General features: G+C 56.2%; 58 protein-coding genes and 1 tRNA gene (1 of these 59 running past the window's edge). 34 read left to right on the top strand and 25 right to left on the bottom strand.

Annotation, left to right across the window (positions count from 1 at the left end):
* Together rplS and rpmE are read left to right on the top strand one after the other, a co-directional pair.
* Positions 1-21: the 3' portion of a 50S ribosomal protein L19 gene (rplS, locus tag ACR0L1_RS19735; RefSeq protein WP_170328369.1), read on the top strand. It extends 363 nt beyond the left edge of the window; only the last 21 of its 384 coding nucleotides appear in the window; its start codon lies beyond the left edge, outside the window; it ends in the stop codon at positions 19-21.
* 11 nt (positions 22-32) lie between these two features.
* On the top strand, positions 33-254 hold the full coding sequence (gene rpmE / locus ACR0L1_RS19740) for a 50S ribosomal protein L31 (protein ID WP_170775136.1): 222 nt from the start codon (positions 33-35) through the stop codon (positions 252-254).
* A gap of 65 nt (positions 255-319) precedes the next feature.
* On the opposite strand, the gene ACR0L1_RS19745 is transcribed toward rpmE, so the two are convergent.
* On the bottom strand, positions 320-1,267 hold the full coding sequence (locus ACR0L1_RS19745) for an AEC family transporter (protein WP_480860488.1): 948 nt from the start codon (positions 1,265-1,267) through the stop codon (positions 320-322).
* A gap of 140 nt (positions 1,268-1,407) precedes the next feature.
* Between ACR0L1_RS19745 and ACR0L1_RS19750 the strand changes: the two genes are divergently transcribed.
* Positions 1,408-2,217 carry a division plane positioning ATPase MipZ gene (locus ACR0L1_RS19750; protein ID WP_170775140.1) on the top strand — a complete coding sequence of 270 codons (810 nt, stop codon included), beginning with the start codon at positions 1,408-1,410 and terminating at the stop codon, positions 2,215-2,217.
* A 100-nt stretch (positions 2,218-2,317) separates the two neighbouring features.
* On the opposite strand, the gene ACR0L1_RS19755 is transcribed toward ACR0L1_RS19750, so the two are convergent.
* The 3 genes from ACR0L1_RS19755 to ACR0L1_RS19765 all read right to left on the bottom strand — a co-directional run bounded on the left by ACR0L1_RS19755 (position 2,318) and on the right by ACR0L1_RS19765 (position 4,836).
* Positions 2,318-2,779, bottom strand: a complete 462-nt coding sequence (locus tag ACR0L1_RS19755; protein WP_480860490.1) for a GNAT family N-acetyltransferase — start codon at positions 2,777-2,779, stop codon at positions 2,318-2,320.
* A 306-nt stretch (positions 2,780-3,085) separates the two neighbouring features.
* Positions 3,086-4,321, bottom strand: coding sequence for an adenylate/guanylate cyclase domain-containing protein (locus ACR0L1_RS19760; RefSeq protein WP_480860492.1), 1,236 nt, complete (start codon positions 4,319-4,321; stop codon positions 3,086-3,088).
* Positions 4,322-4,383: 62 nt separating this feature from the next.
* On the bottom strand, positions 4,384-4,836 hold the full coding sequence (locus ACR0L1_RS19765; protein ID WP_170791422.1) for a MarR family winged helix-turn-helix transcriptional regulator: 453 nt from the start codon (positions 4,834-4,836) through the stop codon (positions 4,384-4,386).
* A gap of 59 nt (positions 4,837-4,895) precedes the next feature.
* Between ACR0L1_RS19765 and hmgA the strand changes: the two genes are divergently transcribed.
* The 7 genes from hmgA to ACR0L1_RS19800 all read left to right on the top strand — a co-directional run bounded on the left by hmgA (position 4,896) and on the right by ACR0L1_RS19800 (position 11,631).
* Positions 4,896-6,251: a homogentisate 1,2-dioxygenase gene (gene hmgA, locus ACR0L1_RS19770; protein ID WP_170787147.1), complete on the top strand. Its 1,356-nt coding sequence runs from the start codon at positions 4,896-4,898 to the stop codon at positions 6,249-6,251.
* A 65-nt stretch (positions 6,252-6,316) separates the two neighbouring features.
* Entirely contained in the window at positions 6,317-7,573 is a 1,257-nt protein-coding gene (gene fahA, locus ACR0L1_RS19775) for a fumarylacetoacetase (RefSeq protein ID WP_480860494.1), read from the top strand.
* A gap of 87 nt (positions 7,574-7,660) precedes the next feature.
* Positions 7,661-8,611, top strand: coding sequence for an MBL fold metallo-hydrolase (locus ACR0L1_RS19780; protein WP_170787143.1), 951 nt, complete (start codon positions 7,661-7,663; stop codon positions 8,609-8,611).
* 129 nt (positions 8,612-8,740) lie between these two features.
* Positions 8,741-10,351, top strand: coding sequence for an FAD-dependent oxidoreductase (locus tag ACR0L1_RS19785; RefSeq protein ID WP_480860496.1), 1,611 nt, complete (start codon positions 8,741-8,743; stop codon positions 10,349-10,351).
* Positions 10,352-10,356: 5 nt separating this feature from the next.
* Positions 10,357-10,554, top strand: coding sequence for a DUF2783 domain-containing protein (locus ACR0L1_RS19790; RefSeq protein WP_170775163.1), 198 nt, complete (start codon positions 10,357-10,359; stop codon positions 10,552-10,554).
* A gap of 18 nt (positions 10,555-10,572) precedes the next feature.
* Positions 10,573-11,235: a maleylacetoacetate isomerase gene (gene maiA, locus ACR0L1_RS19795; RefSeq protein WP_480860498.1), complete on the top strand. Its 663-nt coding sequence runs from the start codon at positions 10,573-10,575 to the stop codon at positions 11,233-11,235.
* Between the two features lie 54 nt (positions 11,236-11,289).
* Entirely contained in the window at positions 11,290-11,631 is a 342-nt protein-coding gene (locus ACR0L1_RS19800) for a DOPA 4,5-dioxygenase family protein (protein ID WP_480860499.1), read from the top strand.
* On the opposite strand, the gene ACR0L1_RS19805 is transcribed toward ACR0L1_RS19800, so the two are convergent.
* Entirely contained in the window at positions 11,628-13,256 is a 1,629-nt protein-coding gene (locus tag ACR0L1_RS19805) for an acyl-CoA synthetase (protein WP_480860501.1), read from the bottom strand. The two genes, ACR0L1_RS19800 and ACR0L1_RS19805, sit on opposite strands and share 4 nt — an antisense overlap.
* Positions 13,257-13,471: 215 nt before the next feature.
* On the opposite strand from ACR0L1_RS19805, the gene ACR0L1_RS19810 reads away from it, so the two are divergent.
* Positions 13,472-14,863: an aminotransferase family protein gene (locus ACR0L1_RS19810; protein WP_480505522.1), complete on the top strand. Its 1,392-nt coding sequence runs from the start codon at positions 13,472-13,474 to the stop codon at positions 14,861-14,863.
* Positions 14,864-14,967: 104 nt separating this feature from the next.
* Here ACR0L1_RS19810 and ACR0L1_RS19815 read toward each other — a convergent pair whose 3' ends face one another.
* The 6 genes from ACR0L1_RS19815 to pyk form a co-directional block, all read right to left on the bottom strand.
* Entirely contained in the window at positions 14,968-15,744 is a 777-nt protein-coding gene (locus ACR0L1_RS19815; RefSeq protein WP_480860503.1) for a methyltransferase domain-containing protein, read from the bottom strand.
* A gap of 163 nt (positions 15,745-15,907) precedes the next feature.
* Positions 15,908-16,273 (bottom strand): 50S ribosomal protein L20, encoded by a 366-nt coding sequence (gene rplT / locus ACR0L1_RS19820; RefSeq protein WP_008756009.1) that lies wholly within the window; start codon positions 16,271-16,273, stop codon positions 15,908-15,910.
* A gap of 14 nt (positions 16,274-16,287) precedes the next feature.
* Positions 16,288-16,488, bottom strand: a complete 201-nt coding sequence (rpmI, locus tag ACR0L1_RS19825; RefSeq protein WP_010443552.1) for a 50S ribosomal protein L35 — start codon at positions 16,486-16,488, stop codon at positions 16,288-16,290.
* Between the two features lie 183 nt (positions 16,489-16,671).
* A complete protein-coding gene (locus tag ACR0L1_RS19830) occupies positions 16,672-18,222 on the bottom strand; it encodes an alanine/glycine:cation symporter family protein (protein ID WP_170787128.1) in 1,551 nt (516 codons plus the stop codon).
* Between the two features lie 14 nt (positions 18,223-18,236).
* Complete coding sequence (locus ACR0L1_RS19835; protein ID WP_170775177.1) at positions 18,237-18,674, bottom strand: universal stress protein; 438 nt, start codon at positions 18,672-18,674, stop codon at positions 18,237-18,239.
* A 210-nt stretch (positions 18,675-18,884) separates the two neighbouring features.
* Entirely contained in the window at positions 18,885-20,330 is a 1,446-nt protein-coding gene (pyk, locus tag ACR0L1_RS19840) for a pyruvate kinase (protein WP_170787126.1), read from the bottom strand.
* A 133-nt stretch (positions 20,331-20,463) separates the two neighbouring features.
* Here pyk and ACR0L1_RS19845 point away from each other — a divergent pair, with 133 nt between their 5' ends.
* The 3 genes from ACR0L1_RS19845 (at position 20,464) to ACR0L1_RS19855 (ending at position 21,888) form a co-directional block, all read left to right on the top strand.
* Positions 20,464-21,201 carry an N-formylglutamate amidohydrolase gene (locus ACR0L1_RS19845; RefSeq protein WP_170356079.1) on the top strand — a complete coding sequence of 246 codons (738 nt, stop codon included), beginning with the start codon at positions 20,464-20,466 and terminating at the stop codon, positions 21,199-21,201.
* Positions 21,202-21,260: 59 nt separating this feature from the next.
* The gene (locus tag ACR0L1_RS19850; protein ID WP_480505516.1) at positions 21,261-21,500 is read left to right on the top strand and encodes a DUF6868 family protein; all 240 of its coding nucleotides are present in this window, start codon (positions 21,261-21,263) and stop codon (positions 21,498-21,500) included.
* A 73-nt stretch (positions 21,501-21,573) separates the two neighbouring features.
* A complete protein-coding gene (locus tag ACR0L1_RS19855; protein WP_480505514.1) occupies positions 21,574-21,888 on the top strand; it encodes a DUF1244 domain-containing protein in 315 nt (104 codons plus the stop codon).
* Positions 21,889-21,931: 43 nt separating this feature from the next.
* Here the strand turns inward: ACR0L1_RS19855 and ACR0L1_RS19860 are convergent, their stop codons facing one another.
* From ACR0L1_RS19860 to dgcN, 3 genes are all read right to left on the bottom strand, one after another.
* Positions 21,932-22,792, bottom strand: coding sequence for a D-amino-acid transaminase (locus ACR0L1_RS19860; RefSeq protein ID WP_480505512.1), 861 nt, complete (start codon positions 22,790-22,792; stop codon positions 21,932-21,934).
* A gap of 10 nt (positions 22,793-22,802) precedes the next feature.
* Entirely contained in the window at positions 22,803-23,768 is a 966-nt protein-coding gene (gene dgcA / locus ACR0L1_RS19865) for an N-acetyl-D-Glu racemase DgcA (protein WP_480860507.1), read from the bottom strand.
* Between the two features lie 62 nt (positions 23,769-23,830).
* Complete coding sequence (gene dgcN / locus ACR0L1_RS19870) at positions 23,831-24,832, bottom strand: N-acetyltransferase DgcN (protein ID WP_170787116.1); 1,002 nt, start codon at positions 24,830-24,832, stop codon at positions 23,831-23,833.
* Between the two features lie 295 nt (positions 24,833-25,127).
* Here dgcN and ACR0L1_RS19875 point away from each other — a divergent pair, with 295 nt between their 5' ends.
* Complete coding sequence (locus tag ACR0L1_RS19875; RefSeq protein ID WP_480860508.1) at positions 25,128-26,090, top strand: L-malyl-CoA/beta-methylmalyl-CoA lyase; 963 nt, start codon at positions 25,128-25,130, stop codon at positions 26,088-26,090.
* 29 nt (positions 26,091-26,119) lie between these two features.
* Here the strand turns inward: ACR0L1_RS19875 and ACR0L1_RS19880 are convergent, their stop codons facing one another.
* The gene (locus ACR0L1_RS19880; protein WP_170775195.1) at positions 26,120-26,698 is read right to left on the bottom strand and encodes a PA14 domain-containing protein; all 579 of its coding nucleotides are present in this window, start codon (positions 26,696-26,698) and stop codon (positions 26,120-26,122) included.
* A 118-nt stretch (positions 26,699-26,816) separates the two neighbouring features.
* Positions 26,817-27,269 carry an Lrp/AsnC family transcriptional regulator gene (locus ACR0L1_RS19885; protein ID WP_170775197.1) on the bottom strand — a complete coding sequence of 151 codons (453 nt, stop codon included), beginning with the start codon at positions 27,267-27,269 and terminating at the stop codon, positions 26,817-26,819.
* A gap of 72 nt (positions 27,270-27,341) precedes the next feature.
* Here ACR0L1_RS19885 and ACR0L1_RS19890 point away from each other — a divergent pair, with 72 nt between their 5' ends.
* On the top strand, positions 27,342-27,938 hold the full coding sequence (locus ACR0L1_RS19890; RefSeq protein WP_170787112.1) for a LysE family translocator: 597 nt from the start codon (positions 27,342-27,344) through the stop codon (positions 27,936-27,938).
* Positions 27,939-28,027: 89 nt separating this feature from the next.
* The gene (locus tag ACR0L1_RS19895) at positions 28,028-28,990 is read left to right on the top strand and encodes an acetyl-CoA carboxylase carboxyltransferase subunit alpha (protein ID WP_480552458.1); all 963 of its coding nucleotides are present in this window, start codon (positions 28,028-28,030) and stop codon (positions 28,988-28,990) included.
* 270 nt (positions 28,991-29,260) lie between these two features.
* On the opposite strand, the gene ACR0L1_RS19900 is transcribed toward ACR0L1_RS19895, so the two are convergent.
* The 3 genes from ACR0L1_RS19900 to ACR0L1_RS19910 form a co-directional block, all read right to left on the bottom strand.
* Positions 29,261-30,388: a lytic murein transglycosylase gene (locus tag ACR0L1_RS19900; protein ID WP_480860510.1), complete on the bottom strand. Its 1,128-nt coding sequence runs from the start codon at positions 30,386-30,388 to the stop codon at positions 29,261-29,263.
* A 111-nt stretch (positions 30,389-30,499) separates the two neighbouring features.
* The gene (locus ACR0L1_RS19905) at positions 30,500-31,147 is read right to left on the bottom strand and encodes a GntR family transcriptional regulator (RefSeq protein ID WP_170775205.1); all 648 of its coding nucleotides are present in this window, start codon (positions 31,145-31,147) and stop codon (positions 30,500-30,502) included.
* Positions 31,148-31,177: 30 nt separating this feature from the next.
* On the bottom strand, positions 31,178-31,873 hold the full coding sequence (locus ACR0L1_RS19910) for a M48 family metallopeptidase (protein ID WP_480860512.1): 696 nt from the start codon (positions 31,871-31,873) through the stop codon (positions 31,178-31,180).
* A gap of 100 nt (positions 31,874-31,973) precedes the next feature.
* Between ACR0L1_RS19910 and ACR0L1_RS19915 the strand changes: the two genes are divergently transcribed.
* The 3 genes from ACR0L1_RS19915 (at position 31,974) to ACR0L1_RS19925 (ending at position 34,338) form a co-directional block, all read left to right on the top strand.
* The gene (locus tag ACR0L1_RS19915) at positions 31,974-32,300 is read left to right on the top strand and encodes a TIGR02300 family protein (protein WP_170775209.1); all 327 of its coding nucleotides are present in this window, start codon (positions 31,974-31,976) and stop codon (positions 32,298-32,300) included.
* Between the two features lie 141 nt (positions 32,301-32,441).
* Positions 32,442-32,517 (top strand) — tRNA-Ala (locus ACR0L1_RS19920).
* 282 nt (positions 32,518-32,799) lie between these two features.
* On the top strand, positions 32,800-34,338 hold the full coding sequence (locus tag ACR0L1_RS19925) for a site-specific integrase (protein ID WP_480860514.1): 1,539 nt from the start codon (positions 32,800-32,802) through the stop codon (positions 34,336-34,338).
* Between the two features lie 127 nt (positions 34,339-34,465).
* On the opposite strand, the gene ACR0L1_RS19930 is transcribed toward ACR0L1_RS19925, so the two are convergent.
* Positions 34,466-35,041, bottom strand: coding sequence for a TetR/AcrR family transcriptional regulator (locus tag ACR0L1_RS19930; protein ID WP_480860516.1), 576 nt, complete (start codon positions 35,039-35,041; stop codon positions 34,466-34,468).
* 115 nt (positions 35,042-35,156) lie between these two features.
* On the opposite strand from ACR0L1_RS19930, the gene gntH (ACR0L1_RS19935) reads away from it, so the two are divergent.
* The 5 genes from gntH (ACR0L1_RS19935) to ACR0L1_RS19955 all read left to right on the top strand — a co-directional run bounded on the left by gntH (ACR0L1_RS19935) (position 35,157) and on the right by ACR0L1_RS19955 (position 40,366).
* On the top strand, positions 35,157-36,488 hold the full coding sequence (gene gntH / locus ACR0L1_RS19935) for a guanitoxin biosynthesis MBL fold metallo-hydrolase GntH (protein WP_480860517.1): 1,332 nt from the start codon (positions 35,157-35,159) through the stop codon (positions 36,486-36,488).
* A gap of 199 nt (positions 36,489-36,687) precedes the next feature.
* Complete coding sequence (locus ACR0L1_RS19940; RefSeq protein WP_480860519.1) at positions 36,688-37,458, top strand: hypothetical protein; 771 nt, start codon at positions 36,688-36,690, stop codon at positions 37,456-37,458.
* Positions 37,459-37,469: 11 nt separating this feature from the next.
* Entirely contained in the window at positions 37,470-38,489 is a 1,020-nt protein-coding gene (locus tag ACR0L1_RS19945) for an AAA family ATPase (protein WP_480860547.1), read from the top strand.
* 350 nt (positions 38,490-38,839) lie between these two features.
* Positions 38,840-39,043, top strand: a complete 204-nt coding sequence (locus ACR0L1_RS19950; protein WP_272871086.1) for an HGGxSTG domain-containing protein — start codon at positions 38,840-38,842, stop codon at positions 39,041-39,043.
* A 531-nt stretch (positions 39,044-39,574) separates the two neighbouring features.
* Complete coding sequence (locus ACR0L1_RS19955; RefSeq protein ID WP_480860521.1) at positions 39,575-40,366, top strand: inositol monophosphatase family protein; 792 nt, start codon at positions 39,575-39,577, stop codon at positions 40,364-40,366.
* A 3-nt stretch (positions 40,367-40,369) separates the two neighbouring features.
* Here ACR0L1_RS19955 and ACR0L1_RS19960 read toward each other — a convergent pair whose 3' ends face one another.
* From ACR0L1_RS19960 to ACR0L1_RS19980, 5 genes are read right to left on the bottom strand one after another with little or no spacing between them, the layout of a single operon-like run.
* Positions 40,370-40,936, bottom strand: coding sequence for a histidine phosphatase family protein (locus ACR0L1_RS19960; RefSeq protein ID WP_170375217.1), 567 nt, complete (start codon positions 40,934-40,936; stop codon positions 40,370-40,372).
* Entirely contained in the window at positions 40,937-42,007 is a 1,071-nt protein-coding gene (locus tag ACR0L1_RS19965) for an ABC transporter ATP-binding protein (RefSeq protein ID WP_170353299.1), read from the bottom strand. It lies immediately after the preceding gene.
* On the bottom strand, positions 42,004-44,220 hold the full coding sequence (locus tag ACR0L1_RS19970) for an ABC transporter permease (RefSeq protein WP_480860523.1): 2,217 nt from the start codon (positions 44,218-44,220) through the stop codon (positions 42,004-42,006). The genes ACR0L1_RS19965 and ACR0L1_RS19970 overlap by 4 nt, the downstream gene beginning before the upstream one ends.
* Positions 44,221-45,246, bottom strand: coding sequence for an ABC transporter substrate-binding protein (locus ACR0L1_RS19975; RefSeq protein WP_170353301.1), 1,026 nt, complete (start codon positions 45,244-45,246; stop codon positions 44,221-44,223).
* A 58-nt stretch (positions 45,247-45,304) separates the two neighbouring features.
* Positions 45,305-45,769, bottom strand: a complete 465-nt coding sequence (locus tag ACR0L1_RS19980; RefSeq protein ID WP_170375214.1) for an NUDIX hydrolase — start codon at positions 45,767-45,769, stop codon at positions 45,305-45,307.
* 244 nt (positions 45,770-46,013) lie between these two features.
* Between ACR0L1_RS19980 and ACR0L1_RS19985 the strand changes: the two genes are divergently transcribed.
* From ACR0L1_RS19985 to ACR0L1_RS20025, 9 genes are all read left to right on the top strand, one after another.
* Positions 46,014-46,823, top strand: coding sequence for a DeoR/GlpR family DNA-binding transcription regulator (locus tag ACR0L1_RS19985; protein ID WP_170375211.1), 810 nt, complete (start codon positions 46,014-46,016; stop codon positions 46,821-46,823).
* A gap of 58 nt (positions 46,824-46,881) precedes the next feature.
* Positions 46,882-47,856, top strand: a complete 975-nt coding sequence (phnD, locus tag ACR0L1_RS19990; protein ID WP_170787718.1) for a phosphate/phosphite/phosphonate ABC transporter substrate-binding protein — start codon at positions 46,882-46,884, stop codon at positions 47,854-47,856.
* 60 nt (positions 47,857-47,916) lie between these two features.
* Positions 47,917-48,711, top strand: coding sequence for a phosphonate ABC transporter ATP-binding protein (gene phnC / locus ACR0L1_RS19995; protein ID WP_170353305.1), 795 nt, complete (start codon positions 47,917-47,919; stop codon positions 48,709-48,711).
* Complete coding sequence (gene phnE, locus ACR0L1_RS20000; protein WP_170375209.1) at positions 48,708-49,523, top strand: phosphonate ABC transporter, permease protein PhnE; 816 nt, start codon at positions 48,708-48,710, stop codon at positions 49,521-49,523. Before phnC ends, phnE (ACR0L1_RS20000) begins: the two co-directional genes overlap by 4 nt.
* Positions 49,523-50,338 carry a phosphonate ABC transporter, permease protein PhnE gene (gene phnE / locus ACR0L1_RS20005; RefSeq protein ID WP_170327399.1) on the top strand — a complete coding sequence of 272 codons (816 nt, stop codon included), beginning with the start codon at positions 49,523-49,525 and terminating at the stop codon, positions 50,336-50,338. Before phnE (ACR0L1_RS20000) ends, phnE (ACR0L1_RS20005) begins: the two co-directional genes overlap by 1 nt.
* Positions 50,335-51,240, top strand: a complete 906-nt coding sequence (locus ACR0L1_RS20010) for an HAD-IIA family hydrolase (protein ID WP_480860526.1) — start codon at positions 50,335-50,337, stop codon at positions 51,238-51,240. The genes phnE (ACR0L1_RS20005) and ACR0L1_RS20010 overlap by 4 nt, the downstream gene beginning before the upstream one ends.
* A 374-nt stretch (positions 51,241-51,614) precedes the next feature.
* Positions 51,615-52,247 (top strand): tyrosine-type recombinase/integrase, encoded by a 633-nt coding sequence (locus ACR0L1_RS20015; RefSeq protein WP_170774124.1) that lies wholly within the window; start codon positions 51,615-51,617, stop codon positions 52,245-52,247.
* Positions 52,248-52,560: 313 nt separating this feature from the next.
* Positions 52,561-53,688, top strand: a complete 1,128-nt coding sequence (gntH, locus tag ACR0L1_RS20020) for a guanitoxin biosynthesis MBL fold metallo-hydrolase GntH (protein ID WP_480552440.1) — start codon at positions 52,561-52,563, stop codon at positions 53,686-53,688.
* Positions 53,689-54,087: 399 nt separating this feature from the next.
* Positions 54,088-55,221: an ABC transporter substrate-binding protein gene (locus tag ACR0L1_RS20025; RefSeq protein ID WP_480860528.1), complete on the top strand. Its 1,134-nt coding sequence runs from the start codon at positions 54,088-54,090 to the stop codon at positions 55,219-55,221.
* Positions 55,222-55,230: the final 9 nt, after the last annotated feature.

Here is a 55,230-nt window from a genome sequence, read left to right on the forward strand (position 1 = left end):
AAGGCAGGCGCCGAGGCGTAAGGAGCGGAAAGATGAAAAAAGACATCCATCCCGACTACCACTTCATCGACGTCAAACTGACCGATGGCACCGTGATTCAGATGAAATCCACCTGGGGCAGCGAAGGCGACCAGTTGGCCCTGGAGATCGACCCCTCCGTGCACCCCGCATGGACCGGTGGCGGCGCGCGCCTGATGGACGCCGGCGGCCGCGTGTCGAAGTTCAAGAAGAAATACGAAGGTCTGGGCTTCTAAGCCTGACCCGGATCAGATCCGAAAGGCCGTCCCTTGGGGCGGCCTTTTTCTTTGGGCTGGCGCAATCAGATCCAATAGGATAGCGCCACAGGCAGAACCAGAATGGTTGCCAGGGTCGAGACAAGAATGAAACCAGCCACGTCAGGGCCGTATTCCGGCAGATGCTGGTCGACAAACAAATAGGTCGCCACCGAGGACGGCATCAGGCAGCACAGGATCACCGCGCCACGCTCGGCCCCCGTAAACCCAAAGACCCAGACGAGGCTCGTTGAGATGGCAAACGCCATACCCAGATGCAATGCGGTCAGGCTCACCGCACGCCCCAGACTTTGCACCCTTAGGCTGGCTAGTGTATGGCCCAGCGTCAGCAGCATCAGCGGGATCGACAGCCCACCGAGGATGTCAAAGGACTTGGCCACGGGTTGCGGCAGGCTGTACCCGGTCGTCATCAGGATCAGTGAGATGACGACAGCATAAATAACCGGAGAGGTGAGAAGCTTTCTGGCCGAGAACTCTCCGGCCGGGATCCACATTCCAAGGGTAAAAACGCTGATCAAAACGACGACCACAAAACCCATCGTATAGGCCATCCCGGCATCGCCCAACGCCAGCAGAGTAATCGGCAGGCCGATATTGCCTACATTCCCATGCATCAATGGCGTCAAAAACGCCCGAACCGGCAGGCGCATCGCCTTCAGCGCGACAAAGCCCAACATGCCAAACGCCGCAATCGCCAACGCTGCGGCGGCCATGACGTCCAGAAAGGTGCCAACCGCGATCTGGGTCGTCGAAAGATGCGAGATGATCAGGGTCGGGTACCCAACGCGCGAAACCACCCCTCCGATGACCTTATTATCAAAGGGTGCTTTTGTCAGCGCCAACACGTACCCGATCCCGGCGCAGATCAGAACCGGCAGGACCACGTTCAGGACATTCAGGAAAAGTTGCTCCAATTCACGCCCTTCCAGCGTAGCTCTCCAAGCAAGAGTGAAATAGAGGACCGCTTTTGGCAACCGCCCCCTCGGCCCAGGGTCTGAGTTTTCGCAACAGCGCCCTAGAATGGCGTTTCGGGTCCTTCCCTTCCTTCGCTCCACAACATATAGTGGCGCGCAACAAACTGTGGTCAAACACGGCGGGACTTGGGAATACAGGCATGGCACATATTATCGTAGTGGGGAACGAGAAGGGCGGCGCAGGCAAATCGACCGTCTCGATGCATGTGGCCACTGCATTGGCCCGACTGGGACACAAAGTCAGCACGCTGGATCTGGACCTGCGACAGCGCAGTCTGGGACGGTATTTCGAAAACCGGGCCAACTTCTTGAAGAATTCGGACCTGACCCTGCCGACCCCGCGCCACCACGACCTGCCCGAGATTGACGCAAGCAAGCTGAAGCCCGGCGAGAATATCTATGACCATCGCCTCTCGGCCGCGGTGGCCGAATTGGAAAGCGATAGTGACTTCATCCTGATCGACTGCCCCGGCTCGCATACCCGCCTCAGCCAGGTGGCACATTCGCTGGCCGATACGCTTGTCACGCCACTGAACGACAGTTTCATCGACTTTGACCTGCTGGCGCGGATCGATTCCAAGGGTGAGAAAATCCTTGGTCCTTCGGTCTATTCCGAGATGGTCTGGAATGCCCGCCAGTTGCGCGCGCAGGCCGGGTTGAAACCGATCGACTGGGTCGTCGTGCGCAACCGTGTCGGTACGCAGCGCATGGTCAACAAGGAAAAGATGCAGCGCGCGATCGAGATGCTGTCGCAGCGCATCGGGTTCCGCGTCGCTTCGGGATTTTCCGAGCGTGTGATCTTCCGCGAGCTGTTCCCCCGTGGCCTGACCCTGCTGGACCTAAAGGATATCGGGGTCAAACAACTCAACATCTCGAACATCGCTGCGCGACAGGAATTGCGCGACATGATGAAAGAGTTGAACCTGCCGGGTGTTGAGATCGACTTTTAGGTCGCCGTCGCAAGTCCGCTATGCGGGACGAAGCTGATTTTTCCGTCAAGGCAACTGAGAGAAACTGGCCCGTCCGAAGACAGGCCAGCAGCCTGATAAGTCAGTTTAAGGACTTCCAGAAGACGATTTTGTCATCTCCTGTCGCCCAAAAATCCCTGATACGGGCTTCCTCGGTGTAGCCATTCTTTCGGTAGAATTCGCGAGTCTGCTTGAACTCTTCCGTGCCTGACGTGTCAACTATTAGGATGCGCTGCCCACGCACTTTAAGCTCGGTCTCCAGATGCATTGAGATTGCACTACCTAAACCGCCTCCTTGCTGCGTGGGCAAAACTGCAATGGCGAGCATATTCCATGTCCCTTCTGCAAGCTCTTCTGGAACTGCGTAGCAAAAACCCACTGGGTTTCCGTCCACTTCGCATGTTAGCCAAATTTCAGAGCTTTCTTCATCGGATAGAAAACTGTTCACCATGTCAGGCAGCATCTCACTTGGGAAAAGTTCGGTGCCGTTAAGTACTTCCTGTAAAGCGGCGACATCGTCGCGCATTGTTGGTCGTATTTTCATTGGTCCTTCGTCTTTCGTTGTATCGCCAAACGAGCAAAAGCTATCGATATGGCGGACGCAGAACCCGTGCCATTGTCATTCACAGTTATGGTTGTTTCGACTGTTCACGAGCCATACGTCATTGGAAGCCTGAGAAATTATAAACAGGCTTTATTTGGCTTAGTCGTCCTTCCGTTCAGGACTCAGCGGTTTCCCGCAATCGCAAACATAAAATCTCCATCGCCCTGCGAGCATGCCGAGCGTGCAACTGGGGTATCACTGCGACGACTTACGAGCAAGGACAGGTGTATTGCCGCACCCCAATACCTAACCCCCCGCCCGATAGACCGTAAACAACTCTTTCGGTTCGGGTACACCGCGCAGCATGTAGCGTCCGACCGAGATCAGGTCTTGCCCACAAGGCTGCGCTGCCTGCGCAACATCGTCCGAGATCAGGATACGCTGGCCCAATGACCGGTGCATCCCTGCGATCCGCGCGGTCTGGTTTACCGCTGGGCCGATGACGGTGAAATCCAAACGGCTTTCGGACCCGATATTGCCATAGAGGATTTCCCCCGAATGCAGCGCCAGCGTGAAATTCGCCACGGGTAGACCGTCGGCTTTTCGCGCAACGTTCAGCTCTTCAATACGCGATTGCAGCATCGGAACGGCCTTCAGCGCGGCCCTTGCATCCTCATCAATATCCCCGACATCGAACATGGCCATCAGCCCGTCGCCCATGAATTTCAGGATATTCCCGTCATTGTCATGGACCACGCCAACCGCCACCGCCAGATAGTCGTTCAGCATGTCGATGATCTCGTTGCCGGGCAGCTCTTCGGACAGGCTGGTAAATCCCTCAAGATCGAAGTTCCAGATCACCGCGTCGATCTGCTGCAACGACCCGCGCCGGATCTCGCCCGACAACACACGACGGCCTGCATCGCGGCCCAGATAGACGCGCATCAGGTCCTTGGATATCCGCGCGTTCGAGGCTGATTTCAACGCCAACCCCAGATGCGGCAAGGCCGTATTAATCAGGTCCAGATCGCTGTCCTGAAACCCGTCAGGCGCGTTGCTGGTCCAGGACAGCAAGACCCCATCTACCGCCTTTTTCGCATCGAGTGGTATGTTGTTGGTCGGCATGTCAAAGGGCACACTGGTGGCGTAATAGTCGGTCGCACCGACCTCGCGCAGGTCGTTGATCAGAGGATATCGGCTGGGTTCGTTCTGATCGACGATCCGTTCATGCACGAAATCGAGGTCTTCGTTGAGGATCGCGTATAATGGGCTGTTCTGCCAATCCTCACTGACATCTTCCGAGTATTTGAATTTCTGATAATCGCCGCCCTGCCCCTGATACCAGCTGTAGCCGGTGCCGCCATAGACCGGGTGCAGGGCCGATTGGGCCGCATGAAACCGCATCAGCGGCACGCCGAGCTCAACCAGCCGAGTGCAATACCCGTCCAGCAATTCTTCTTTGTCCGCGCCTTCAAGGCCGCGGGCAACAATCCAGTTGATCAAATCCGTTGATTTCGCCGCGTTCTTTTCCGGGGCTGTCATTCTTTGTTTCCTATGTCCGCTCTGAACGTCATCTGGGGTCAATGGATGACAATTACCAGAGTTCACCTCATCTCGGCCAGTTTCTGCAACATCTTGCGCAGCAGGGCGGCTTCATCCTCATCAAACATTGCGGCCAGTTTGGCATCATATTGCCGGGCTATGCCGCAGAGCTCTCGGTAGGCAGCCTTGCCCGTTGGGGTCAGTTTCAGATGCTCGACCCGGCGGTCGCTTTCGTTGGGCGTGCGTGTCAGGAATCGGCGGAGTTCAAGCTTGCTGACCGCCCGACTGATCTTGGTCTTGTGGATACGCGCTCTTTCCCCGATCTCTTTCGCGGTTATCTCACCATAATTTCCCAGATGAAACAGCACACGCCATTCCGTGCGCAACATCCCGTAGCGGTCCTTGTAGGCACGCTGAAATTCCAACGAGCTTTCCTCGGCTGCGCGGTTCAGCAGATAGGGCAGGAAATCCTGCAAATCAAACGCATCATTTTTTGCGGTGTCTGTCTTTGTCATGCTTGTTAGTTACAAAATCAACTATTATCCCACAAGCAGCAAAACAGGAGGAGTACGGGATGAACCGTCCGGCTGATCCGCATCAGATGACCCAGGCCAGCAGCTCTGTTGGCACACACGAAGGCTATATGCCTGGCTGGGCAAACGACTTTGAAACAGAAGCTTTGCCCGGCGCGCTGCCGCAAGGGATGAACAGCCCGCAACGCTGCAATTATGGCCTCTATGGCGAACAGCTGAGCGGTACGGCATTCACCGCCAATCCGCCGGAACGGACGTGGTGCTATCGCATTCGCCCCTCGGTCAAGCATTCGCATCGATATGAGAAAATCGACCTGCCCTATTGGAAATCGGCCCCCTGCGTTGACCCGGATGTCATCAGCTTGGGTCAATACCGCTGGGACGCGGTTGCCCATTCCGGTGACGGCCTGACCTGGCTGACTGGCATGCGCACCATGACCACGGCGGGGGATGTCAATACGCAGGTGGGCATGGCCAGCCATATCTATCTGGTGACGGACTCCATGGTGGATGACTATTTCTTCTCGGCCGATTCCGAGCTGTTGGTGGTCCCTCAGGAAGGCCGTCTACGCTTTGCCACCGAGCTTGGGATCATTGACGTTGAACCCAAAGAGATCGCCATCATCCCACGCGGTCTGGTCTACCGGGTCGAGGTTCTGGAAGGCCCTGCGCGCGGCTTCGTCTGTGAGAACTACGGGCAAAAATTCGAACTGCCGGGCCGAGGTCCGATCGGCGCGAACTGCATGGCCAACCCGCGCGACTTCAAGGCGCCCGTGGCGGCGTTCGAAGACCGCGAGGTCCCCTCGACTGTCACCGTAAAGTGGTGCGGCCAGTTTCATACCACCAAGATCGGGCAAAGCCCGCTGGATGTGGTCGCCTGGCATGGCAACTACGCGCCTTACAAATATGACCTGCGCACCTATTGCCCGGTCGGCGCGATCCTGTTCGACCACCCCGATCCGTCGATCTTTACTGTCTTAACAGCGCCTTCGGGCCAGCCCGGCACGGCCAATATCGACTTCGTCCTGTTCCGCGAACGCTGGATGGTGGCAGAAGACACGTTCCGCCCGCCCTGGTACCACAAAAACATCATGTCCGAGCTGATGGGCAATATCTACGGCCAGTATGACGCCAAGCCACAGGGATTTGTTCCCGGAGGGATGAGCCTGCACAATATGATGCTGCCCCACGGGCCGGACCGCGAAGCGTTTGACAAAGCGTCAAATTCCAACCTCGGCCCGGACAAGTTGGACAACACCATGTCCTTCATGTTTGAAACCCGTTTTCCGCAGCACCTAACGGCATTCGCCGCCAATGAGGCCCCCTTGCAGGATGATTACATTGACTGCTGGACCTCGCTTGAGAAAAAGTTCGACGGAACACCCGGCAAAAAATAAACACCTCGCGGGTCCAAGATTTTTCGACGAAAAATCTCGACCTGCACAAAAGGTCTGGAGAAAGAATGTCCTTGATGAATTCCTGGGTGGCTTCGGCCAACGCCGCCAACCATCCGTTCCCATTGAACAACTTGCCTTACGGTGTGTTTTCCACCGAAGACGGTGAACCGCGCTGCGGAGTGGCGATTGGAGACATGATCCTCGACATCACCACGGCCGAGGCCAAAGGCCTGATCGTCCTGACGGATGAGCCCTTGTTTGACCTGCCCTTTTGGAACCCACTGATGGAGCAAGGCCCGGCCGTCTGGGCTGCCCTGCGCGCGCGCCTGAACAGTCTTTTGGCCGACGGATCGGAAGAACAAGGGCAAGTCGAACCCCTGCTCGTGGCTCAAAGTGATGCCGAGATGCACCTGCCTTTCGCAGTCAGCGAATACACCGACTTCTACGCAGGCCGCCACCACGCACAGAATGTTGGCACCATGTTCCGCGGGCCCGAAAATGCGCTACCACCCAATTGGCTGCACATTCCCATCGGCTACAACGGCCGCGCCTCGTCCGTTGTTGTGTCGGGCACGGATATCCGTCGTCCGTGGGGCCAATTGAAGTCTCCCGATCACGACCGCCCGGCCTTCCTGCCCAGCCGCCGCTTTGACATTGAGCTTGAGATGGGCGCCATTGTGGGCACACCGTCGGAAGGCCCGATCTCGGTGCAGGAGGCGGACGAAAACATCTTTGGTTATGTTCTGCTAAACGATTGGTCCGCCCGCGATATCCAGGCCTGGGAATATCAGCCATTGGGTCCCTTCCAGGCCAAGGCCACGGCCACCTCGATCAGCCCCTGGATCGTGACCAAAGCCGCGCTGGAGCCATTCCGCTGTGACACCCCAGCCCGCCAACATGAGCTGCTGGATCACCTCAAAGATTGTGGACCCATGCTCTATGACATCGACCTGTCCGTTACGATGGCCCCCGCTGGCAAGCCCGCCACTACGATCGCGCGTACGAATTACAACCAGATGTACTATTCTGCAGCCCAACAACTGGCCCATCACACGACCTCGGGCTGCCCGATGAACACCGGCGACCTACTGGGATCGGGCACGATATCTGGCCCCACAAAACCCGAGCGCGGCTCACTTCTGGAACTCAGCTGGGGCGGTAAGGAACCCCTGACCCTCGACACTGGCGAGACCCGTAGCTTTATCGAGGACGGCGACACTCTGACCCTAACCGGATCCGCCAAAGGCGACGGTTACACAATCGGCTTCGGAGATTGCACCGGCACCCTGCTGCCCGCATTGGACGACCCCTATAAAAGGTGAACCCAGCCCTTCTTCTCGTCAAAAATACGGCCGCCGGAGGCGGTGCAACACCACAATCCGCACACGGCTCGGAAAAAGGAACCCAACATGGCCAAGGCTTTCGCGTCCCAAGGGGACATGTCCGAAAAAAAGATCAGCTTCACGGAAATCGGCGAAGGGCTCTATGCCTTCACCGCCGAGGGCGATCCCAATTCCGGCGTCATCATCGGCGATGACAGCGTCATGATCATCGAGGCCCAGGCCACCCCCCGTCTGGCGCAGAAGGTCATCGACTGCGTCCGCTCGGTCACCGACAAACCGATCACCCATGTGGCGTTGACCCACTACCACGCCGTGCGCGTGCTTGGGGCCAGCGCCTTCGGAGCGCAGCAAATCCTGATGTCGGATATGGCCCGCGCTATGGTCGTGGAACGCGGACAAGAGGATTGGGACAGCGAATTCCAACGCTTTCCCCGCCTTTTTGAGGGGCATGAAAGCATCCCCGGCCTGACGTGGCCCACCACCACCTTCAGCGATACGATGACGGTCTATCTGGGCAACCGCCGGGTCGACCTGATGCATCTGGGCCGCGCCCATACGGCGGGTGATATCGTCATCCATGTGGCTGATCAGAATGTCATGTTCACAGGCGACATCGTCGAATACCACTCGGCCTGCTATTGCGGCGACGGGCACTTCGGCGACTGGGGCGATACGCTGGATGCGATCAAATGGTTCGACGTGGACGCCATCGCGCCGGGACGCGGTGACGCTCTGATCGGCAAGAACATGGTCAATGCCGCCATCGAAAACACCCGCGATTTCGTCGGAAGCACCTACCTTCCTGCTGCAAAGGTCGCGGCGCGTGGAGGATCGCTTAAAGAAGCGTGGGACGCCGTACGTGCCGAGTGTGATCCGAAATTTGCCGATTACGCGATTTATGAACACTGCCTGCCCTTCAACGTCGCCCGCGCCTATGACGAAGCCCGAGGTATTGACACGCCGCGCATATGGACCGCCCAACGGGATCTGGAGATGTGGGAGGCCCTGCAAGCCTAGGGACATAGCGTCGCATTTGATCCAGATCGTTTTGCGGCCGGAGTTTCGATGGAACCATTCGGGAAGACCCTCTGGCCCAGTCCCGCCAGAGACACGGAGTTTCGCGCCAAGGCACCGGGGAGAGAGCCTATGAACAAGATCTTCGAAACACCCCTTTATGCGTATGATCGCAGCCCGGATCAGGACACTGCAACGCCTGTGCGCCACAAGGTGATCGTTGTGGGCGCCGGTCCCGTTGGCCTGAGCGCCGCCATCGATCTGGCGCAGCAAGGGGTCGAGGTCGTGGTGCTGGATGACAATGACAAGGTCAGTTTCGGCAGCCGCGCGATCTGCTTTTCACAACGTACATTGGATATTGCCGACCGGCTGGGCTGTGGCAAACCGATGGCAGAAACCGGGGTTCAATGGGAAGCAGGCAAGGTCTTTTTCGACGACCGCAAAGTTTATGAGTTCGACTTGCTGCCCGAAAAAGGCTTTGCCAACCCTGCCTTCGTGAACCTGCAACAATATCATCTTGAGAATATTCTGGTCGACCGCGTTCGCGCCTTGCAGGCCGAAGGTGCCCCGATCGAAATCCGGGGCCGCAACAAGGTCGAAGCCATCGGCACCCATGACGACCATGTTAAACTTGAGGTCGAAACGCCAGAAGGCCCCTATAACGTCGAAGCCGACTGGCTGATTGCGTGCGATGGCGCGCATTCTCCCACCCGCCGGATGCTGGGGCTGGATTTTGACGGGCGGGTATTCGAAGACAATTTCCTGATCGCGGATGTGGTGATGGAGGCCAACTTCCCCACCGAGCGCTGGTTCTGGTTCGACCCCCCCTTCAACCGGGGTCAGTCTGCACTGCTGCACAAACAGCCCGACAATGTCTGGCGCATCGATCTGCAACTGGGGTGGGACATCGACAAAGAGCGCGAGAAACGCCCCGAAAACGTCATCCCGCGCCTCAAGGCAATGCTGGGTGAGGATGTGGTGTTTGAGCTTGAATGGGTCTCGATCTACACGTTCCAATGCCGTCGGATGGAACGGTTCCGCTATGGCCGTGTGCTCTTTGCAGGGGACAGCGCCCATCAGGTCAGCCCGTTTGGCGCGCGCGGGGCGAATTCGGGAATTCAGGACACCGACAATCTGTGCTGGAAGTTGAAGCTAGTCATCGACGGACAGGCACCCGAACTGCTGCTGGACAGCTATAGCCGCGAGCGCGTGCAGGCAGCGGATGAGAATATCCAGAACTCTACCCGCTCGACCGATTTCATCACGCCGAAATCCGAGATGTCGCGCCTGATGCGCGATGCAGTTCTAGACCTGAGCGAGCACTACGAATTCGCACGCCCGCTGGTCAATTCCGGGCGGCTGAGTACGCCGTGTACCTACGAGGGATCGTCGCTCAGTTCGGCTGATGCGCTTAGCGGGCCGGACCCGACCTGCCCCGGCGCGGCCTGCCCTGATGCGCCATTGGGCGACGAATTCTTGTTGTCAAAACTGGCGGGCAAATTCACTTTGCTGACCATCGACGCTGACGCTCCCGACCGGATCGAAGAAGACGGAGTCGAGGCCACACGACTCGCACTTTCGGTCAAGGATGACCTGACGCTTGAGCTGAAGCGCCGCTATCTGGGCGATGCGACCAGTGCCGTCTATTTGATCCGCCCAGACCAACATGTGGCGGCGCGGCGGGACAATTTCGAAGAAAACGCGTTCCGGCAGGCGATGCGCCGGGCCACAGGAAAGGAGTAAGCAGGATGGCTGATCTGATCCTCACCCCCAATTTCGACAGCGCGGACGACTTCTATGCGCAGTTGCTAGCCTCGCATGAAGGGCTGGGAAAGGACGAAAGCGACGCGTTGAATGCGCGGCTGATCTTGGTTCTGGCCAACCACATCGGTGATGCCGAGGTGTTGTCACAAGCTTTGAAAACGGCCACGCTGCCTGGGGATTGATCTAGTAGGGAGATCCGGATGAGTGTGATCCTATATGATTATTGGCGGTCCTCGGCCAGTTATCGGGTGCGTATCGCGCTGAACCTCGCCGGGATTTCGTATCAGGCAGTTTCGGTCGACCTGGTGGCGGGCGATCACAGGTCCGACGTGCATCTGGCCCGCAATCCGCAAGGTCTGGTACCTGTTCTTGAGATAGACGGGCTGCGTCTGACCCAGTCGTTGGCGATCATCGACTATCTGGACCAGACCCGCGGTATGGGCTTGCTGCCTGCCGAGCCAGCGGCCCGCGCGCAGGCGTTGGCATTGGCGCAATCCATCGCCGTAGATCTGCATCCGGTCTGCAACCTGTCGGTCGCGCGCCACGCAACGGCCTTAAGTGGCAGAGCCGAAGGCATGCCGGGCGATTGGATGCGCCATTTCATCCGTCCCGGCCTGCTGGCGTTCGAAGCATTGCTGAACGGCTTCGAACAAGCCCCCTATTGTACCGGCACTCAGCCCGGTTTGGCCGATCTGTGTCTAATCCCGCAGATGTACAATGCGCGACGCTGGCAGGTCGACCTGACCGAGTTGCCCCGTATCCTGGGTGTCGACACTGCTTGCGCAGACCTGCCTGCTTTTGCTCAAGCTCACCCGGATCGGCACGCGACTGACTGCACAGGGTCTGTGTACCCACGCGGATAGGGAAACGCCCGGCGTTGGTCTATTTTAGTCGTCTCAGCAAGGATGGAGACCCCTATGCCCGAAATCACCGGCTATCACGCCCATGTCTATTTCGATGCTCATTCTCAAACAGTCGCGCAACAGCTTTGCGAAGAGGCGGGCCGCTTGTTCCCTGTTGAGGTCGGCCGAATGCACGCCAAGAACGTTGGCCCACATCCGCGCTGGAGCTGTCAGCTGGCTTTTGCGCCCGACGCGTTTGATCAGGTCATTCCATGGCTGATGCTGAACCGACAAGGGCTAACCATATTTACGCATCCCGAAACTGGCCAGCATCTTGAGGATCACCGGGGTCGTGCCATCTGGATGGGCGAAATGCTGGCGTTGGACCTGACGATCTTTGATCGAACGGGCACTTAGCCCAGAGCCTTGGCCTGATCGCGTAGCTTGAACTTTTGCACCTTTCCCGTCGAAGTCTTGGGCAGCGGCCCGAACACCACCGTTTTGGGAGCCTTGAAATGGGCCATGTGATCGCGGCAAAAGGCGATGATGTCTGCGTCAGTCGTCTGTGCATCGGGTTTGAGTTCGACAAATGCGCACGGTGTCTCACCCCATTTCTCGTCGGGGCGGGCAACCACGGCAGCCTCCATCACAGCGGGGTGTTTGTAGAGGATATCCTCGACCTCGACCGATGAGATATTCTCGCCTCCCGAAATAATGATGTCCTTGGACCGGTCCTTGAGCGCGATATAGCCGTCGGGGTGCATCACCCCCAGGTCACCCGAGGCAAACCAGCCGCCGTTAAACGCCTTGTCGGTGGCATCGGGGTTCTTGAGATAGCCCTTCATCACCACATTGCCCTGCATGAAGATCTCGCCCATGGTCTCCCCGTCGGAAGGGACCGGCTCCAGCGTTTCAGGGTCGGCCACCATCAGACCGGACAGTGCCGTGTAGCGCACCCCCTGCCGGACCTTCAGCGCAGCGCGCTCATGGGCCGGTTTTTCGTTCCACTCATCTTTCCAGGCGCAGACGACCGATGGACCGTAGGTTTCGGTCAGGCCGTAGACATGTGTAACCTCGATCCCCATCCCTTCCATATTCGCAATCACGGCGGCAGGGGGCGGGGCCCCTGCGGTCATCACCTTGATCTTCTGGTCGAAATCCTTGAGTGCCTCGGGTGCGTTGGCCAGCATGTTCAGCACGATGGGTGCGCCGCAGAAATGAGTGACTTTTTCGTCGCGGAAAGCGGCATAGATCGGCTCGGCCCGCACCGCGCGCAAACAGACCGAGACGCCTGCATTGGCCGCCATCGCCCAAGGGAAACACCAGCCGTTGCAGTGGAACATCGGCAACGTCCACAGATAGGTCGAATGCTTGGGCATATCCCAATCCAGCAGGTCCGACTGTGCGTTCAGGGCCGCACCCCTGTGGTGATAGACAACCCCCTTGGGGTTACCCGTGGTACCAGAGGTATAGTTCAGCGTGATCGCGTCCCATTCGTCACCCGGCAGAGACCACGCGTATTCGAGATCCCCCTCGGCCAGCAGAGCGTCATAGGTCAGCGCACCCAGCTTCTCGCCCCCCTCATAGCTGTCATCTTCGATATCAATGATCAGCAGATCGTGATCGACCTGCGTCAGCGCCTCTTTCACGACGCCCGAGAACTCGGGATCGACCAGCAGTACTTTGGATTCCGCGTGGTTCAGGATGAAGGCAATGATCGGGGCATCCAGCCTTGTGTTGATGGCGTTCAGAACGGCGCCGGTCATGGGGACACCGAAATGCGCCTCGTACATCTCTGGGATGTTAGCCGCGATGATTGATACGGTGTCGCCCTTGCCAATCCCCCGCGCAACCAAAGCACCGGCCATTCGGCGACAGCGCGCGTAGGTTTCCGCCCAGCTATAACGTCGCGCGCCGTAAACGACGGACGGGTAGTCTGGGTAGATCTGAGCCGTGCGGTCGATGAAGCTCAGCGGTGACAGGGGCGTGTAGTTCGCCCTGCCCTTGTCCAAATGACGCTCATAGATATTTGCCGCGGTCATCAGCGCATCCTCCCTCAGTATCTGTCGCGCGACTTGATCACAAAGACGCGCGCCTGACAAACCCGTATGAATACGACATAGACTGGCAATACGCGATAGTGCAATCTGGCCCTATATACCGATGGTCTTTCGCGGTGATCTGAGCCATCGAATAGTCAAGGGCCGGGGCTCCTGCTCCGCCGCTTACGCACCCACACTTTGCGAAAGGACATGTCATGGACGGCACGTTCAACGAAAACGATCTTTCCCGCGTGGTCGAGGCCGACCGCGCCCATATCTGGCACCACCTGATCCAGCATAAACCGTTTGAAACCAACGACCCGCGCATCATTGTCGAGGGCAAGGGGATGCGCGTTTGGGACCAGAACGGCAAGGAACATCTGGATGCCGTATCCGGCGGGGTCTGGACGGTCAACGTGGGCTATGGCCGCGAATCGATCTGCAAGGCGGTCTACGACCAGCTGATGAAGCTGTGCTATTTCGCCAACTCGGCCGGGTCGATTCCGGGCTCGATCTTTGCGGAAAAACTGATCAGCAAGATGCCGGGAATGAGCCGTGTCTACTATATGAACTCGGGTTCTGAGGCGAATGAGAAAGCCTTCAAAATGGTCCGTCAGATCGCCCACAAGAAATACGGCGGCAAGAAGACCAAGATTCTGTATCGCGACCGCGACTATCACGGCTCGACCCTGGCGGCGATGTCGGCGGGCGGTCAGGACGAGCGCAACGCGCAATACGGCCCCTTTGCGCCGGATTTCGTGCGTGTGCCCCATTGCATGGAATACCGCAAGCACGAGCTGGACGGCGCACCCGAAGAGAATTTCGGCGAATGGGCCGCCGACCAGATCGAAGAGGTCATCCTGCGCGAAGGCCCCGACACTGTGGGTGCCCTGTGCCTTGAGCCTGTGACCGCCGGCGGCGGCGTGATTGAGGCCCCCGAAGGGTATTGGCAGCGCGTGCAGGAGATCTGCGACAAGTATGACATCCTGTTGCATATCGACGAAGTTGTCTGTGGTGTTGGCCGCACCGGCACATGGTTCGGCTATCAGCAATATGGCGTGAAGCCGGACTTTGTGACCATGGCCAAGGGTGTCGCCTCGGGCTATGCGGCGATTGCCTGTATGGTCACGACCGAGGAAATCTTTGACATGTTCAAGGACAATGCCGACGACCCGATGAACTATTTCCGCGATATCTCGACCTTTGGCGGCTGCACCGCAGGCCCGGCGGCAGCGATCGAAAACATGCGGATCATCGAGGATGAGAACCTTCTGCAGAACTGCACCGACATGGGCGCGCGTATGATGGGCAACCTGCAGGGGCTGATGGAAAAGCATAAGGTCATCGGCGACGTGCGCGGCAAGGGCCTGTTCCTTGGTGCTGAGCTGGTCTCGGACCGCGCAAGCCGCGAGCCGGTGAACGAAAAGATGGCGCAGGCCGTGGTCGCCGACTGTATGGCGCAGGGCGTGATCATCGGCGTCACCAACCGCTCGGTTCCGGGCCGGAACAACACGCTGTGTTTCTCGCCTGCGCTGATCGCGACGCCGGACGATATCGACCAGATCACCGATGCCGTCGATGGTGCGCTGGGGCGTGTGTTTGGGTAGACTAATAGTTGATTACAGCCCAGAAACCGGTGCCCATGGCACCGGTTTTTTTTTGTGGTCACCTCGAGATAAAGCCAACTGAGTACAGTTCCACTGCTAAGTCGCTATAGCTTTCGGCTGCTGACGACGAAATGAGTTAGCGAAAAGAAGAACTTTCCTTGCACGGCCAGCGCTCTCTGTTCATCCGCCCAGGCAGTTGCTTCCGCCTCTGGCACGAGCCGCTTGGACTTAGCGAACTTTTCCATCAGGACAATCATCATATTGGCCAGCCCATCGGGCCGGAGGTGAGTATCACAAATGGTGACTGGCGCCACGCCCTCTACTGCAAAACCAGCATCCGTCAGAATTGGAGGCAATAGGGCAGGTACTTCTCTCTCCACAAAATGCTCATCCCAAGCTCTTACCATCCGCGCCATCCGAGCGGGATCTTCGCTGAACCATATCAAACTGTCGAAATGAATATCGCCGATAACCAGCAGTCCCCCTTGTTTTAAGCACCGATAGGCTTCGGCCACCGCTGCCGGAATATCGTCCAGGTATTCATACACCTGTACTGAAACGGCCTTATCAAGCGAGACATCTTTGACGGGAAGTTGCCCGGCTTCACCTTCAACGATCTCGACCCAGTCATAGGTCTGACACCTCTTTTTGGCCGAAAGCCGCATAGCATAACTGGGATCAATTCCTGTGACGTGACCGGTTCTGCCAACTGCCCGAGCAAGCTCTGCCGTTAATAGGCCGTTGCCGCATCCTATGTCCGCAATGACCTCACCGGGGGCAGGCTTCAGCGCATCAAATGACCCTCGACGTCGACGCGTTACGTCGGCGCCTTCATAAACACTATCTAAAAGGCGGGTTGTCTCTTCATCAAACTCAAGCATGTTACCGACACCGAACTTGTCAATTTAAACAGTGGTTCAACATCTAGCATTTTCCGACAAAGAAGTCTGCCGGAAGGGCAGAGCCAACTTTCGGACAATTGCACAAACAAAAAAGCCGCCCCAAACGGGACGGCCTTTCATTCACTGTCTCTGTAGCAGAGGGTCAGGCAGCCAGAGCGGCCTGGGCTTTGGCGACGATCGCGCCGAACGCTTCCGGTTCGTGCACGGCCAGGTCGGCCAGAACTTTGCGGTCCACTTCGATACCGGCCAGGTTCAGGCCGTTGATGAAGCGGGAATAGGTCAGAGCCTCGTCGTGCGAACGGACAGCAGCGTTGATGCGCTGGATCCACAGCGCGCGGAAGTTGCGCTTGCGGTTCTTACGGTCGCGGGTTGCGTACTGGTTGGCCTTGTCGACGGCCTGACGGGCAACCTTGAAGGTGCTCTTGCGGCGGCCATAGTAACCTTTGGCGGCCTTGATGACCTTCTTGTGACGGGCGTGAGTTACGGTTCCACCTTTAACGCGGGACATGTTGGTATCTCCTCTTAGCGGTCGTAGGGCATGTAGCCCTTGACGATCTTGGCGTCGGGGGCGGACAGGGTGGTGTTGCCACGGGCGTCGCGGATGAATTTCTTGGTCCGCTTGATCATTCCGTGCCGTTTGCCGGCCTGGCCAGCAAGGACCTTACCGGTCGCAGTCACCTTAAAGCGCTTCTTGGCGCTCGACTTGGTCTTCATCTTAGGCATTTCCGTCTCCTATTCTCGGGTTCGGTTTCAGACGCGACTCGGCATGCCATCTCGGCCGGTCACGCGATCAGAAGCGCCGTTTACGCAAGTTCGATCATACTGGCAAGGGGGTTTGGACCAGAATCTGCTTATTTTGCGGCTGGTCAGGCACCGGGGCGACGCGGGCCGCCCCGGTGAAAGGTTTTAGTGACCGAACTTGCGGATTTCGCCGCTTTTCAACCGGGCCGCATAGCTCGCCAGCTCCTGACGTACAATCTTCATCAGGAAATACAGCGCGAAGACGTTCACAACCGCCATGGCAAAGATCGCCGCATCCGAGAAGTCGATGACCGGGCCAAGGTTGGCCGCCGCACCGATCACTACGAACACACAGAAGATGATCTTGAAGACCAGCTCTTTGGTGTGACCCTCACCAAACAGGTAGGTCCAGGCCTTGAGGCCGTAATAGGACCAGCTGATCATGGTCGAGAAGGCAAACAGTACCACGGCAATAGCCAGAATGAACGGGAACCAGCCAAACGCACTGCCGAACGCCGCTGAGGTCAGGCTGACGCCGGTATTGCCATCGACCGTGGCAATCGCATTGCCCGCTTCGTTCAGCATGTAGTTGCCGGTTGCCGGATCGACGATCAGCTGCTGAGTGATAATGATCACAAGCGCAGTCATGGTACAGATCACGACTGTATCGATGAATGGCTCGAGCAGTGACACAAAGCCCTCTGTGATCGGTTCCTTGGTCCGCACAGCCGAGTGCGCAATCGCCGCAGAACCCACGCCTGCTTCGTTCGAGAACGCCGCACGCCGGAAGCCCTGGATCAGCGCGCCGACCATGCCGCCAGCCACGCCGAGACCGGTGAAGGCACCTGCAAAGATCTGACCAAAAGCCCAGCCGATCTGATCCGCGTGCATGATGATGATGACCAACGCGGCCAATACATACATGACACCCATGAAGGGCACGACCTTCTCGGTTACGCTGGCGATGGATTTCAGGCCGCCTACGATCACGGCAAAGACGATACCCGCAAAGACCAGACCTGTGATCCAACCCGGATAGTCTCCGACAATGCCCGCGATCTGCTGGTGCGCCTGATTGGCCTGGAACATATTGCCCCCACCCAGCGCGCCAAGAATACAGAAGATCGAGAACAGAACGGCCAGAATCTTACCGCCCGGCAAGCCCAGTTCACTGAACCCCTTGGACATGTAATACATCGGACCGCCCGAAACGGTACCGTCCTCGTATTCGTTGCGGTACTTCACACCCAGCGTACATTCGGTGAATTTCGAGGCCATTCCCAGCAGACCTGCGACGATCATCCAGAACGTAGCACCCGGCCCGCCGATACCGATGGCCACCGCCACGCCGGCGATGTTTCCAAGGCCGACTGTACCCGACAGCGCCGTTGCAAGCGCCTGAAAGTGGCTGACCTCGCCTGCATCATTGGGGTCGGAGTAGTCGCCTTTGACAAGGCTGATCGCGTGGCTGAAGAAGCGCAATTGCACGAAGGCAAAATAAACTGTGAACACCGTGGCGGCGATCACCAACCAACCTACGATCCACGGGAAACCGGTTCCCGGAAACGGTGCGAAGATGAAGCTGACGAAGGGGCCGGTGAAATCGGCGAACGCCTGATTGATCTTTTCGTCGAGACCCGGAGCCTCTTGCGCCAGGGCAGGACCAGCGGCAAAGGCTCCAGCGGCGAAAGCGCCAAATTGTTTGAGCATTCTCATTCTTGTCTCTCCCATCAGTTCACGACCGTGACCGGCACATCGGCATGCATGACCAGATTTTGGGTCGAGCTGCCAAACAGGCGTTTCTTGAACCCATCGGCGGAGGCGCGTCCTACGATGATTTGTGTGCCGCCGTTTTCGACGGTGATCTTGTTGAGCGTTTCTGCAACGTCGCCGTGACGCACGATACCATGTGCCTCGAACCCGGCGGCTTTGAGCGCATCGACCGCAGGCGCGATGATACGCGTTGTGGCCAGTTCAACCTCTTCCTCGCGGCGCTTGTGACGCAGGGCGTTTTCTTCCGGTGTCTGAAATGTAAACGGGGACCATTCGATGACATAAACCACCAGCAATTCACACGTCCCGATCCGCTCAGCCAAATCTTTGGCAAATGCGATCGCGCGTTCTCCGGTTTCTGTCCCGTCCAGTCCGATGACAATCTTGGTTGTCATGGTGTTCCTCCAATTTTGTTGATTATACCGAGGCCCGTGCCCCCGGCCGGGCAGTCGGAGTCTGGAACTTTTTAAATTGACCGCCCACGCGAACCAGTATCCGAGAAAAACACCAAAAAATAGAGGGGAAACTGAAAGTTTCCCCTCCTATTTTTCTATATATATGTTTTTTATATTCTTTTTTTGCCCAAAATTAAGGCAAACCACCTATCACCCGGGATCCGTGTTATAGATCAAACGCTCATCACACGGTGCAATCCGCAGAATATTAGTCGTGCCCGGAACGTTGAATGGCACCCCTGCGGTGACCACGATCTGGTCGGTTTCAGCTGCGAACCCACCCGACCGAGCGGCGCGGGCCGCGTTCACAACCGCGCCTTTGAACCGCTCCAATTCTGGTGTCATGACGCAGTGGCAGCCCCAGCTAAGGCACAAGCGGCGGGCCGTGCCCTTCGCAGGGGTCATGGCGATGATTGGCACTCCAGGACGCTCGCGCGCTGTCAACAAGGCCGTGGTCCCGCTTTGAGTAAAACAGCAGATCGCTTTGATATCCGTCTTTTCCGCAATCTCGCGGGCCGCCGCCACGATACCGTCTGCAATTGTCGTGCCTTTCGCGGTCCGCGATGACGCTATGATCTGCGTATAGGTCGGGTCGGCCTCAACCTCGATGGCGACCTTGTTCATGGTCTGGACCGCTTCGACCGGGTAAGAGCCCGCAGCCGATTCCGCACTGAGCATGATAGCGTCAGTGCCCTCATATATCGCCGTCGCCACGTCCGAGACCTCGGCCCGCGTGGGCATGGGGCTTTCGATCATGCTTTCAAGCATCTGCGTGGCCACGATCACTGGTTTGGCCGCGCCCCGGCACTTGCGCACTAAACGTTTCTGGATCGGCGGCACGGCCGATACCGGCAGTTCGACCCCCAGATCGCCGCGCGCGACCATGATCCCGTCAGACGCATCGAGGATGTCGTCAAACGCCTCAACCGCCGCTGGCTTTTCGATCTTCGACAGGATCGAAGCGCGCCCATCCGCCAGCCCGCGGGCTTCGAACACATCCTTAGCACGCTGCACAAAGCTCAGCGCCAACCAGTCGACGCCCAATTGGCAGACAAATTCCAGATCGTCACGGTCCTTCGCCGACAAGGCCGCCAGCGGCAGCACCACATCGGGCACGTTCACCCCTTTACGGTTCGAGATCGTGCCGCCGACCTCAACCGTGCAATTGGCGAAATCCTGACCGCAATCCTGTACGATCAGGCGGATTTTACCGTCATTGACCAGCAGACGCGCGCCCGGTTCCAGCGCCGCGAAAATCTCGGGGTGCGGCAGGCAAACGCGGTTGATATCCCCGGCCTCGGGGTCAAGGTCCAGCCGGAAGGCCGCGCCTTCTTCTAATTCTTCAGAGTCGTTGGCGAAGACGCCGACACGCAGTTTCGGTCCTTGCAAATCGGCCAGAATGGCGATCGGGCTGTCCAGATCCTTTTCAACCTGACGGATGATCCTGTGCCGCTCGCGGATTTCATCATGGCTACCGTGGCTCATGTTTAGGCGGAACACATCCGCCCCGGCCTCGTGCAGAGCTCGGATCATGTCATAGTCATTCGACGCCGGACCCAGCGTCGCCACGATTTTCACATTTCTCAGGCGTCGCATTGGTGGTGCTCTCCTCACGTTTTCTTTAGGTGTCGCGTAAATGTTACCGCAAACATCACTTCAAGCTGCTTATTGCGCAATTCCCTTTTCAAAGCAACTGCCCTACACCTGCGACAAACAAGATGACAGGCTTATGACGTATTCTCCGTTTTTTATCCACGGCGCTGATCGCCCGTCGCGCTGGCTAATCACATGTGACCACGCCACTAACACCGTCCCGCACGACATCAATGGCGGAGACCTCGGCCTGCCGCGCGAGGATATGGAGCGTCACATCGCCTATGACGTGGGGGCGTACGAGGTCTCGAAACATCTTGGAGAAATCCTGAACGCGCCTGTGGTCGCGGCCAATTTCTCGCGTCTTGTGATCGACCCGAACCGGGGTGAGGATGACCCGACCCTGCTGATGAAGCTGTATGATGGGTCGATCATCCCCGGCAATCGTCACGCCGACGCAGCCGAGCGGGAACGGCGGCTGAACATGTGTTATCGCCCCTATCACAATGCTTTGGCCGAGCTGGCGGCCTTACCCCATGCGGTGATTGTGTCCATGCACTCCTTTACCCGACAGCTGCGGGGGCGCGACCCACGCCCGTGGCATGTGGGCGTTTTGCACACCCCGGACGAGCGTTTTGCGCGCCCGCTGATCACCCGGTTGCAGGCAGAAGACGACCTGTGCGTCGGCGTAAACGAACCCTATACCGGTGTCCTGCCCGGAGATGCTATCGACAAGCACTGCACCGCCTTTGGTCGCCCCAATGCCCTGATCGAGCTGCGCAATGATCTGATCGCCGATCACGCTGGACAACGGGCTTGGGCGGAACGTTTGGCCGTTGTGCTACAGGACGCACTGGATACCAGCGACCTTTGATCACACGTCATTGTGAGTATACCACCTGATCGCCATATATTCGTCGAAAGGGGATCGCCATGACCCAGGAATTCGCAACCTCTGTTTTTGGTTGGATGGCCGCGCTGAACATCGCGGTGCTGTTGTTTACAGCATTAATGGTCCTGTTGCTGCAGGAGCAGATTGCGGGCATTCACAGCAAGTTATTCCAGATGGAGCGGTCGGAAGTGAAACGAGCGTATTTCCGGTATCTGGCCAACTACAAGATCCTTACATTGATCTTTTGCATCGTACCTTGGCTGGCCTTTAAACTGGCCTGACATCCTGTTTGTTGAAACATCGCCTCCGGACCGCTAGGTCAAGGACAACGATACTGTCATCCGGAGTCAGCGCATGGACAAGCAAACCGAAATCGAACTTCAGGCCGCAGCCTTCCGCCGGTTGCAAAAGCACCTGATGGAAGACCGCACCGACGTGCAGAACATCGACATGATGAATCTGGCCGGGTTCTGCCGCAACTGCCTGTCGCGCTGGTATCAGGAAGCTGCTAGTGAAAAGGGCATCGAGATGGGCAAAGACGAAGCCCGTCAAATTTTCTACGGCATGACCATGGATGAGTGGAAAGCCAATTATCAGACCGAAGCCAGTGCCGAAAAACAGGCCGCCTTCGAGGTCGCCTTTGACGAAAACGTCACCAAAAAAGGTTGAACGCTGAAATCAAAAAGGCCCGCCGGTTTGGCGGGCCTTTTGCTTAGATCGCCGCCTTGCGGCTTTCATCCAGATAAATCTCACGCAAGCGTTTGGCAATCGGCCCCGGCGTGCCGTCGCCCAGCGAAACCCCATCAATCTCAACTACCGGCATGACAAAGGCGCTGGCCGAGGTGGTGAACGCTTCATCCGCCTCTTTCGCCTCATCGATCGTAAACAGGCGTTCTTCGACTTCCATCTGCGCCTCGGCAGCCATACGCAACACAGCCTTGCGGGTGATCCCGTGCAAGATGTCGTTGGACAGCGGGCGGGTCACGATCTTGCCGTTCTTGACGAAATAGGCGTTGTTGCTGGTGCCTTCGGTGACATAGCCATCCTCGATCATCCACGCATCATCGCACCCGGCAGCCTTGGCCATCATCTTGCCCATCGACGGGTACAGCAACTGCACTGTTTTGATATCGCGGCGGCCCCAGCGGATATCGTCGATCGAGATGATCTTGGCCCCCTTCTGCGCAGCCGGGCTGTCGGCCAGGCCAGGCTTATTCTGCGTAAACAAAACCAGCGTCGGCTTGGTGTCAGCCGCAGGGAATACAAAATCCCGGTCCCCGTCGCTGCCACGCGAGACCTGCAGGTAGATCAGGCCTTCTTCGATCCCGTTCAGCTCGACCAGTTTGCGGTGAATAGCCAGGAGTTGATCCTTACTGCATGGCTCGGCCATCTGCAGCTCGTCCAGCGAGCGTTTCAGACGCACCGCGTGGCCTTCAAAGTCGATCAGCTTGCCGTCCAGCACGCTGGTCACCTCATAAACGGCGTCGGCCATCAGAAAACCACGGTCAAAGATCGAAACCTTGGCCTCGGTCTCGGGCAGGTACTCTCCGTTCACGTAAACGGTGCGGGTCATGTCACTCTCCTCAGCCCCAGAGCGCCGCTTTTGGCGGATGCACTCCGGCGTCATCAAAAATCAGCGGGTTGGTGCGGTCTTCGGCCAGAAGAAGCGGGCCGTCAAGGTCCGTTACCACCGCACCCTGTGCCAACAAGGTCGCAGGGGCCATCGCAAGCGAGCTGCCAACCATGCAACCGACCATGACCTTATAGCCCTCGGACAGTGCCTGTTCCCGCAATGCCAGCGCCTCGGTCAGACCGCCGGTTTTGTCGAGCTTGATGTTGACGACGTCGTACTTGCCTTTAAGACCGGGTAGGCTGCTGCGATCATGGCAGGACTCGTCGGCACACACAGACACCGGACGTTCCATTCCGATCAGCGCGTCATCTTCACCGGCAGGCAAGGGTTGCTCGACCAGAGCCACACCCAAACGCACCAGATGCGGGGCAAGGTCGGCATAAACAGCGGCCGACCAACCCTCATTCGCGTCGACGATGATCCGTGCGTTCGGCGCGCCCGCGCGCACAGCTTCAAGCCGGGGCATGTCGTCCGGTGTGCCCAGCTTGATCTTGAGAAGCGGACGATGCGCGTTGGCGGTTGCTTGCGCCTGCATCGCCTCGGGCGTGTCCAGCGACAGAGTATATGCGGTGATCTCGGGGCCCGGAACTGGCAAACCGGCCAAGTCCCACGCCCGTTTGCCCGCACGCTTGCATTCCAGATCCCACAGCGCACAGTCTACGGCATTTCGCGCCGCCCCAGCGGGCAGCAGGTCCATAAGCGATTGCCGGGTGATGTCTGCCGGCAGACCCGCGATCTCGGCTTCAACCGACTCCAGCGTTTCATCATAGCGCGCGTAGGGCACGCATTCTCCCCAGCCCTGATGCACCCCGTCCGAGATCCGAACGGTCAGCACCTTGGCCTCGGTCCGCGACCCGCGCGAGATGGTGAACACCTGCGCCAACCGAAACACATCCCGCGAAATGTCTATCCGCATCACACACCTTTCCCCAGCAGAGCGACCAAGATTTTTCGACGAAAAATCTTTGCCAGACCGTGTTACAGCGCCGCCAGCGCGTCAACCAGCTTACCCGCGCCAAAGCGGTACGGGTCAGTGGCGGGCAAGCCTAACTCGGCCTCAACCTCGGCGATATAGGCACGCGCGTCGTCTTCGCTTAGGTTCTGGGTGTTAATCGACACACCGACAACCTGACAGGCCGGGTTGGCGATCCGCGCCAGCGGCAGCGCCGCGTCACGCAGATCCGGCAGCGACGGCAGGGAATACTCGGGCAAGCCACGCATATGCGTCCGCGTAGGCTCGTGGCACAGGATCAGCGCATCGGGCTGACCGCCGTGGATCAGCGCCATAGTCACACCGGAATAGGACACATGATACAGTGACCCCTGCCCTTCGATGTGATCCCAGTGATCGGCGTCATTCTCTGGCGTCAGGTATTCGACCGCACCGGCCATGAAATCGGCCACGACCGCGTCCAGCGGAACCCCCTGCCCGGTGATCAGAATGCCCGTCTGCCCCGTGGCGCGGAAAGTGGATTTCATGCCCCGCTTGCGCATCTCGGCATCCATCGACATGGCGGTGTACATCTTGCCTGCCGAACAATCGGTCCCCACGGCCAGACACCGCTTGCCGCTGCGCTTTTTACCATTGGCAATCGGATAGCCAACAGTCGGCACACGCACGTCGTGCAACGTGCAGCCGTGGGTTTGCGCCGCGGCCACCAGATCGCCCTCGTCGCGCAACAGGTTATGTAGGCCAGAGGCCAGATCAAACCCCATCTCGAGCGCCTCGATCAGCACTTTCTTCCACGCCGCACTGATCACGCCGCCCCGGTTGGCAACGCCAATGACCAGCGTTTTCGCGCCGGCGGCTTTGGCCTCGGCCAGAGTCAGGTCGGTCATACCCAGATCGGCCTTGCAACCCTCCATCCGGTACTGGCCCACGGCGTTCTCGGGACGCCAGTCCCGGATGCCGATGGCGACTTTTGCGGCCAACTGGTCGGGCGCATCGCCCAAAAACAACAGATACGGTGTCTCGATCATTGCGGTGCACTCCTTTGATTCCGACGCAGGCTAGTGGAGCCGGCAGGCGAGAGTTTCGCGAATCCTTCTGTCAACGTCAGTTGGGTTGGGAGAATTTTGCGCAGTTTGCCGAAAATGCGCAAAGACTTTTCAAGTTTCCAAAGTGATTAAACTTTAACCGCCCACGACACAGCGTATTTTGGGGAATGCTGCGAATGCATTGCCGCGCCTGCACAAAGACGCTTGCGCCGCGTTGCGCAATTTAATACCAGATAAGCCAACAAAATCGCAATTTCCTTTCCCGCACGAGGTCCAGATGAGCTTTCGCCTTCAACCCGCCGCCCCTGCCCGCCCAAACCGTTGTCAGCTGTTTGGTCCCGGTTCGAACACCAAGCTGTTCCCGAAAATGGCCGCCTCGGCCGCCGACGTGATCAACTTGGACCTTGAGGATTCCGTTGCACCCACTGACAAGGATGTGGCCCGAGCCAATGTGATCGAGGCGCTGAACACAATCGACTGGGGCGGCAAATACATGTCCGTCCGCATCAACAGCCTCGACACGCCCTACTGGTATCGCGACGTGGTTGATCTGCTGGAACAGGCCGGCGACCGTCTGGACCAAGTCATGATACCCAAGGTGGGTTGTGCGGAGGACGTCTATGCCGTTGACGCGCTGGTCACGGCGATCGAGCGCGCCAAGGGCCGCACCAGGCCCATCAGCTTTGAGGTCATCATCGAATCCGCGGCTGGTATCGCCCATGTCGAAGCCATCGCGGCCTCATCCCCGCGCCTGCAGGCCATGAGCCTTGGGGCGGCAGACTTCGCGGCCTCGATGGGGATGCAGACCACCGGTATCGGCGGCACGCAGGAAAACTATTACATGCTGCGCGAGGGCGAAAAGCACTGGTCCGATCCGTGGCATTGGGCACAGGCGGCCATCGTCGCCGCCTGCCGCACCCATGGCGTGCTGCCCGTTGACGGCCCGTTCGGCGATTTCTCGGATGATGAGGGCTATATCGCGCAGGCCAAACGTTCGGCCACGCTGGGTATGGTGGGCAAATGGGCGATCCACCCCAAGCAGATCCCTCTGGCCAATCAGGTCTTCACCCCTTCGGACGAGGCGGTTACAGAGGCCCGCGAGATACTGGCGGCAATGGAACAGGCCAAGGCCAATGGCGAAGGCGCAACCGTTTACAAAGGACGTCTGGTCGATATCGCCTCGATCAAGCAGGCCGAGGTGATCGTGGCACAGGCCGAGCTGATCGCTGCAAATGGCTGACGAAAAAGGCGCCCCGCGGGGCGCCTTTCTTACCTGCCGAACACGTTGTTTGGCGTCCAGGTGAACCGCTCGCCCTGCTTGCCCCATTTCATCATCAGGCAAGAGGTTCCGTATTTCTGGAAATACTTGATGTTGAGCGGATACCAACCGGCCTTGGGCACCTCAACCTCTGTGCGTTGATTGGCTTCACAGCCCTGTCGACCATTCACATAGCCGATCTGCTGACCGCCGACCCAAGCGTCAATGCCGTCATTGGACCATGTTTCTAATTCATAGATTCCAGGCGAATCGAACTTGATATAACCGGTGACTTCAGCCGCCACATTGAACGCCTGATTGTAAGTCAGAACCGGGTCCCCTTCATTCGTGTCGCGATAGTCGAGCCCAATTAAAGGCGGGCCAGGCTCGGCCTTTTTCAACAAAAACTCAACTTTTGACAGGTTCTGGATTTTGCGCGGCGGGTTCCCCTCCCACGCATATTTCACATTCAAACCCGCTTTGGGGCTTGGCTGAGGATTGGCAGGTTGCAATTTCAGCGGCGCGGACACAGCCATCCCGGCGATCATCGCCAGGGTCACGGCCAGCGCTCCGGTCTGAGCGAATTTCATGGTCTTCTCCCTGAGTGTGGTCCCATTGGGGTTAACCCCCATTTTGGTCAGAACATTGGATAAACACTAGGATGTGAGAATTAACCTCGCAAGACAGTTAAAATTCACATTTGCGCTGTTAGGCACGCAAATCCTTGGGCGAATCCATCACCACATAGGACGTGATCGAGGTCACATGCGGCAATGTACCCAGCACTTCGGTGTGGAACGTTTTGTACGAGGCAAGGTCCGCGCACTCCACCCGCAGCAGGTATTCAATCGTTCCGGTAATGTTGTGACATTCCACCACTTCAGGGGCACGCTGCAAAGCGCGTTCGAACCCTTCTTGTGCAGCTTTGGTATGCTCGCCCAGCCCAACTCCGATATAGGCGACGAACCCAACACCCAATGCCGCTGGGTTCAGAACCGCCCGATAGCCTTGGATGACACCCACGCGCTCCAACTCCTGCACCCGCCTCAGACAGGCCGAGGGAGACAGGCCCACCCGGTCGGCAAGCTCCAGATTGCTGATACGCCCGTCGCGTGACAGCTCACGCAATAAATGTTGGTTTATTTGGTCAATCTTCGCCATTCATTGCGAAACTTAGAAAAACTTGCGCGATTTCGCAATTTCATTTGCTGTGGATCGGACAATTATCCTGCAATGACCTATGATCTGCTTTTCGCATTGATGATGTTTGCTTTCGTCTCGTCCATCACGCCAGGGCCGAATAACCTGATGCTGATGGCCTCGGGTGCGAATTTCGGGTTTCGCCGCACCGTCCCGCATATGCTGGGCATCGGGATCGGGTTCACCGTTATGGTTCTATTGGTGGGAGCCGGCCTGGCGCAGGTCTTTATGCGGGTACCCCTGTTGCACAGCGCACTGAAAATTCTGTCCGTCGCCTATCTGCTTTGGCTTGCATGGAAAATCGCCCACGCCGCGCCAGCGACCAGGGGCGAAACCGAAGGAACGCCAATGACATTTGGGCAAGCCGCCGCTTTCCAGTGGGTCAACCCCAAAGCGTGGACAATGGCCTTGACGGCGACGACGGTCTACACGCCCAACCACACGATGGGCGCGATCATCACTGTTGCTTTGGTGTTTGGTGCGGTGAACCTCCCCTCGGTCAGCACATGGACAGTACTGGGACAGCAGATGGCCCGGCTGCTGACAAACGCACGAAGGCTGGTGGTGTTCAACTGGACAATGGCCGCGCTTTTGGTCCTGTCGCTCTACCCGATCCTGTGGCCGGGCTAGACAGCCTTTTGGTGCGGAAAACTGCTGTTGAGTTGCATCCCTCGCGACGTCAGGTCATATAGCAATGAATTTCCGCGTTGAGAGGCGTCATGACCCAATATCTGGATTTCGAAAAACCCCTGGCCGAGATCGAAGGCAAGGCCGAGGAATTGCGCGCCTTGGCCCGCGCCAACGAAGAGATGGACGTGGCCGAAGAAGCCGCCGCGCTGGACGCCAAGGCCGTCAAACTGCTGGATGAATTGTACAGCGATCTGACCCCCTGGCGGAAATGCCAGGTGGCGCGTCACCCCGAACGCCCCCATTGTCAGGACTATGTCAAAGAATTGTTTACGGAATTCACCCCTCTGGCGGGCGACCGGAACTTTGCCGACGACCTGGCCGTGATCGGCGGGCTGGCCCGCTTCAACGACCAGCCTGTCATGGTGATCGGTCACGAAAAGGGGTCCGACACCAAATCGCGGATCGAACGGAATTTCGGTATGGCGCGCCCCGAGGGCTATCGCAAAGCCGTGCGCCTGATGGAGATGGCGGGGCGTTTTGGCCTGCCGGTGATCACCCTGATCGACACCGCTGGCGCCTACCCCGGCAAAGGGGCCGAGGAACGGGGCCAGTCCGAGGCTATCGCGCGGTCGACCGAGATGTGCCTGAAGATCGGCGTACCGCTGGTCTCGGTCATCATCGGCGAAGGTGGATCGGGCGGTGCGGTTGCCTTTGCGACGGCCAACAAGGTGGCGATGCTGGAACACTCGGTCTATTCGGTGATCTCGCCCGAGGGCTGCGCCTCGATCCTTTGGAAGGACGCTGAAAAGATGCGCGAAGCGGCTGAAGCACTGCGCCTGACGGCGCAGGATCTGTATAAGCTGGGCGTATGCGACCGGATCATCTCGGAACCCAAGGGCGGTGCCCACCGCGATCGTCCGGCCACCGTGGAATCGGTGCGCGCAGCCATCACGGACATGCTGAAAGAGTTGGACGGCAAGGATGCCGCCGCGCTGCTTCAGCACCGCCGCCAGAAATTCCTAGATATCGGCGCGAAAGGGCTAGCCGCGTAGGCCTAGGGTCAGGACCCACTAATCTTGCGCCACTGGTTTGACTGATATTGGTTCTGACAAGGCACATTCTTGCTGGAATGGTGTTTCTATTTCTAAAGGATGTAACGCAGTTCAGAGGCAAAATCAGTCAAATCCTTCGGACGCGTGAACCGCTGCAAAGCAGCGGCTTTGATCGCTTGGAACTGACACCGCCAGTCCCGGCGCGCCCAAAAACCATTGCTTTTTTTTGCCGTTCGCGCGCCAGTGGTGCAAGATTAGTGGGTCCTGACCCTAGCCCCCCAACCGACGCAGCAACGCGACCGAGGGCGTGCCCGTCACCGAAAGGCCGTTGGCGCGTTGATAGGCGCTGATGGCGGTTTTGGTGTTATTTCCAACCACTCCATCCGCGCCCTGCGTGTCATAGCCCGCCGCGGTCAGGCGACGCTGCAACTCTTTCCGATCCTCCAATGTCAGACCTGTCTCATCCGGGCCGAATGAGGCCTGAAAGGGTGCGCCGCCGGCAATCCGGTCGGACAGGTGCCCAACACCGATCGCGTAGCTATCCGAGTTGTTATAGCGCTTGATCACCTGAAAATTGCGGAACACAGCAATGCGCGGCCCCGGCACCTGCGGTTGCAGCACCGCGACTGGCGTGCCGGACACAGTCCCAACCTCTCCCCCCCAAGGCTGGCCACGCACCCAACCCGAACGGGCAAGGTAGGCTGCGGTCGAAGCCAATGAGTCTGCCGGGTCATCAGACCAGATATCACGCCGTCCATCGCCGGTATGATCCACCGCGAAGGCCAGATACGAGGTCGGGATAAACTGCGTGTGCCCCATCGCCCCGGCCCAACTGCCGGTCATGTTGGCAGGTGTCGTGTCGCCCTCTTGTATGATCTGAAGCGCCGCGATCAGTTGCTTTTCAAAAAAGGCACCCCGCCGCCCGTCATAGGCCAGCGTTGACGTCGCCGAGATCACGGGTATATCGCCTCGCCGTGCGCCATAGCGGCTCTCCAGCCCCCAAACCGCGACCACAACCTCTTTGTCGACACCATATTGCGATTCAATCTGCGACAGGGTTCCAGCGTGACGCACCATCATTTGCTTGCCGGTCTCGATCCGTTCGTCCGAAGCGGCGATGGCCAGATAATCCTCGAGCGAGCGTTTGAATTCGACCTGATTGCGATCGCGCTCAATCACGCCTGGCAAATAGCCCGCCCCCTGAAAGGCCCGGTTGAGCGTGCTTTGCGAGATGCCCTGCGCCGCAGCGCGGTTTTTGAAGCTTGCGACCCAAGCGTCCCAACCTGCATTCGGAACCGCACGCATCCGCGATGCGGGGGCGGTTATCTGCGCCCCTTCCGTGCAAGCTGTCAAAAGGGACGCCCCGAGGCCGATGGAAAATACCCGACGATTGATCATGGCTGAAATCTGCTCTTGTTTTGATTGGAACCAGACTACAGCAGCGGCCGGCCCCAAGCCAGCAAAGTGTCGTCCATTCACACGGCGACAGGCCCTTCGGCGGCAAGCCGCCTAGCTGACCAGCATCCGCAGTCCCTGGGTCACGTCCGACCGCACCGCCAAGCGCAATCCCGGCTCGTCCCCCGCTTTCAGCGCGGCTATGATCAGCTTGTGGTAATGCGGCGGCTCGGTCCGGCGCAAACGCCCGTAAAGCGCCCGCATGGTCGGCCCCAGCTGCAACCAGACCGTTTCTGCAATCGCCAGCATCGCGGGGGCCTGTGCGCGCAGGTAGAGCGTGCGGTGAAACTCCAGATTGGTGCGAATATAGCCTACCGCGTCCCTTTTCGTGACCATTTCGGCCACGGTCATGTTGATGCTCTGCAACCGGTCGATCAGGGCAATATGGGCACGCGGCAAGGCGCGGCTAGCCAATTCGACCTCTAGCAGTGCGCGCAGGGCGGCAAGTTCTTCGATCCGGTCATTGGTCAACTCAGGCGTCGAAACGCGCCCGGACGAGGACAGGAACAGCGCCCCTTCGGCTGCCAACCGCCGCACCGCCTCGCGGGCGGGCGTCATGGATACACCAAACTCTTTGCCGATCCCACGCAAGGTCAGCGCGTGGCCCGGTGCAATCTCGCCATGCATGATCCGCGCGCGCAGCGCCCGATAGATCCGGTCATGTGTCGCGGTCTGCGAGTCGGAGGAACGAGGGCTCTGCATGTGCCCATGTGATCACATCCAGCCCCGCCGTCAACTCGGCGGGCTATCAAATCTATAGTGATGAAGCTGCGCCCCGTTGTCGCGCAGCCAGCGCCTTTGATCCCGGTAGTCGCCGAAAATCCTTTCCACCTGCGCCCAGAACGCTGGAGAATGGTTCATCTCGACCAAATGTGCCACCTCGTGCGCGGCGACATAATGCAGGATCTCGGACGGGGCGAGGATCAGACGCCAGGAAAACATCAACCCGCCCGCCGAACTGCATGAACCCCACCGCGACCGCGTGTCCCGGATGGTCAGGCTGGAATAGTCCCGCCCCAGCATTGCCGCATAGTCATCACAGGCCTCTGTCAGCCGGTCGCGTGCCAATTCCTTGAGGAACCGAGCCAGCCTGCGCCCTTCCGACCCTGTGGGCACCGCGATCTCACCGCCCATCAAGGTAACACGGCGTCCCTGTGCAGCAACGATTCGCCGGTCGACCCCTTCTACCGGTATGCTCTGGCCGATCTGAACCTGTTCGGGGTCAGGACGGTCTTGCAGGTGCTGCCTGATCCAATCCTCCTTGGCGCGCGCAAAACTCAGCGCTTCGGCCTCGGGCACCCCTCGCGGGTAGGTCAGCGTAACCCGCCCGTCCAGTTGGGAAATCCGCAGGCTGATCCGCCGCGCACGCGCCGATTTTCGTAACGTCAACGGGACCCGAGGCGTTCCCGGTAAGGCGTGATCCCCCATGGGTCGGTTTCTCCTGCTCAAAGGCTTTGACAGTGCCCGCTGCATGTGGCACGTGACCTGAATCGTTATTACGACTCACCTGATATCAAGGGGATTTCACATGCCCAAGGAAGAATGGGGCGTAAAGCGCGTTTGCCCGACAACCGGCAAGCGGTTTTACGACCTGAACAAGGACCCGATCGTCAGCCCCTATACCGGCGAGATCGTGGAACTGGACACCGGCAAAAGCCGGATGATTGCTGCTGACGCGGAAGATGCGGCATCGGCCAAAGCGCGCGAGAAAGCGTCGGACGAAGATCTGGTTCTGGACGATGACGACAATGTCGATGTCGATCTGGACGATGACCTGCTGGATGATGATGACGACAGCAATGATGATGTTTCGCTGGACGACATCACCGACATGTCGTCGGAAGACGAAAACTGATCCCGTTCAGAGGCGACCCTGCGTCGCCTCGAACCATCCCGGATATTGGGGCGAAAGTTTTTTCCAGAATTCCTTTTTTGGACTTGCGCTCATCGCCGCCGTCTCATAAACGTCCGCCCACTGCTTAAGCAGTACCTTGATGGGGCCTTAGCTCAGTTGGGAGAGCGCTTGCATGGCATGCAAGAGGTCAGGGGTTCGACTCCCCTAGGCTCCACCAAAACCTAACAATACAACTGGATAGTATGCACTAGAGCGGTGTGACACACAGGTGTGACACAAAATGAAGCTGCATGCGTATCTCTCACTGTCCAGACATGGCATCTACTACTTTCGTTGGCCACTGCCCGACACAAGACCAAAACCCGACACTAGACCAAGCACCACACGTGGGACCATTCGTGTTTCTTTGCGTACTAGATGCCCCAAAGAGGCTGGTACTCTGGCAAGGCGTCTTGCAGTGTGCGGCGACACAATAACAAAGCACATAGAAGCATCGGGCATGAACCACGGAGAACTGCGCACAAAGGTGCATGAGCACTTCACGGAAGTACTAAAGAAGGCAAAGGCACGTAGGGATGAACTCGGCCCCTATACCGAACTAGAGAAAGAACGCATCGCTGACACCATCCGACTTCATGAGGCGGACAACGAAGACTTCTGGGACATAATGAAGAAGGACTATGCCACTCAGCAGTACCAGTCCTTTTGTAACGCATCCGGCATTCCCCAGAAGCAACCAATCCAAACCCAGTGGGCCATTCTTGATGAAATTCGGAAGGCTTGGATTGGCTTTCATGAAGCGATGCTGGAGCACGACAAGACATTCGAGACATACGATTTCAGGAAGCAGCCCAGCGCGGCTGTGAGTGCCCCCGAGAGCCCAGAGCCTCCTTCCTGCTGTAACGCCACCAAAGTTGAAAAGAAGCCTCCAGAGGTGCTCTCCAGCCCGCTCCTGTCCACCCTTTTCGCTGAAAGAAAAGCTGAGGCGGAACAGACAGGCCAATGGTCAGACAAGCTGCTGGACGACTATCAGGCTTGGTCAGGCCTCTTCATAGAATTGCAAGGCGATCGTCCGGTTCTAGACTATAGAAAAACGGACGCACGAGAGTTTAAGAATGTCCTGATTGAGCTTCCAAGCAACAGGAATAAATTACCGCAAACGATTGGCTTAACACCTAGAGAAGCAGTACAAGCTGCTAAAGACCACGGCCTGCCAACGCTGTCCTTAAGTACGGTCAACAAGGCCTTGGGAAGGCTGCAGGGGATATGGAAGTGGGCTGACAAACAGTTGGACGAAGAGGTTGCAGACATCTTTGGGCCGATGAAGGTAGATGACAACAACAAAGCCAGAAACCAACATGACCCGTTTAGCAAAGAGCAACTGCAAACCATCTTCAACAGCCCGCTGTTCACTGGATGCAAATCTAGGCGGTTCCGCACGTTGCCGGGAGATACAGACCTGAGCGATACCAGTTGGTATTGGCTTCCACTACTAGCCCTTTGGACAGGCGCAAGACTGAACGAGCTGTGCCAGTTGAGTGTTAATGATATCGACCAAGAAGAGGGCATACCCCTAATACGGGTCCAAGAGGGCTACGAAGACCAACGCGTCAAGTTCGGCAAAAGCAGACTGGTTCCCATACATCCCGAGCTAGTCCGACTTGGCTTTCTCCGCTTCGTTAAGGCTCAGCGACAGGCAGGCCACGAGCGGATATTCCCTGAACTAAAGCTGGGGGCGACTGGCTACTACTCGGATCAGGCCAGCAAAGACTTTAATCGCTACATCGACAGAATTGGCGCGAAGACAACCAAGACATCGTTCCACTCATTCCGTCACACTTTTAAAGATGCTTGCCGTCACGCCGGTATACAACCCGATATAAATGACATTCTATTGGGCCATGCGCTGCCCGGAATGGCGGGGCGCTATGGCGACGGAAATGTTCCATTGTCACTGCTAAACGAAGCGATCTGCAAGATCAGGTACAGAGAACTGCGTTTAGAGCACGTCAAAGGGTACCGAGAAGCTGGAGGCTGAAGTTGGGCACAAAGCGGTCGTTATCTGCAACTAGCTTTAACGCCTACTTTGCGGACGGAGCGGTCGTTCTCACCAATTGCTGTCGGTTAGGTCGATAGCAAGTAGTCGAGACTAATGTACCAGCTTATCACTTGCTTTGCGCCGAAGCCGTGAGCAGATTTATTCGCTCTCCGATCAATTCCATTCGGCGCTCCTTCGGAATTGATTGGAACGTTGTATATTCCCAAGTGTGGTAACCGACGAACAGCATAGCCCGCATCTCCAAGTCGTCGCCATTGAACCCAAGTTCAGAAAACGCGCGTCTTACAAAATCTAGGCGCAACTCAGTAACGCGTTGGGCAATTTCTGCGATCTTCTCATCTTTTTCAGCGGCATGCCGAACAGCCAGATCATGCCGTGCTAAATCGGAACTCACAATTGCCTTAGATGTTTCTATCAATCGTTGTTTTGGTTCCAGTGACAGTAATTCACCGTTTTCGGTCACGCTGCGGGTCAGATCTTCTGCCCAATACTCAAGCAGCGCGTCCAATAACGCGTTGCGATTGCGAAAGTGCCAATAGAAACCGCTCTTTGCGACCTTCAAGCGCTTGGCCAACCTTTCGATTGTCAAGTCAGCGAGACTGCCTTCTCCCATCATTTCAAGAGCGGCTTCAAGCCAGTCCTTTTTCGAGAACCCTCGAGAAACTTTTTTTTCTTCAGACACAACTGAGCCTCAACTGTACGACCCCGACTAGACGTTATCGTCTAGCTATGTTACGGTTTTTCTGCGGTACTTGAAACACCTAAAAACGCATGCCGCAGTAGGGGAGGAAGTGAAAATGAAAACACAAAACGCGATCATGTTCGGTGTTCTGATTGGCGGATTAAGTGTGGGTCTGTTTAACGCCTTCCAAAACGAAGCTGAACAAAATGCCGGGATTTTCGGCAGCGCCCAAGCGCAAGAAGCTGGTAAAGATGAAACTGAAGTGTCACCAACAATGGTTCGTGACCGGCACCGCGATGTTTATTACCCCAACACGGAAGATCTCGCGCCAGATGAAATGCGCGTTGTGGCTTGCGGCACAGGCATGCCAACAACTCGAGCAGCACAGGCGGCCGCATGTTTCTTGGTTGAACTTGGCAATGGCGATAAGTTTTTATTCGATATTGGCTCCGGCTCGGCGGAGCGGATTTCATCAATGCAAATCCCGTACAACTATCTCGACAAGGTGTTCATAGGGCATCTGCACACCGACCACTTCGGCGACTTAATTGACTTGTATGTGGGCGGGATGATTATGGGACGAAACGTTCCTCTGCGTATTTGGGGGCCCAGCGGACCCACTCCAGAACTAGGGACTGCTGCGGCGATGCAATCGATGCAAAGTATGCTTTTGTGGGACATTGCCGGTCGCGTCGGCCAAACTGACACCAGAGGCATTGAGCTTGAGGTCAACGAGTTCGACTACAAAGTCGAAAACCAAGTTGTTTACGAGGAAAACGGGGTCGTCATTCGCTCTTTCCCCGCAATTCATTCGATAGACGGTCCAGTGAGCTACGCGCTTGAATGGAACGACCTCAAGTTCGTGTTCAGTTCAGACACCTATCCCAATAAGTGGTTTGACGAGTACGCCAGAGATGCTGACCTCGTAATCCATGAGTGCTTTATCGCGGTGCCAAGTTTGGTTGAAAAACTCGGGTTTACTCCGGAAGCGGCTTTGCAAGTTGGGACGCAAATTCACACTGCGCCAGAGGCTTTTGGCAAAATCATGAGCTCGATCCAACCCCGCCATGCGGTCGCCTATCATTTCTTCAAGGACCACGACACAACTGCCGAGGTCTATGATCGCATTCGATCCACCTACGAAGGACCACTGAGCCTCGCAGAAGACTACATGGTCTGGAATGTCACGAAAGACGACATCAAAGAGCGGCTCGCCATAGTTGATCACCATACTTGGTCCCCTCCACTGGCATCGCCCGCGATCCCTCCAAAATTGGACGAAGATCGTGCAGCATGGTCTGAACTTAGCGGCGTTCCGGTCGAAGCAATGAACTATTCTGAGTTTATTGCGGAAGGAACTTGGGACGTGGATGACGTGCTACGTCCAATCTACGAGGAAGCGTCCGAGGTGTTGGGAAAAGAGTTCCCATACCCCAGCAACAATTGATCCTCTGCACTAAACATGTCTTGGATAGGCGGCGCGCTGAGCGTCGCCTCTTGCCTTTTTGACATTCTCAACGCTACCGCTCGAGGTTTTAGAAAATGACTGCTTTGGGCTCGACCCCAACTCTAACTAAAAACAATCGGGCGACTGCTCTTCAGGCTACGCCGACCCTACTTCTGGAGGAGGTTCCAAAGCGACCAAAATGAAGAGTTCTAAATTTCGGAAAACCAATACCGCCTGCATTCTGGCCTTTGCCCTTGCACAAACCGGGGCAGCAGCGGAAAACGCCTCTAACCCACTTTCAAAAGGTCGGAACACAGATTTTAGAATTCAGCATACTGACGGAAATAGCGGTGAAAAAACAGACTACTTCATTGACGGCGCCTTCATGGCGCTCGACAATTTAAAGATCAAATACGAACTTCACTACAACAGTGTATCAGCAAATGGCGTGTCTTCCAGCGACTGGGAAAAGGCGCTCGTTAAACTAATATATTTTCCAACAGAGGGCTTGCTGAACGAGACTTGGGGGTATCGCGCGGCGGTGGGCCTTGATTGGATAGTCGAGTTTGGCAACGAAGACCAAGGTATTGGTACAGGTTCGGATCAGCTCGGACCGTTCGTCGGGGTCGCCTTTGGAAACCAAGATACTGGTCTTTCACTTATCCCCTTGGTCCAGCATTTTTTTGACTACAATGGCGATACCGACATCAGCCAGACGGCGCTAAGGTTAATTGCGCTACAACCCTTCGCAACCGACTACTGGGCAAAGTTAGATTTGAAAGCCCCATATGATTGGGAAGAAGATGCATGGTCAGGCTCTGCGGAAGTTCAAGTTGGATACAACATCAACGAAGGCATTGCAGTTTACGGCGAAGCACTTCTGGGAATTGGTGGTAACCGGTCTTTCGACGAAGGATTTGGTGTAGGTCCACTATTCCGCCCCGTCCTTGGCTCTACGGGCAACACCTGATCCGCAAACAGATATCGGTGACGGTCGCACCCGGCGGCGTCGGGAAATCGTCTTTGACGATCTGCGAAGGGCTGGCAATGGCCTCCGGCCGCGACCTACTGGGTGATTGGACCGCATCAGACCTAAATGTCTGGATATACAACCTGGAAGACACCCGAGACGAGATGAACCGGCGCATCATCGCGGCCATGCAACATCACAACGTCGCCTCCGAGGAAATCTCAGGGCGTCTATTTGTGGACACGGGCCGGGAACGCGAACTCAGTACCGCCATTCAAACTCGTGAAGGCGTCCAGATCGTCAAGCCGGAAATGGAGGCCTTAGCCCAAGAGATCGAAGCGCGCGAAATCGATGTTCTGATTATCGACCCGTTCGTGTTGTCGCATCAGGTGGGCGAGAACGACAACGGCGCAATCGACCTTGTGGCAAAGGAATGGGCGCGGCTGGCAGACCGTTGCAATTGTGCAATCGAACTTGTGCACCACACTCGCAAAACCAACGGTGAAGAAGCAACAACCGAAAGTGGGCGAGGTGCAACCGCGCTTTTGGCAGCGGCGCGTTCCGGTCGGGTGCTTAACAAGATGACAGAGAGCATGAAGGCTGAAGCGGGTGTGAAAGAGGACCCGTCTACCTACTTTGCAGTGACCCGCGACAAGGCAAACCTTGCCCCCACTGCTGGTCGTGTCTGGCGGCGCTTAGCTTCAGTCCACTTGTCAAACGGTGACAGCGTAGGCGTAGTCGAAGTCTGGAATTGGCCCGGTACCTTTGATGGAATTTCATTGGCCGACCTTCTTGCTGTGCAGAAAGCTCTGGATGGAAAAGGACTACGGTATTCAGACCAGGCTCGTGAGGACTGGGCAGGCCTGACTATTGCGGAAGTCTTGGCACTTGATGCCTGTTCAGACCGCATACGCATCAAAAAAATGATCGAGGCATGGTTGAAATCTGGTGCCTTGAAGAAGGTCAAATTGTTGGATGCAAAACGTATGGAACGCCCGTGTTTGGAGGTAGGTGAATGGGCAAACACATAAGTGCGACACCCACCCCGAAAGCGGAGGTGTGGTGGGGTGTGGCAAACATGCAGAAAACAGTCGCCACACCACCATTGAGCGAGATACGGTGCAGTACTCAATGATATTTGTGAGAACCGAACACCAAACACTACGCGCATCATGGGGTTTGCCGAGTATGTTAACAATTGTTGGGGTTTTTGATGGGGCGACCGACAAAGCTAGAAGTTGAGTTACGCTCGCTCTTTCAAAGCGATCCCATTGATTGGCGTGAAATTCGGTCACGTTGGCGACCATGCCCAGCAGAGGCGCACAAGCATCCAGACTATCGTAGGGATTGCTCACAGTGCCACGGCGTAAATTGCAAACGGATGGCTGAGCTGGGCTTGAATGATGCCAGGGAACCCTTGCCTAAGACAGAGCGCCCAACATGCGGCGCTAGGACCCGAGCCGGTGGCCAATGCCAAGCCCGGGTAGTACCTGGAAAACGGCGTTGCAGGTTGCATGGCGGCCTCAGCACCGGCCCAAAGGGGAAGCGAAAAGCTAGAGCCAAAGTTGAAACAGAGGATGACTAAAGGGAGGCGGTGCAATACCTCCGTTGCACTGCCGGTGGAGCACGCAATCCGTACCCATCAGATTCCACAACATCGCTCACAATGGCGATGCCCCACGAGGCATCACCCAGACTGCGAAGAGAAGCGTGACCCGGATGAGCGACAGTGATCCGATACAATGAAAGAAAACGAGCTTGACCCAAACGCCCAATTAGAGAAGCGGACATTTCAGATCTGCGGTTCGAATAGAGAGCCGAACTTTGTTGCGCGCACAGACCAAATTAAACGCCGGCAAGTAAGCCGACATTCAAAGGGTAGGTGTCTCAGGATATTAGCTGCGCTAACGCAAGTCGGTTCTACATCCAATCCAAACAGAAATTAGAGAACTATCGATCGGGAGATTCATCGCGGAGAAGATTGTAGACTCTAGTAACTCAAGGTTTATAGAGCCAATATTGGCACCTGAAGCAAGCGAGAAGACTATGTGGTTGCCTAGTCTTCGCTTGGCCTACAGTGTTGTTGGGAAACACTCCCACCGAAAAAGGAGCACCTATGTCTCGACTTTCAGGACGCAGAGACTTTGCCACCGAAGTCTGCGAGGAGGCTGGGCTACTTGCCAAAAAGTTCTTTGCAGATCGGGTCAATCTTATTGTTGATCAAAAAGGCGCTCAGGACTGGGTGAGCGAGGCGGACAAGAACGTCGAGACTTTCATTCGTCAAAGAATCGCGGAGGCGTGGCCCAAAGATGGCGTATACGGTGAAGAGCATGGCGCGGTAGCGGGAGAGAGTGGCTTTGACTGGGTTATTGATCCTATTGATGGGACCACGAATTTCGTGAACGGTATTCCTGCATGGACTATTGTTCTGGCTGGAGTCACTGAGAGCCAAACGGAAATTGGTGTGATCCACGATCCAAACGTGGATGAAACTTTTGTCGCAACTCGCGGAGAAACTGCGACACTTAACGGATCACCGATAAGCGTCGCGTTAGGAGTGCCGTTGCAAGATGGAACAGTGGCTGTGGGATACTCGAACCGGATTGAGAGCCATCATGTCTTACCTGTTATCGAGGATCTGATCGAGCACGGGGCGATGTTTCACAGAAACGCCAGCGGAGCGCTTTCATTGGCTTACGTCGCTGCCGGGCGCCTTTTGGGTTACGTGGAGGAGCACATGAATGCATGGGATTGTCTGGCTGGGCAATTGCTGGTCTCGGAAGCGGGTGGCGTTGTCGAGGATCAGGACGCCGATGAGATGATCCGAGACGGCGGGCGCGTGATCGTGGGGACACCAGATGTGTTCGAGACGTTGCGTGAGATCGCAGAGAACGCTTGGAACGCTTAGCTCCTACGTCAAAGAGACCCAACATGAATCAGGCTTGAGCGTAGCTAAATCTGCCTGCCAGAAATGGCCTTGTGAGGGTTGGTCGTGCTTGCGGTCTATCGAACAATTCGAGAGTGCGCACCAAAGCAGTGTGCCCACTGCTCCGTGCGTTACAATTGCAAGATCCCCGGCATTATGCGACCGGATAATCTTAGTGACTGTCCGAAGAATGCGTATCTGTGCTTCGATCGCTGGTTCCCAACCGCGATAGCTACTTTCCGGCTGAGCAAAGAAAGCATCTGCCGCGGCTTCGAAATCTTTCAGCGGCAAGTAACCGGTTGCGCTGCGGTCATTCTCACCAAGATCCAAATTGCATTTCACGGATAGCTTTCGTGGTGCAGCAAGAATCTCGCCTGTTTCGCGGGCCTTCCGCTCGTCGCTGGTCCATATCTGAGTGACGTTGGACAAGATTCCACTGGATGCAAATTCAGTAGCGCGCTTACGGCCCACAGCATTCAAGCCCCACTCAGTTATCGGGACGGCAGGATCGATAGAGACCTCGGGGTGTGTGATGATAATGAGTTTCGGCATTTAATCCGGCAAAAGAACGGGCCCTTTGTCAGCAAAACCCATTCTGATTTCGGCGCCGGGATCAAGCGGCGCATCGACGTCATCGTGTACGGCAAAAACCTGACCGAATGCACCGATCAGCGTATATTCCATTCGAACGCCAACATAGGTCGCCTTCGCCACCTTGGCTGCTATGCCTTGGTCTGAGCCGATAACCAGACGTGAGGGTCGCACTGCAATGGTTGCGTTTCCTTCGGACAAACCGCGACGTGGCAGCGTGTGGCGGTAGCCTTCTATTTCTATCGTTGCCACGTCGCCATTGATATCGACGATTTGGCAATCCAATAGGTTTGCCTCACCTATGAAATCGGCGACAAAACGATCGTTCGGGGCATCGTAAAGCTGGCGTGGTGTGCCCATTTGGGCGATCGCTGCGTTGCGCATGACGACAATCTCATCCGAGACTGCCAGTGCCTCCTCCTGATCGTGGGTCACGTAAACAACTGTCAAACCAAGATCTTGCTGGATTGCCCGAATATCCTCTCGCACCTGACGGCGAAGCTTGGCATCGAGATTGGACAGCGGCTCGTCGAACAGCAGAACCTGCGGCTCAAGAACCAGCGCGCGGGCGACGGCAACACGTTGTTGTTGGCCCCCTGAAAGTTCCGAGGGAAGACGATTGTCGAACCCCTGAAGACCGACCAGTTCCAATCCATACATAGCGCGGCCGCGGGCTTCATCCTTTGCAAAGCCTGAGAATGTGAGGCCATACATCACGTTTTCCAGCACGCTCATGTGAGGGAAAAGCGCGTATGACTGGAAAACCATGGATACGTCGCGGTCGGTGGCAGGCAATTTGGTCACGTCCCGATCACCAATTAGGATCTTGCCCGAGCTTGCCATTTCCAACCCGGCTATCATGCGCAAAGTCGTTGTTTTCCCACAGCCTGACGGACCAAGCAGTGTGACGAGTTTTCCTGCATCGACATGCAGGTTGATGTTGTCGACGGCGACGACGTCTTTACCGAATACTTTCGACACGTTCTCAAAGCGCACCGGGGCGGCCTTGGAACCGATTTTGGCGTCGGTCATCGCGATGCCTCCGTTCCGTGTTGCGTGCGTCGACCAATCTGGACCCGGCCAACGAGTAGTTGCAGTAAACCGACCGCCGCGAGCATCACAAAGATCAGCGTCGTCGAATAGGCGATCGCAAGGCCATAGTCGTTATTCTCGACCCGACCGATAATGTAGCTGGTCGCCATGTCATATTCTGCGCTGACCAAAAAGATGACAGCCGAGATCGCCGTCATGGCACGGACAAAACTGTAAACAAGCGCAGCAAGTATCGCAGGGCGCAATAGCGGCAGGATGACGTTTCGGAACGTCTGCCACGAGTTTGCACCAAGGGTCAGCGAGGATTCATCAAGGCTGCGGTCAAGCTGCGACATGCTCGCGATCCCCGCACGAACGCCAACCGGCATATTTCGGAAGATAAAGCTGACAACGAGAATGACACCAGTACCCGTGATTTCAATTGGCGGAACGTTGAAGGCTAGGATGTAGCTGACGCCTATCACTGTTCCGGGGATAGCAAAGGACAACATTGTTCCAAATTCGAAAGCGTTCTTGCCTGCAAAACTTTGCCTGGTCAGCAGATAAGCGGTCACCAGACCTACGGCGGCAGTCAATGGGGCAGCAATGGCCGCGATCGTTATGGTGGTCCAGAAACTGTCCCAAGCGGCTCCGGTCCAGCGAATGCTATCTTCTTCGAAACGTGCGGAGAATGCGGTGACATAGTGTTTGATAGTTAGCGAGTTATCGACACCCCACAACTCGACGACACTGCCGTAAATGATCATCGCATAAACAACAATTGTGAACAGCGCCCAGCCCAGAGCGATGAGTAGTACCGGAACTGAAAGGCCAGTTGGCATCAGAGGATGAACGCCGGCATCCCCTTTGCCGGTGACGGTTGTGTAGCTTTTCTTCCCCAGCCAGACACGCTGCGCATAAAAGGCGGAAAGAGTAAAGAACAGCAGCACCATGGCCAGAACTGCGGCTCTGCCTTGATCGTATTGAGCGCCAACGATGGCAAAGAATATTTCGGTCGAAAGCACGTCGAAATTGCCGCCCAATACAAGCGGATTTCCGAAATCGGCCATGCTTTCGATGAAGCCCAGAAGAAATGCATTCGCAAGACCGGGCCGCATCAGGGGCAATGAAACCGTCTTGAATGTCTGCCATCTACTGGCGCGGAGGGTTTGGGCCGCTTCTTCCATCGACGGAGAGACGCCTTCAACCACACCGATCAGAACAAGAAACGCGATTGGCGTAAACGCGAGTGTCTGCGCGATCAGGATGCCTGGCATTCCATAAAGCCAGCGTGTCGGCTGGGTGCCGAGAAGCTCGGCAAAGAACCGGGTGACCGACCCAGAAAGGCCAAAAAGCAAGATCAGCGCCAGGCCGATCACGAATGGCGGAGTGATTATTGGCAGAACGGTCAGAGCCCGCAGCGCGCGTTTATGGCGAAAGCCTGAGCGCGTCACGACCAGTGCAAAGCAAAGCCCCAGGACCGTGGTGATGACGCCGACTAAGATGGCTAGGAACAGTGAATTCCAGGCGGCACCACAGCGCGCGCCATGAAAACACCCCAAACCCCACAGTCGATCATCGAAAAACTTCGAGAAGAATACCGCGATGGAGTACGCGCCTTCTTCGGTGATGAAGGCAGCGAATAGCATCTTCGCGATGGGAAAAAAGACAAAAGCGGTGACAATTGTAATAACGCCACCGATGGCGCTTACGACAAAGACGTCACCGTTAATGGCGCCCCTTGCCGCGATCCCCTGAGTAAGCAGGAACAGAAAACTTGAGGCACATATCATCGCACCGTAGCCCATTCCGAACTGACGGGCGCCGAGTTCGCCAAACATCGCCTCCAACCAATGGAAGTTGAAGCCTCTGATGCCAATGCTGAACCCCTGAGCGATCAGCCAGCCGAAGCCAAGCGCCCCTGACAGGATCAGTATTCTGGCGTAAAGTGGATCAGATTTGGGGCGCTTCAACACCAATAGCGGCAGGACGAGTGCGATCAGGAGCGGAGCGAGCCAAAATTTTTCACCCTGCCCAATCAGAAACGCCCCAGGGGCAAAATCCTCATCGAATGGGTAGCCGTCCAAAAGCCACTCGAACGACCAAAGGCCACCGTCGACCATATACCAAGGCAACAGGCAGAATCCGACCCACCCGGCCGCGATCCAGAAGATCAGGACCGGATGGGTCGTTTTTGAAGTCCGGTCAGTCATTTACTGCGGCAGAGTCGAAACCTCTTCGTCCCATTTCTGCAACAGACGCTTCCGTTCGTCTGAGGAACCATACTTTTTGAAGTCATAGTCAATCAGCTTGATCTGACTCATGTCAGGCGCGCTATCCGAAGTTTCTGCGCCTTTATTCGATGGCACTTGAAACGCGTTGACCTGAAGAGCAAGGTTCTGGGCTTCGGGTGACAGTGCCCAGTCATAGAACTTTTTCGCTTCTTCTTCGTTGCGGGCTCCTTCAATAATCGACATCGAGCCAATTTCGTATCCTGTGCCCTCGCACGGTGCGACGACCTTAATCGGGAATCCTGAAACGGCCTGCTTCACAGCGTCATGCATAAAGACGATACCGATGGTGTTCTCACCGCGACCAGCGGCTTTGATGGGCGCAGAGCCAGACTTGGTATATTGGTTGATGTTCGAATGCAGACCTTTCATGAACTCAAAGCCTTCATCTTCGCCGAAGATCTGCACCATCGACGCTAGCGTGGTATAGGCCGTACCTGATGAGTTCGGGTTCGCCATCTGAACGTGGCCCTTGTATTCGGGCTTCAGCAGGTCTTTCCAGCAGGCAGGTTCGGGCAGGTTATTGGCAGCGACAAGATCGGCGTTGTAGCCATAGCCGAGTGCGCCTGAATAGATGCCAATCGTCTTGTTACCCGCGCTTTCTGCCTGGGATATCGCCCAATCATGAAGTTGGTCACGCATTGGCGAAATGTATTCCATCGTCAGGCCCTCTTCGGCAGCCTGCAAATGCGGATCACCGGTACCGCCCCACCAAACGTCCCCTTTCGGGTTCGAGCTTTCGGCGCGGATTTGTGCAAAGGTTTCACCTGACGACTTCCGGGTCATATTGACGTCGATGCCAGTCGCATCTTCAAAGCTTCGCGCCATGAGTTGGCACCAGTCTTCCTGTGCCGAACAATAGAAAGTCAATTTATCGGCCTGTGCCGCCGACAGTGACGCAGCCAGGGCAATCACCGATCCAACCGCAGTGGATGTCAATTTCCTCATATTTTTCCTCCCTATGAGCGTAATGCGTCCGGGTTTCCCGGTTCTTTCATGCCCTTCCTCATGCAGCCTTTCGAAGTTTCTTTATGACAGTTTTGAGTTCTGGATCGTCTGTTAGATTATCCAGCAATTCTGACAGGTCTCTTTCTTGAACCAGCTTTGCGGCCTTTGCCGGTGAGAACCAATGACGCGTTCGTTCACCTTCTTCCTTCCAGCGTCGCTTCAACTTTTCGACGACCAGAGGATAAAGGGTAACGCGGCAGCGAACGCTGCTTCGCCCCTCGCATCGTTTATCATAGAAAAAATGACCGATTGGCCGTTTCGATATGGTGCCGACTGCGCCTGCTTCTTCTTGAGCTTCTATTTCTGCGGCATGCCATGGTTTTTTGCCCTCTATTAGCCATCCTTTTGGGATAACCCACCGGCCGGTATCCCGCGAAGTGACCATAAGAACGCGCAACTTGCCACTCTTATCCCAGCGCATCGGAAGCGCCGCAATCTGATCTGCCGTCTCGCTGTCGCCCATGCCGCCCCTCAATGCCACACGATCAAGAACCAAAAGGAAGCTGTCTGATTGGCAGGTTGGCCGGTTAACGCTTTGCCTTGGCTCGTATTCTGAATTTGATCAGCCTGTGCATCTTTGCTTTGCGCTTTGAAATACTTGTGTTCGCTCGAATTCTCACAACCTTCCGAGGGTTATGCAACAAAAAATATTGCAATATGACCGAAAGCCCACAAAAGTAGCTTTCGAAGCCTAGTCGGGTCGTCGGATGTCCAAAACAAAAACGCGCGGCAAAATGTCTGAAAAGAACCAGAGCCGGGTAAAGAAATCCGACCGGCGCCAACAGATATTGTTGGAGCTGAAGCTGCGCCCGCACGTTCGCATCAACGAACTGGCACAGCGGTTCAACGTCTCCAACGAGACGGTACGTAGAGATTTCGATGCTCTATCGAATGACGGCTTGATAGCGCGGGCACACGGGGGGGCCTCAGCCGCAGCGCAAGGGCACTATCCGGGTTTGGATGAACGAACGAACGCTCAGGTTGAAGAACGCGAACGGATAGGTGCCATTGCGGCAGAACTGATCCAGAGCGGCGAAACGGTCATGATCGATTCCGGCTCGACCACAATCGAAATGGCACGTGCACTGGCTTATATTGGTACCCCTTGCACGGTAATCACCAATTCCATTCCTGTAGCTATGACCCTTGGCCATGGGGCTGCGCAAGTCCTGTTATGCCCGGGGGAATACTTGGCAACTGAGTCTGCAACTATCGGAACCGAGACGCTGGAATTTCTGTCCCGTTTCAACGTCGACAGGTGCATGATCGGTTCCTCTGGGTTCTCGACGGATGGTCCTTCAGAAACAGTGCGGGGTTTTGCGGCAGTAAAGAGGGTGATGCTGATGCGTGCCGAGAAACGGCACCTTCTTGTTGATTCCGGGAAATTCGGCCGGAAAGGCTTGTCTCAAGTAGGAGGCCTTAACGACTTGGATTCCATAGTCACCGACAAAAAACCGACAGGAGAATTGCGTAACGCTATTGAGGGCGCCGAGGTCGACGTTCTCGTCGCCGGGTAGACATAAAATGATTGATTAACAGCGGACAAAAAGCACCGCACATGACTGGGAGGAAAACATGAAGATCGATATCAAACTATTGCTTGGGGCATCTGCAATCGCACTCATGTCGATGAGTGGAATAGCGTCGGCGCAGGATTGTCCACGCGGTGACTTGGATGAGCGTTTTTGTGATGCCGACGGGGATTTGATCGCGGATATCCCTACAGATCCTTCCGAGCAAATAGATCCAGACACCTTGATCTTTGCTTACACGCCGGTTGAAGACCCCGCCGTATACAAAACTGCGTGGTCAGACTTTCTCGACCATTTGAAAGCAGAAACGGGCAAGGACGTTGTCTTTTTCCCAGTCCAGAACAACGCAGCTCAGATCGAGGCGATGCGCTCAGGGCGCCTGCATATTGCGGGATTCAACACCGGTTCCAACCCACTTGCGGTAAACTGCGCAGGGTTCCGCCCGTTCACAATCATGGCTTCGAAGGACGGAAATTTTGGTTACGAGATGGAAATCATCACCTATCCGGGTTCTGGCATCGAAAAGGTTGAAGATATCAAGGGAAAGCAACTGGCTTTTACATCCCCCACATCGAACTCGGGATTCAAGGCTCCTTCTGCGATCCTGAAAAGCGACTTTGATCTTCTGCCCGAACGCGATTTTGAGCCCGTCTATTCGGGCAAACATGACAACTCGATCTTAGGTGTTGCCAACAAAGACTACTTAGCGGCCTCAATCGCGAACTCGGTTAAATCGCGGATGATCTCTCGTGACGTGATCAATGAGGATGATGTCATTACGATTTATAAATCACAGACTTTCCCGACCACTGGGTTTGGCACCGTCTACAACCTGACACCCGAGCTGCAGGAAAAGATCCGCAATGCCTTCTTCAATTTCGATTGGGAGGGGACGACACTTGAAGCTGAGTTCTCAAAATCAAACGAAGGCCAATTCCTGGAGATGACTTATCAGGAATTCTGGGAAGTCATTCGTAAAATCGACGCAGCAAATGGCGTTTCCTACGCCTGCCAATAACCTTTCACTAATCCGGCGGGCCTGAATGGGCCCGCCGTTCACCCTAATCTGGGGCATTTCATGCTGCGTCTTCAAAAGCTGACGAAAACATACAAGACCGGGGATCAGGCGCTGAAGGCAATCGATCTTGAGGTTCCAAAAGGACAGGTTCTTGCGTTGATTGGGCCCTCGGGCGCGGGCAAATCGACGATGATCCGCTGTGTCAACCGGTTGGTTGAACCTACAAGCGGCGGTGTCCTTTTGGATGATGTGGACCTGACCAAACTCGGATCGGGGGCATTACGGAAGGCACGCCGCGAAATGGGCATGATCTTTCAGGAATATGCCTTGGTCGAACGCCTGACAGTGATGGAAAATGTATTGTCCGGCAGGCTGGGTTATGTGGGGTTCTGGCGCAGCTTTCTACGGCGCTATCCTCAGTCGGATGTGGACGAAGCCTTCCGGCTACTCGATCGGGTGGGGCTGTTGCACATGGCGGATAAACGGGCGGACGAACTCTCTGGCGGTCAGCGCCAAAGGGTCGGCATCTGCCGGGCACTGATACAGAACCCAAAGCTGCTGTTGGTCGATGAACCAACTGCATCGCTGGACCCAAAGACCAGCCGTCAAATTATGCGTCTCATCACCGAGTTATGTCAGGAACGCGGATTGGCAGCCATTATCAATATCCATGACGTGGCGCTCGCTCAGATGTTTGTTCCCCGTGTCGTAGGACTCCGATTCGGCGAAATTGTGTATGATGGGCTTCCTACAGGCCTTACCCCTGAGAAGCTGACCGAGATTTATGGGGAAGAAGACTGGGAAGCAACCATCGAAAAAGTTGACGAAGATGACGATGTCGAGGCTGCAGAATGAGCCATCGAGAGTTAGACGACATGCTGGGAAAAGGCTGGCGTAAGCCTGCCTTTGTCAAAAATCCATTACTCCGCTGGGCATTGCTCCTTGGCTTTTTCGCCTACCTGATCGCGGCGTTCATGACCATCGAAGTTGATTGGGGTCGTGTCTATGAAGGGTTGGATCGGGGTTGGGCGTTTGTGCTTGCGTTCACCAGCCCAGACTTCATTTCACGGTGGACCGATATTTGGAGCGGCCTTCTGGAAAGTATCGTGATGACCGTGGCCGCGTCGGTCGTGGGCATCCTGATTTCGATCCCGATTGGGTTGGGGGCTGCCCGCAATATCGCGCCATTGCCAATCTACATGATTTGCCGAGGCATTGTCGCGATAAGTCGGGCATTGCAAGAGATTATCGTTGCCATTTTGCTTGTGGCTATCTTTGGCTTTGGCCCGCTGGCCGGATTTCTAACGCTTTCTTTCGCCACAATCGGGTTTCTCTCAAAACTTCTGGCCGAAGATATCGAAGCCATGGACAAGGTTCAGGCCGAGGCGATTAAGGCCTCTGGAGCGCGTTGGCCACAATGGATCAACTATGGAGTTCAGCCCCAGGTTATGCCGCGACTTGTGGGCCTTTCCATGTATCGGATCGACATCAATTTCAGAGAAAGCGCGATCCTCGGGCTCGTGGGGGCTGGTGGAATTGGTGCAACTTTGAACACCGCATTCGACCGCTATGAATACGACACTGCGGCAGCCATTCTCATTCTTATCATCGGCATCGTGATGGCACTTGAATACCTTTCGGGAATTATACGAGCGAGGGTTCAGTAATGCCGATACTTGAACGCGACGATGCGCAAATCTGGCGTCGCCGGACAACGGGTCAGAGCTTAGTCCGTTGGTTCGGCTGGTTGCTGGGCGTAGCGATCTTTGTTTACTGCTGGCAGCTGATCTCAGAGTCGACGACTTGGTTTTTCGTCTGGGATGCGCCCCGCATCGCCAACGATATTTGGACCCGTGCAACGCCTCCTAAATGGGATTACATCACCCAGTTGGGTCGCCCGATTTGGGACACGCTAAACATTGCCACCCTGGGAACCATAATTGCCCTGTGCATGGCAGTGCCAGTTGCCTTTTTGGCGGCCCGCAACACCACACCATCGGCCTTGTTCATCCGACCGATTGCCTTGTTGGTCATTGTCTCGACCCGCTCTATAAACTCGTTGATCTGGGCTCTTCTTTTGATCGCGATTATTGGTCCCGGAGTGTTCGCCGGTGTCATAGCAATCGCCATTCGTTCAATCGGGTTTTGCGCAAAGCTTCTTTACGAAGCGATTGAGGAAATTGATCACACGCAGGTCGAAGCAATCACAGCAACCGGTGCTTCACGCTGGCAGGTCATGGCCTATGGGATCGTACCGCAAATCCTACCCGCTTTCGCGGGCATTGCCGTCTTCCGTTGGGATATCAACATCCGCGAGTCCACGGTGCTCGGGCTGGTTGGAGCCGGGGGTATCGGGTTGCAATTGTCGGCTTCGCTCAACGTACTGGCTTGGCCGCAAGTTAGTCTGATCCTGATTGTAATTCTGGTCGCGGTTATGATCAGCGAATGGGTTTCGGCGAAAGTAAGAGGGGCCATCATTTGACCGGTTTCTCTGCGCAAGAGGCTTTTGAGGCCTACGAGGCTGTAAGACATCGCCTTCCGCAACCCAGATCTACTGAAGTGAGCTATCGTCAGGTGGACACGCTGGAGGATATCGCTCACGAGTTTGACGTGTTCCTCCTCGATGCCTTCGGAGTTCTCAATATTGGTGATACGGCAATCCCAGATACACCAGATCGGGTCAGGTCGCTGACAGCCGCCGGCAAACGTGTTCTGGTCGTATCGAATGCTGCAGGGTTTCCCCACACAACTCTTATCGAGAAATACTATGGGCTTGGCTACAACTTCGCGCCACAAGACGTGATCACCAGTCGGGCCACGTTGTTGTCTGAGCTAAACGGCCAAAATGAGTTACATTGGGGATTGATGGCAACTCCAAGTGCCGGCCTTCGCGATCTGGAGGAGTTGAAACTATCCTACCTGGAGGATGACCCGAAGCCCTACGAAACCGTAGACGGATTTTTGATGATTGGGTCAGCTGTTTGGAATGAAACGCGACAAGCCATGTTAGAGGCCGCTTTGCTGGAGCGTCCCCGCCCGGTATTGGTGGGCAATCCTGACATTGTCGCTCCGCGCGAGTACGGTTTCTCCAAAGAACCCGGTCTTTTCGCGCACCGGCTAGCAGACCGGACAGGCGTCACCCCTCAGTTCTTTGGAAAACCTTTCGCCAACATCTATGATCTTGCATTCAGCCGCCTGGGGCACATCGACAAATCCCGGGTTCTGATGGTTGGCGACAGCCTGCACACCGACATTCTAGGTGCACGAAATGCAGGCATAGCTTCCGCGCTCATCTCTGGATTCGGTTTCTTCGCAGGGCATGATGTTGAAGCAGCGATCATGAAGGCAGGGATAGTGCCAAGCTTTGTTGTAAACCGACCTTGATATTAGGGCGTTCCGCTTGGACACGTCTTTCTGTTAACTCGAACGTCGGGTGAATCAGCGTTGCGCAGATCCCGACCATGTGAACGAAGCTCCGCGTGTGAACGGCAGCTTTGGAAAACCCTCCGCAACAATTTAACTCTAAACTCATGTCCGGCTTGGGCCGCATTCCGAACTATGCAAAGCCCGCTTTCTGCGCATAGCCGTCGTCGGTTGATCGCGCCGCATCGTTCACTGAGGGCTCGAAACGGTCATACGCTGCGCTGCTCACGAACGTCGGGTAAGCTGATGACACCTGCCATTTTGCTCCTTAATAGAGTCAGTTGGTCGACATGGTGTCGGTGCCTGGAGAGGGAGGGAAGGATGGAGGACAATCGATGTCCATTATTCAACTTCCTGCCATCACACCGAAGCGCCCGCCGTGGAACAAAGGTCGCCTTATAGGCCAGAAACGCCCGCTTCTCGCGAAGCAGGTCTGGGCCATCCGCGCCCGGCTTGAACTCTCGGACAATCTCAGGGATTTGGCACTCTTTAATCTTGCGATCGATAGCAAGCTGCGAGGCTGCGATCTCGTTCGATTGAACGTAGCCGATCTTGTTACTGGTGATCGTGTCCGCGAACGCGTGACAGTTGTCCAGAGCAAAACAAAACGGCCGGTCCAATTCGAGGTCTCGGAAAATACCCGCCAGTCCGTCTGGACCTGGATATGTCGCCCGGAGATGCTTGGACGCACTTTCCTTTTCCCAAGCCGCTTCCACGAAAGGCCGCATATATCGACACGACAGTACGCGCGTCTGGTCCTCGATTGGGTGTCGGCGATTGGTTTGGAGCCGAGCGGTTACGGCACGCATTCGCTGAGACGCACAAAAGCGGCACTGATCTACCGGAAAACAGGCAATCTACGCGCGGTGCAGCTTTTGCTTGGCCACACCAAGGTTGACAGCACAGTTCGATATCTTGGCGTTGAATTAGAAGACGCGCTGAGTATCGCAGAAAAGATCGACGTGTGAAGATTGAGCGGGCGGCAAGAGTCGCCCGCTTTTCGTGACTGGCGATTGTCGCATGAGTGTTGACCATCCACTGGGCTTCTGAGCCGAGACGAGCGTCACCATCGTTGTCGATTGAGTTGAAGCTCCCGCCCGGATCGCCGGGCTCAGGTCAGTAGCTGGGGCGTCATCACTCCCATGTGACTGCTTGTGCGAAGTAAGCAGTCACTCCTGTAAAGTGCGGCGAACGTCCTCTTCGAGCCCAAAGCAGACGCCCGATTTTGGACTGAAGCAATTTGGTTGTATCATAGAATGCATCAGAAAATCGGGGAAGACTGTGCGCTTAGGATTGTTGCTGCCATTGAGTTTTGTATTTGCGTCGATTTGCTGCGGCGCAGCTTCAGCTGGTTCATCCGGAGAGAGAAAGTTCTATTATCCGAACACAGAGCCGCTCGGTGAAGCAGAGATGCGAGTTATCTCGCTGGGAACTGGAACACCTAATTTTCGACATTCCCAAGCGTCAGCGTCGTGGTTGGTTGAACTTGGCAATGGCGACAAGTTCCTATTCGATGTCGGAACCGGTTCGTTAGCAAATTTGGCCGCATTGGAAATCCCATACACTTATCTCGACAAAGTGTTCATTAGCCACCTGCACGTAGATCATATTGGAGACCTCGATGCACTTTTTGTGGGCGGCTGGGTGTCAAACCGAACGGTTCCACTACGGGTTTGGGGCCCAAGTGGCTTAGAGCCAGAATACGGGACCGCAACAGCCATGGATGGCCTCCAGAAAATGTTGGCTTGGGACGTGGCAGGACGGCGCGGGAATATGCCGTCGGCAGGTGGACACCTGTCGGTGACTGAGTTCGACTATTCTCAGACACAAGTAGTTTATGAAAGCGATGGTGTTGTTATTCGATCTTGGCCCGCGATTCACGGCATAGACGGTTCAGTTTCCTACAGCTTGGAGTGGAAAGGACTTAAGTTCGTCTATTCTGGTGACACCAACCCGAACAAGTGGTTCGTGGAAAACGCTAAAGAAGCTGATCTTGTCATTCACGAATGCTACTTAACGATCCAACAATTCATCGATATCAAAAACTACGACCCTGAACGCGCCAGACTAGTGGCAACGGTGGTTCACACGCCACCAAACGCGTGCGGAAAACTATTCTCGATGATCGAGCCGCGGCACGCGATTGCCTACCATACATTTGCCGATTTCGATATTGCTCCTGACACAATTGCAGCAATCCGAAAGACCTATGACGGACCGCTCACTTTGGCTCGGGACATGCTCGTTTGGAATGTTTCGGAAGATGCCGTAGGTGTTCGAGAGATCGTTGGATCAGACAATCCATTGCCTGTTGACCCTCCAACTCCTGCGGGCCCACCTGACCCCAGCGAAAGGACAGAGTTGTCAGATTGGCTTAATGCAGGTCGCCTAGATCTTAGCGGAGACTAGTCCGCACTGCGCTACAGTGAATTTAGCGGCTGCTTTGTCCGCAAGGCAGACATTTAGTTGCGTTCAAGGAACATCTGCATCAAGCTGGCGGGATACTTTTTGACTGTAAAAGTTGCCTCCGTGTGGCTACGCGGAAATTTAGTAAACAGCAACTTACGATCAAGGATCATGGGCTCCAATTTAGCTGCCGCCTCGCAATACGGCCCCAAAATCTGCGAATCTAGGTACTGAAAACCAATTTAAAAGTTAGAGATTCAATGCTTGCACTGGACATTGCCTTTCTGAACAGGAAAGCATCTCAATAAATACTGTTTGCGAAAGCGGTCCTCGCTGTTGCAACTTCAAACACGGCCGGGCAAATGCATCCGGTGTCAGTAGAAAACAACATGGGGGGAACTTATGACGTATAAATCGATTGCCATTGCCGCATCCATCGGGATGCTGGCCACAGGCGCATTCGCTGAGACCAAGATCGGTATGATTACTACTCTGTCTGGTGGCGGAGCCGGCTTGGGGATCGATGTGCGCGACGGTTTCATGCTGGGCATCAAGCAATCCGGGCGGGATGACATCGAAGTTGTCATCGAAGATGATCAGCGAAAACCCGATGTCGCCGTGCAGCTTGCTGACAAGATGATCCAATCCGAGAAAGTGGATATCCTGACGGGCATTATCTGGTCGAACCTCGCAATGGCGGTTGTTCCAGCGGCAACGGCCCAAGGTAAGTTCTATTTGTCGCCGAACGCGGGACCGTCGGCGCTGGCCGGTCAGGGCTGTCATGAAAATTACTTCAACGTCGCCTGGCAGAACGACAACCTGCACGAAGCAGCCGGCGCCTATGCCAATACAGCAGGGTACGGCAACAGCTTCATCCTCGCCCCGAACTATCCGGCAGGTAAGGACGCATTGACTGGGTACAAGCGGTTCTTCCAAGGCAATCTTGCCGGTGAGATTTATACCGAGCTTGGCCAAACGGATTATGCGGCCGAGATTGCTCAAATCCGTGCGTCTGGCGCAGACAGTGTCTTTTTCTTCCTTCCCGGTGGAATGGGGATTTCGTTTCTCAAGCAATACGCGGACAGCGGGGTTGATCTGCCCGTGGTGGGTCCGGCGTTTTCGTTTGATCAGGGCATTCTTCAAGCCGCCGGGCCCGCAGCACTTGGGATTGTTAATACCAGCCAATGGAACAAGGATATCAACAATCCAACAAATTCCGCATTCGTAGAAAGCTTTGTAGCCGAGTACGGGCGGCTTCCGTCTCTCTACGCAAGCCAGGGCTTTGACACGGCGCAGTTGATTGTTTCGGCACTGGGATCGGCTGATGTCTCGGATCAAGACGCGTTCCGCGATGCATTGCGCGCCGCCGAGTTTGACAGCACGCGAGGCGACTTCGCATTTGGTCCAAACCACCATCCGATTCAGACTATCTATGCGCGCGAAGTCATTCAGGAAGGTGATGTATTCACCAACCGGATCATTGGTGTGGCGTTGGATAACCACTCGGACGCCTACGCGGCAGACTGTAAAATGTAATCGGAGGGC

This window comes from Ruegeria sp. J8, assembly GCF_056531925.1.

What these genes read in the sequence shown, in the direction of transcription:
- rpmE (WP_170775136.1), top strand. Translation starts at nt 33, where the DNA reads ATGAAAAAAGACATCCATCCCGACTACCACTTCATCGACGTCAAACTG.
- ACR0L1_RS19750 (WP_170775140.1), top strand. Translation starts at nt 1,408, where the DNA reads ATGGCACATATTATCGTAGTGGGGAACGAGAAGGGCGGCGCAGGCAAA.
- ACR0L1_RS19755 (WP_480860490.1), bottom strand. Translation starts at nt 2,779, where the DNA reads ATGAAAATACGACCAACAATGCGCGACGATGTCGCCGCTTTACAGGAA.
- ACR0L1_RS19760 (WP_480860492.1), bottom strand. Translation starts at nt 4,321, where the DNA reads ATGACAGCCCCGGAAAAGAACGCGGCGAAATCAACGGATTTGATCAAC.
- ACR0L1_RS19765 (WP_170791422.1), bottom strand. Translation starts at nt 4,836, where the DNA reads ATGACAAAGACAGACACCGCAAAAAATGATGCGTTTGATTTGCAGGAT.
- hmgA (WP_170787147.1), top strand. Translation starts at nt 4,896, where the DNA reads ATGAACCGTCCGGCTGATCCGCATCAGATGACCCAGGCCAGCAGCTCT.
- fahA (WP_480860494.1), top strand. Translation starts at nt 6,317, where the DNA reads ATGTCCTTGATGAATTCCTGGGTGGCTTCGGCCAACGCCGCCAACCAT.
- ACR0L1_RS19780 (WP_170787143.1), top strand. Translation starts at nt 7,661, where the DNA reads ATGGCCAAGGCTTTCGCGTCCCAAGGGGACATGTCCGAAAAAAAGATC.
- ACR0L1_RS19785 (WP_480860496.1), top strand. Translation starts at nt 8,741, where the DNA reads ATGAACAAGATCTTCGAAACACCCCTTTATGCGTATGATCGCAGCCCG.
- ACR0L1_RS19790 (WP_170775163.1), top strand. Translation starts at nt 10,357, where the DNA reads ATGGCTGATCTGATCCTCACCCCCAATTTCGACAGCGCGGACGACTTC.
- maiA (WP_480860498.1), top strand. Translation starts at nt 10,573, where the DNA reads ATGAGTGTGATCCTATATGATTATTGGCGGTCCTCGGCCAGTTATCGG.
- ACR0L1_RS19800 (WP_480860499.1), top strand. Translation starts at nt 11,290, where the DNA reads ATGCCCGAAATCACCGGCTATCACGCCCATGTCTATTTCGATGCTCAT.
- ACR0L1_RS19805 (WP_480860501.1), bottom strand. Translation starts at nt 13,256, where the DNA reads ATGACCGCGGCAAATATCTATGAGCGTCATTTGGACAAGGGCAGGGCG.
- ACR0L1_RS19810 (WP_480505522.1), top strand. Translation starts at nt 13,472, where the DNA reads ATGGACGGCACGTTCAACGAAAACGATCTTTCCCGCGTGGTCGAGGCC.
- ACR0L1_RS19815 (WP_480860503.1), bottom strand. Translation starts at nt 15,744, where the DNA reads ATGCTTGAGTTTGATGAAGAGACAACCCGCCTTTTAGATAGTGTTTAT.
- rplT (WP_008756009.1), bottom strand. Translation starts at nt 16,273, where the DNA reads ATGTCCCGCGTTAAAGGTGGAACCGTAACTCACGCCCGTCACAAGAAG.
- rpmI (WP_010443552.1), bottom strand. Translation starts at nt 16,488, where the DNA reads ATGCCTAAGATGAAGACCAAGTCGAGCGCCAAGAAGCGCTTTAAGGTG.
- ACR0L1_RS19830 (WP_170787128.1), bottom strand. Translation starts at nt 18,222, where the DNA reads ATGAGAATGCTCAAACAATTTGGCGCTTTCGCCGCTGGAGCCTTTGCC.
- ACR0L1_RS19835 (WP_170775177.1), bottom strand. Translation starts at nt 18,674, where the DNA reads ATGACAACCAAGATTGTCATCGGACTGGACGGGACAGAAACCGGAGAA.
- pyk (WP_170787126.1), bottom strand. Translation starts at nt 20,330, where the DNA reads ATGCGACGCCTGAGAAATGTGAAAATCGTGGCGACGCTGGGTCCGGCG.
- ACR0L1_RS19845 (WP_170356079.1), top strand. Translation starts at nt 20,464, where the DNA reads ATGACGTATTCTCCGTTTTTTATCCACGGCGCTGATCGCCCGTCGCGC.
- ACR0L1_RS19850 (WP_480505516.1), top strand. Translation starts at nt 21,261, where the DNA reads ATGACCCAGGAATTCGCAACCTCTGTTTTTGGTTGGATGGCCGCGCTG.
- ACR0L1_RS19855 (WP_480505514.1), top strand. Translation starts at nt 21,574, where the DNA reads ATGGACAAGCAAACCGAAATCGAACTTCAGGCCGCAGCCTTCCGCCGG.
- ACR0L1_RS19860 (WP_480505512.1), bottom strand. Translation starts at nt 22,792, where the DNA reads ATGACCCGCACCGTTTACGTGAACGGAGAGTACCTGCCCGAGACCGAG.
- dgcA (WP_480860507.1), bottom strand. Translation starts at nt 23,768, where the DNA reads ATGCGGATAGACATTTCGCGGGATGTGTTTCGGTTGGCGCAGGTGTTC.
- dgcN (WP_170787116.1), bottom strand. Translation starts at nt 24,832, where the DNA reads ATGATCGAGACACCGTATCTGTTGTTTTTGGGCGATGCGCCCGACCAG.
- ACR0L1_RS19875 (WP_480860508.1), top strand. Translation starts at nt 25,128, where the DNA reads ATGAGCTTTCGCCTTCAACCCGCCGCCCCTGCCCGCCCAAACCGTTGT.
- ACR0L1_RS19880 (WP_170775195.1), bottom strand. Translation starts at nt 26,698, where the DNA reads ATGAAATTCGCTCAGACCGGAGCGCTGGCCGTGACCCTGGCGATGATC.
- ACR0L1_RS19885 (WP_170775197.1), bottom strand. Translation starts at nt 27,269, where the DNA reads ATGGCGAAGATTGACCAAATAAACCAACATTTATTGCGTGAGCTGTCA.
- ACR0L1_RS19890 (WP_170787112.1), top strand. Translation starts at nt 27,342, where the DNA reads ATGACCTATGATCTGCTTTTCGCATTGATGATGTTTGCTTTCGTCTCG.
- ACR0L1_RS19895 (WP_480552458.1), top strand. Translation starts at nt 28,028, where the DNA reads ATGACCCAATATCTGGATTTCGAAAAACCCCTGGCCGAGATCGAAGGC.
- ACR0L1_RS19900 (WP_480860510.1), bottom strand. Translation starts at nt 30,388, where the DNA reads ATGATCAATCGTCGGGTATTTTCCATCGGCCTCGGGGCGTCCCTTTTG.
- ACR0L1_RS19905 (WP_170775205.1), bottom strand. Translation starts at nt 31,147, where the DNA reads ATGCAGAGCCCTCGTTCCTCCGACTCGCAGACCGCGACACATGACCGG.
- ACR0L1_RS19910 (WP_480860512.1), bottom strand. Translation starts at nt 31,873, where the DNA reads ATGGGGGATCACGCCTTACCGGGAACGCCTCGGGTCCCGTTGACGTTA.
- ACR0L1_RS19915 (WP_170775209.1), top strand. Translation starts at nt 31,974, where the DNA reads ATGCCCAAGGAAGAATGGGGCGTAAAGCGCGTTTGCCCGACAACCGGC.
- ACR0L1_RS19925 (WP_480860514.1), top strand. Translation starts at nt 32,800, where the DNA reads ATGAACCACGGAGAACTGCGCACAAAGGTGCATGAGCACTTCACGGAA.
- gntH (WP_480860517.1), top strand. Translation starts at nt 35,157, where the DNA reads ATGAAAACACAAAACGCGATCATGTTCGGTGTTCTGATTGGCGGATTA.
- ACR0L1_RS19940 (WP_480860519.1), top strand. Translation starts at nt 36,688, where the DNA reads ATGAAGAGTTCTAAATTTCGGAAAACCAATACCGCCTGCATTCTGGCC.
- ACR0L1_RS19950 (WP_272871086.1), top strand. Translation starts at nt 38,840, where the DNA reads ATGGCTGAGCTGGGCTTGAATGATGCCAGGGAACCCTTGCCTAAGACA.
- ACR0L1_RS19955 (WP_480860521.1), top strand. Translation starts at nt 39,575, where the DNA reads ATGTCTCGACTTTCAGGACGCAGAGACTTTGCCACCGAAGTCTGCGAG.
- ACR0L1_RS19960 (WP_170375217.1), bottom strand. Translation starts at nt 40,936, where the DNA reads ATGCCGAAACTCATTATCATCACACACCCCGAGGTCTCTATCGATCCT.
- ACR0L1_RS19965 (WP_170353299.1), bottom strand. Translation starts at nt 42,007, where the DNA reads ATGACCGACGCCAAAATCGGTTCCAAGGCCGCCCCGGTGCGCTTTGAG.
- ACR0L1_RS19970 (WP_480860523.1), bottom strand. Translation starts at nt 44,220, where the DNA reads ATGACTGACCGGACTTCAAAAACGACCCATCCGGTCCTGATCTTCTGG.
- ACR0L1_RS19975 (WP_170353301.1), bottom strand. Translation starts at nt 45,246, where the DNA reads ATGAGGAAATTGACATCCACTGCGGTTGGATCGGTGATTGCCCTGGCT.
- ACR0L1_RS19980 (WP_170375214.1), bottom strand. Translation starts at nt 45,769, where the DNA reads ATGGGCGACAGCGAGACGGCAGATCAGATTGCGGCGCTTCCGATGCGC.
- ACR0L1_RS19985 (WP_170375211.1), top strand. Translation starts at nt 46,014, where the DNA reads ATGTCCAAAACAAAAACGCGCGGCAAAATGTCTGAAAAGAACCAGAGC.
- phnD (WP_170787718.1), top strand. Translation starts at nt 46,882, where the DNA reads ATGAAGATCGATATCAAACTATTGCTTGGGGCATCTGCAATCGCACTC.
- phnC (WP_170353305.1), top strand. Translation starts at nt 47,917, where the DNA reads ATGCTGCGTCTTCAAAAGCTGACGAAAACATACAAGACCGGGGATCAG.
- phnE (WP_170375209.1), top strand. Translation starts at nt 48,708, where the DNA reads ATGAGCCATCGAGAGTTAGACGACATGCTGGGAAAAGGCTGGCGTAAG.
- phnE (WP_170327399.1), top strand. Translation starts at nt 49,523, where the DNA reads ATGCCGATACTTGAACGCGACGATGCGCAAATCTGGCGTCGCCGGACA.
- ACR0L1_RS20015 (WP_170774124.1), top strand. Translation starts at nt 51,615, where the DNA reads ATGTCCATTATTCAACTTCCTGCCATCACACCGAAGCGCCCGCCGTGG.
- ACR0L1_RS20025 (WP_480860528.1), top strand. Translation starts at nt 54,088, where the DNA reads ATGACGTATAAATCGATTGCCATTGCCGCATCCATCGGGATGCTGGCC.